This window comes from Novosphingobium sp. B1 (genome assembly GCF_900176395.1).
Taxonomy (GTDB): domain Bacteria; phylum Pseudomonadota; class Alphaproteobacteria; order Sphingomonadales; family Sphingomonadaceae; genus Novosphingobium.
The window spans coordinates 345509-403179 of record NZ_FWXL01000002.1; the positions used below are offsets into that span (position 1 = coordinate 345509).

At 65.3% G+C, this 57671-nt stretch carries 42 protein-coding genes (2 of these 42 running past the window's edge); 20 read left to right on the forward strand and 22 right to left on the reverse strand.

Annotated features, from left to right (window positions below):
* The 6 genes in view from B9A23_RS05040 to B9A23_RS05065 are tightly spaced (at most 47 nt apart) and all read right to left on the reverse strand, a layout consistent with a single transcriptional unit that may run on beyond the window.
* On the reverse strand, positions 1-2051 hold the 5' portion of the coding sequence (locus B9A23_RS05040; RefSeq protein ID WP_084277746.1) for a TonB-dependent receptor. It extends 163 nt beyond the left edge of the window; only the first 2051 of its 2214 coding nucleotides appear in the window; it begins with the start codon at positions 2049-2051; its stop codon lies off the left edge, out of view.
* A 47-nt stretch (positions 2052-2098) separates the two neighbouring features.
* Positions 2099-3034: a kinase gene (locus B9A23_RS05045; RefSeq protein ID WP_139797328.1), complete on the reverse strand. Its 936-nt coding sequence runs from the start codon at positions 3032-3034 to the stop codon at positions 2099-2101.
* A complete protein-coding gene (locus tag B9A23_RS05050) occupies positions 3031-4011 on the reverse strand; it encodes a 2-hydroxyacid dehydrogenase (protein ID WP_084277747.1) in 981 nt (326 codons plus the stop codon). Before B9A23_RS05050 ends, B9A23_RS05045 begins: the two co-directional genes overlap by 4 nt.
* A gap of 3 nt (positions 4012-4014) precedes the next feature.
* Positions 4015-4929: a TauD/TfdA dioxygenase family protein gene (locus tag B9A23_RS05055; protein ID WP_254894996.1), complete on the reverse strand. Its 915-nt coding sequence runs from the start codon at positions 4927-4929 to the stop codon at positions 4015-4017.
* A 15-nt stretch (positions 4930-4944) separates the two neighbouring features.
* Positions 4945-6360, reverse strand: coding sequence for an MFS transporter (locus tag B9A23_RS05060; RefSeq protein WP_084277749.1), 1416 nt, complete (start codon positions 6358-6360; stop codon positions 4945-4947).
* A gap of 21 nt (positions 6361-6381) precedes the next feature.
* Entirely contained in the window at positions 6382-9330 is a 2949-nt protein-coding gene (locus tag B9A23_RS05065; RefSeq protein ID WP_084277750.1) for a TonB-dependent receptor domain-containing protein, read from the reverse strand.
* 181 nt (positions 9331-9511) lie between these two features.
* Here B9A23_RS05065 and B9A23_RS05070 point away from each other — a divergent pair, with 181 nt between their 5' ends.
* On the forward strand, positions 9512-10051 hold the full coding sequence (locus B9A23_RS05070; protein WP_254894997.1) for a MarR family winged helix-turn-helix transcriptional regulator: 540 nt from the start codon (positions 9512-9514) through the stop codon (positions 10049-10051).
* Positions 10052-10158: 107 nt separating this feature from the next.
* A complete protein-coding gene (locus tag B9A23_RS05075) occupies positions 10159-11115 on the forward strand; it encodes a hypothetical protein (RefSeq protein WP_139797329.1) in 957 nt (318 codons plus the stop codon).
* Positions 11116-11614: 499 nt separating this feature from the next.
* Here the strand turns inward: B9A23_RS05075 and B9A23_RS05080 are convergent, their stop codons facing one another.
* From B9A23_RS05080 to B9A23_RS05095, 4 genes are all read right to left on the reverse strand, one after another.
* Positions 11615-12817 (reverse strand): replication initiator protein A, encoded by a 1203-nt coding sequence (locus tag B9A23_RS05080; RefSeq protein ID WP_254895015.1) that lies wholly within the window; start codon positions 12815-12817, stop codon positions 11615-11617.
* A gap of 481 nt (positions 12818-13298) precedes the next feature.
* The gene (locus B9A23_RS05085; protein WP_084277751.1) at positions 13299-14396 is read right to left on the reverse strand and encodes a ParB/RepB/Spo0J family partition protein; all 1098 of its coding nucleotides are present in this window, start codon (positions 14394-14396) and stop codon (positions 13299-13301) included.
* An 83-nt stretch (positions 14397-14479) separates the two neighbouring features.
* Positions 14480-15682, reverse strand: a complete 1203-nt coding sequence (locus B9A23_RS05090) for an AAA family ATPase (RefSeq protein ID WP_084277752.1) — start codon at positions 15680-15682, stop codon at positions 14480-14482.
* A gap of 101 nt (positions 15683-15783) precedes the next feature.
* Positions 15784-17604, reverse strand: coding sequence for a putative bifunctional diguanylate cyclase/phosphodiesterase (locus tag B9A23_RS05095; protein WP_084277753.1), 1821 nt, complete (start codon positions 17602-17604; stop codon positions 15784-15786).
* Positions 17605-17900: 296 nt separating this feature from the next.
* On the opposite strand from B9A23_RS05095, the gene B9A23_RS05100 reads away from it, so the two are divergent.
* From B9A23_RS05100 to B9A23_RS05115, 4 genes are read left to right on the forward strand one after another with little or no spacing between them, the layout of a single operon-like run.
* The gene (locus B9A23_RS05100; RefSeq protein ID WP_176217885.1) at positions 17901-19619 is read left to right on the forward strand and encodes an MFS transporter; all 1719 of its coding nucleotides are present in this window, start codon (positions 17901-17903) and stop codon (positions 19617-19619) included.
* Complete coding sequence (locus B9A23_RS05105) at positions 19616-20689, forward strand: HlyD family secretion protein (RefSeq protein ID WP_084277755.1); 1074 nt, start codon at positions 19616-19618, stop codon at positions 20687-20689. Before B9A23_RS05100 ends, B9A23_RS05105 begins: the two co-directional genes overlap by 4 nt.
* Positions 20686-22071, forward strand: a complete 1386-nt coding sequence (locus B9A23_RS05110) for an efflux transporter outer membrane subunit (RefSeq protein ID WP_084277756.1) — start codon at positions 20686-20688, stop codon at positions 22069-22071. The genes B9A23_RS05105 and B9A23_RS05110 overlap by 4 nt, the downstream gene beginning before the upstream one ends.
* Before the next feature lie 5 nt (positions 22072-22076).
* On the forward strand, positions 22077-23231 hold the full coding sequence (locus B9A23_RS05115) for an alpha/beta hydrolase family protein (RefSeq protein ID WP_254895016.1): 1155 nt from the start codon (positions 22077-22079) through the stop codon (positions 23229-23231).
* Here B9A23_RS05115 and B9A23_RS05120 read toward each other — a convergent pair.
* Together B9A23_RS05120 and B9A23_RS05125 are read right to left on the reverse strand one after the other, a co-directional pair.
* Positions 23216-23983 carry a DUF3142 domain-containing protein gene (locus tag B9A23_RS05120; RefSeq protein WP_254894998.1) on the reverse strand — a complete coding sequence of 256 codons (768 nt, stop codon included), beginning with the start codon at positions 23981-23983 and terminating at the stop codon, positions 23216-23218. The two genes, B9A23_RS05115 and B9A23_RS05120, sit on opposite strands and share 16 nt — an antisense overlap.
* On the reverse strand, positions 23953-26100 hold the full coding sequence (locus tag B9A23_RS05125) for a PA5441 family protein (protein ID WP_084277758.1): 2148 nt from the start codon (positions 26098-26100) through the stop codon (positions 23953-23955). The genes B9A23_RS05120 and B9A23_RS05125 overlap by 31 nt, the downstream gene beginning before the upstream one ends.
* A 156-nt stretch (positions 26101-26256) precedes the next feature.
* Between B9A23_RS05125 and B9A23_RS05130 the strand changes: the two genes are divergently transcribed.
* The 7 genes from B9A23_RS05130 (at position 26257) to B9A23_RS05160 (ending at position 34917) form a co-directional block, all read left to right on the forward strand.
* A complete protein-coding gene (locus tag B9A23_RS05130; protein ID WP_139797330.1) occupies positions 26257-26799 on the forward strand; it encodes a biliverdin-producing heme oxygenase in 543 nt (180 codons plus the stop codon).
* A complete protein-coding gene (locus B9A23_RS05135; protein WP_084277760.1) occupies positions 26796-29384 on the forward strand; it encodes an HWE histidine kinase domain-containing protein in 2589 nt (862 codons plus the stop codon). Before B9A23_RS05130 ends, B9A23_RS05135 begins: the two co-directional genes overlap by 4 nt.
* A gap of 14 nt (positions 29385-29398) precedes the next feature.
* On the forward strand, positions 29399-29971 hold the full coding sequence (locus B9A23_RS05140) for a hypothetical protein (protein ID WP_084277761.1): 573 nt from the start codon (positions 29399-29401) through the stop codon (positions 29969-29971).
* Between the two features lie 183 nt (positions 29972-30154).
* Positions 30155-31279 carry a fumarylacetoacetate hydrolase family protein gene (locus B9A23_RS05145; RefSeq protein WP_084277762.1) on the forward strand — a complete coding sequence of 375 codons (1125 nt, stop codon included), beginning with the start codon at positions 30155-30157 and terminating at the stop codon, positions 31277-31279.
* 55 nt (positions 31280-31334) lie between these two features.
* Positions 31335-32093: an SDR family NAD(P)-dependent oxidoreductase gene (locus tag B9A23_RS05150; protein ID WP_139797349.1), complete on the forward strand. Its 759-nt coding sequence runs from the start codon at positions 31335-31337 to the stop codon at positions 32091-32093.
* Positions 32090-33001, forward strand: coding sequence for an SMP-30/gluconolactonase/LRE family protein (locus B9A23_RS05155; protein ID WP_254894999.1), 912 nt, complete (start codon positions 32090-32092; stop codon positions 32999-33001). The genes B9A23_RS05150 and B9A23_RS05155 overlap by 4 nt, the downstream gene beginning before the upstream one ends.
* Complete coding sequence (locus B9A23_RS05160; protein ID WP_254895000.1) at positions 32998-34917, forward strand: sialate O-acetylesterase; 1920 nt, start codon at positions 32998-33000, stop codon at positions 34915-34917. Before B9A23_RS05155 ends, B9A23_RS05160 begins: the two co-directional genes overlap by 4 nt.
* Here B9A23_RS05160 and B9A23_RS05165 read toward each other — a convergent pair whose 3' ends face one another.
* Complete coding sequence (locus tag B9A23_RS05165; RefSeq protein ID WP_084277763.1) at positions 34918-35970, reverse strand: LacI family DNA-binding transcriptional regulator; 1053 nt, start codon at positions 35968-35970, stop codon at positions 34918-34920.
* A 269-nt stretch (positions 35971-36239) separates the two neighbouring features.
* On the opposite strand from B9A23_RS05165, the gene B9A23_RS05170 reads away from it, so the two are divergent.
* From B9A23_RS05170 to B9A23_RS05185, 4 genes are all read left to right on the forward strand, one after another.
* Complete coding sequence (locus tag B9A23_RS05170) at positions 36240-37655, forward strand: sugar porter family MFS transporter (RefSeq protein WP_084277764.1); 1416 nt, start codon at positions 36240-36242, stop codon at positions 37653-37655.
* Positions 37656-37722: 67 nt separating this feature from the next.
* Complete coding sequence (locus tag B9A23_RS05175; protein WP_084277765.1) at positions 37723-39303, forward strand: alpha-N-arabinofuranosidase; 1581 nt, start codon at positions 37723-37725, stop codon at positions 39301-39303.
* Positions 39304-39542: 239 nt separating this feature from the next.
* Positions 39543-39917, forward strand: coding sequence for a hypothetical protein (locus B9A23_RS05180; protein ID WP_084277766.1), 375 nt, complete (start codon positions 39543-39545; stop codon positions 39915-39917).
* A 168-nt stretch (positions 39918-40085) separates the two neighbouring features.
* Positions 40086-40388 (forward strand): hypothetical protein, encoded by a 303-nt coding sequence (locus tag B9A23_RS05185; protein WP_084277767.1) that lies wholly within the window; start codon positions 40086-40088, stop codon positions 40386-40388.
* Here B9A23_RS05185 and B9A23_RS05190 read toward each other — a convergent pair whose 3' ends face one another.
* The 4 genes from B9A23_RS05190 to B9A23_RS05205 form a co-directional block, all read right to left on the reverse strand.
* Entirely contained in the window at positions 40389-42284 is a 1896-nt protein-coding gene (locus B9A23_RS05190) for an NPCBM/NEW2 domain-containing protein (protein ID WP_084277768.1), read from the reverse strand.
* Entirely contained in the window at positions 42284-43366 is a 1083-nt protein-coding gene (locus B9A23_RS05195) for an alpha/beta hydrolase (RefSeq protein ID WP_084277769.1), read from the reverse strand. The genes B9A23_RS05190 and B9A23_RS05195 overlap by 1 nt, the downstream gene beginning before the upstream one ends.
* 172 nt (positions 43367-43538) lie before the next feature.
* Positions 43539-44561 carry a cupin-like domain-containing protein gene (locus B9A23_RS05200; protein WP_139797331.1) on the reverse strand — a complete coding sequence of 341 codons (1023 nt, stop codon included), beginning with the start codon at positions 44559-44561 and terminating at the stop codon, positions 43539-43541.
* Between the two features lies 1 nt (position 44562).
* Positions 44563-45246: a SapC family protein gene (locus B9A23_RS05205; RefSeq protein WP_084277771.1), complete on the reverse strand. Its 684-nt coding sequence runs from the start codon at positions 45244-45246 to the stop codon at positions 44563-44565.
* A 364-nt stretch (positions 45247-45610) separates the two neighbouring features.
* Here B9A23_RS05205 and B9A23_RS05210 point away from each other — a divergent pair, with 364 nt between their 5' ends.
* The 3 genes from B9A23_RS05210 (at position 45611) to B9A23_RS05220 (ending at position 52867) form a co-directional block, all read left to right on the forward strand.
* Positions 45611-48511 (forward strand): TonB-dependent receptor, encoded by a 2901-nt coding sequence (locus B9A23_RS05210; RefSeq protein WP_084277772.1) that lies wholly within the window; start codon positions 45611-45613, stop codon positions 48509-48511.
* A gap of 74 nt (positions 48512-48585) precedes the next feature.
* Positions 48586-50148: a tryptophan halogenase family protein gene (locus tag B9A23_RS05215; RefSeq protein WP_084277773.1), complete on the forward strand. Its 1563-nt coding sequence runs from the start codon at positions 48586-48588 to the stop codon at positions 50146-50148.
* Between the two features lie 130 nt (positions 50149-50278).
* Entirely contained in the window at positions 50279-52867 is a 2589-nt protein-coding gene (locus B9A23_RS05220) for a glycoside hydrolase family 3 C-terminal domain-containing protein (protein ID WP_084277774.1), read from the forward strand.
* Between the two features lie 3 nt (positions 52868-52870).
* Here B9A23_RS05220 and B9A23_RS05225 read toward each other — a convergent pair whose 3' ends face one another.
* The 5 genes from B9A23_RS05225 to B9A23_RS05240 all read right to left on the reverse strand — a co-directional run.
* Positions 52871-53971, reverse strand: a complete 1101-nt coding sequence (locus B9A23_RS05225; protein ID WP_084277775.1) for an AI-2E family transporter — start codon at positions 53969-53971, stop codon at positions 52871-52873.
* 71 nt (positions 53972-54042) lie between these two features.
* Positions 54043-55011, reverse strand: coding sequence for a glycosyl hydrolase family 95 catalytic domain-containing protein (locus B9A23_RS23265; RefSeq protein ID WP_254895001.1), 969 nt, complete (start codon positions 55009-55011; stop codon positions 54043-54045).
* A 16-nt stretch (positions 55012-55027) separates the two neighbouring features.
* On the reverse strand, positions 55028-56350 hold the full coding sequence (locus tag B9A23_RS23270; protein ID WP_254895002.1) for a glycoside hydrolase family 95 protein: 1323 nt from the start codon (positions 56348-56350) through the stop codon (positions 55028-55030).
* A gap of 150 nt (positions 56351-56500) precedes the next feature.
* Positions 56501-57241: a FadR/GntR family transcriptional regulator gene (locus tag B9A23_RS05235; RefSeq protein WP_254895003.1), complete on the reverse strand. Its 741-nt coding sequence runs from the start codon at positions 57239-57241 to the stop codon at positions 56501-56503.
* A 156-nt stretch (positions 57242-57397) separates the two neighbouring features.
* Positions 57398-57671 carry the 3' portion of a MarR family winged helix-turn-helix transcriptional regulator gene (locus B9A23_RS05240; protein ID WP_176217886.1) on the reverse strand. The gene runs 182 nt beyond the window's last position, so the window shows 274 of its 456 coding nt (coding positions 183-456); the start codon falls outside the window, past its right edge — the gene reads right to left on this strand; the stop codon is at positions 57398-57400.

Sequence of the window (57671 nt, forward strand, 5' to 3'; positions counted from 1 at the left end):
CTGAGCGAAGCGTTGACCTTGGCATTGGCCCCTTGCTGCAGTTCGCGGTTCAGTTGCGGCGTGCCCGGCGCATTCTCCTCGTTGAAGGGCGAGAAGAACTGGCGACTTGCGTAGGCCATGTTCGGCGCGAAGGTCAGCGTGCCGCCGCCCACTTGCAGCATGTCCCATTCGAAGCCCATTTGCGCGGTCACGCTTGGCGCAAAGGGCAGGCGATTGCCCGAAAGGTCTGCGCCCTGCAGCGTCAGCCGCTTGTACTGCGAATGGAGCAGCCCCAGCGAGGCATCGATACGCAGGCCATCGACCGGGCGCAGCGTTGTTTCGGCCTCCAGCCCATAGACTTCAGACTTGGGCGCGTTGACCAGGAACGATACCGGCCCGGCGCGCGTGTCCTGCAACTGCTGGTTGGTGTAGTCGTAGTAGAACGCCGAAACGGCATAAGTCAGCAAGCGCCCGCCGGCACGCCCCTTGAAGCCCACTTCATAGGCGTTCACCCGCTCGGGCTTGATGTAACCGATGCCCGAAGACGAGGTGTAGCCACCGCCATTGACCGCGCCGGCACGATAGCCGCGGTTGTAGCTCGCATAGACCAGCGTGCCGCTGTCGAACGTGTAGCTCAGTGCCACCCTCCCGGTCAGCGCATCGTTCCTGTCGGAAAGGGCAAAGCGGGCAGCAGGGTTGTAGGCGCAGGTTCCGGCAACGCCCGGGCACGGTACGGTCGTGGCGATGGGGATCTGCGGCGCGCCGATCTCGCCCACGAACAGGTAGGCATAGGCATCGTCATAGCGCGAGGTATCGTGGGTGAAGCGCGCGCCCAGCGTCAGCACCAGCTTTTCGGCAAGGTCGATATCGGCCTGCCCGAACACGGCATAGCTGTTTCGCACCTGCCGGTAGTGCTGGAAGAAGCCCCCCGCCGGCGGCAGCGGCAGGTTGAAGGTGTTGTCGGTAATGTTGCGGTCCCAGCCATAGAACAGCCCGCCGACGAAGTTCACCCCGTTGCCGTCATAGTTGGCGCGCAGTTCCTCGCTGAACTGGCGATAGTCCGAACGCCAGTTGATATCGAGGATGTCCAGCGGCGAGCCATCAGCCGCCTGCTGCAGGTTCTGGCTGCCGCCGTCATAGCTGGTGATCGAGGTCAGGCTCAAATTGTCGCCCAGTTCCAGCGAGACGTTGGCCGAAAAGCCCCAGGCATCGGTGCGGTTGGTGCCGACGCGGTTCTCGTTGATCTCGAAGAAGCCCAGCCCGGTGCGGAACGGTGCCAGCCCATGCACTGCCGCCTGCGTGCCGCGGTCCCGCCCGCCATAGGCGCGCAGCGTGATGTCGAGCGCTTCTGACGGCATCGCGCGCAAGGAAACGCGGCCCTGCAGCGTATCGGTCGACATGGCATCGCGCCCGCCGGGAAAGACGTTGCGGATCTGGCCATCGCCCTTGGCATAGTTGCCCGCCACGCGCAGGCCGACCTTGTCCTGCGAAAGCGTCGCCTCGGCAGCGCCTTGTGCGGTGAAGGTATCGAAGTTGGCATAGCCTGCCTGGAGGTAGCCTTCAGCCCCCGACAGATCGGGCTTCTTCGTGATGAAGTTGATCGCGCCGCCGGTCGTGTTGCGGCCGAACAGCGTGCCCTGCGGCCCGCGCAGCACCTCGATCCGATCAAGGTCGAACAGGCCCATGCCGTGGCTGGTGCGCGGCGCCAGATACACGTCATCGAGATAGACGCCGACCGGCGACGCCTGATTGGAATTGTACTCGTTCGCCACGCCGATGCCGCGCAGCGAGAAGTTGGGCTGGGTGCTGCCATAAGGGCTGTTGATCTGCAGGTTCGGCACGGCATCGCCAAGCTGCGCCGAATTGGTGATGCCCCGCTGCGCCAGGTTGTCACCGCCAAGCGCTGTCACTGCCAGCGGCACGTCGAGCAGCGACTGTTCCCGGCGCTGCGCGGTCACCACGATGTCGCCATCGACCGCTGCTTCCGGCGTAGCGTCCTGCGCCAGCGCCATGGGTGAAACCGTGCACGAAAGTGCCAGCACGAACGCCGCGGCAAACGGCTTTGCAGCCATAGTCATCTCTCCCTCGTCTGCGGCTTCTGCGAGCCTCGGGAGGAAGATTAGCGCGCGGGGGTGCCTGCGGCTTTAGACGCAGATGATGCAGGATTTGACATTTCTTGCGCGCCGCCGCGATGCGTGATCCCGGCTATGGCCTGGCCTTGCCCCAGCGCATAGATCACCTCGGGGTCGAGTGCCGTCAGCGCCATCATCGCGCGGGTGATCCGCTCATAGGTACTGATGAAGGCCCGCAGCTTGTCCTCGTCGACCTGACCGGTTCCGCCACTTTCCACCGCGCGCAGCTTGCGCTCCTGCAGCAGCCGGTTGTCGAAGACGCTTTCGAACGATGCCGGCCGCAGCATCACCAGACGGTCGATCTGCGCGAACAGCGCGGCATAATCGCTCGCCAGGCGTTCGTTGACAAAGCGCCGCCACGCGCCGTCGCGGTCCTGCTCTGCCTCAAGGTCGTTGACGGGTACGGCAAGCTCCCCCGGCTCCTGCGGCTTGGCACCCACGCACCAGCCTTCGAACAGGATCACGTCGACCGGTCCTGCCACGGCGTGCGCCTGCTCCAAAGGCAACCGGTCGTCGATCGCCTTGCTGAACCTCGGGATGCGGGTGGGGCGGCCGGCGGCCAGGTCCTGCAGGATCGCGCTGCCAAGCTGCGTGTCGTGCGTGCCCGGAACCCCGCGCGTGGCCAGCAGCGGATGGACCGTGCGGCCAAGCTCTTCCCGCTCGGCCAGCGTCAGATAGAGGTCGTCCAGCGCCAGCGTCACTGCCTTCAGGCCCAATTCGGGCAGCAGCGCCTGTTCGAGGAACGCGCATAGCGTGGACTTGCCGCTGCCTTGCGCGCCGTTGATGCCCACGACAATCGTCCGGCCCGCCGCCCCATGCCACTGCGCGATCTGCCGGGCGAGCGGCCGCCACCAGCGCTCGACCGTTTCGGCATAGTCCGCCGGCAGCCGCTCGCGCGCGATGATCGTGGCAATGTCGGTCACGCCAGGGCGTTACGCGGTAAGCGCCCCTCGCGCCAGTCGTCGAGATTGGCCAGCGCGCAAAAGCCCATGGCCTCGCGCGTCTCGATCGTCGCGCTGCCCAGGTGCGGCAGCAGCACCGTGTTCGGCGCATCGCGCAGGTCCTGCGACACCGCCGGCTCGCCTACGAACACGTCCAGCCCTGCCCCGGCGATCATGCCCTCGCGCAGTGCCTGCACCAGCGCCGGCTCGTCCACCACGTCACCGCGCGCAGTATTGATCAGCACGGCGTGTGGCCGCATCGCCGCAAACACCTCGGCGCCGATGATCCCGCGCGTCGCCGCGCCGCCCGGCACGTGCAGCGACAGCACATCGCAACTCCCGGCCAGCTCGATCAGCGAAGCGCAATAGCGCGCGCCAAGGTGCTCTTCGTCCTGCGCATCCCCCCGCCGGCGCGAATGATAGGCGATGTCCATGCCGAAGCCGAAACGCGCGCGTTCGGCGGTCGCCTTGGCGATGCGCCCGAACCCGAACAGCCCCAGCGTCTTGCCGCGCAGGCTCGTGCCCAGGAGGTGCGTCGGTCGCCAGCCGGTCCAGCCGCCGCTGCGCAATTCGCGCTCGCCCTCGCCTGCCCGCCGGGTGGTCATCAGCATCAGCGTCAGCGCGATGTCCGCCGTGGCGTCGGTCAGCACGCCGGGCGTGTTGGTCACCGCCACTCCCGCCTCCCGCGCAGCTTCCAGGTCGATGTGATCGACCCCGGCGCCGAAGTTGACGATGATCTGCGCGCGCCGCTCCGGCGCCTGCAGCACGGCACGGTCGATGCGGTCGGTGATCGTCGCACAGATCGCATCGTACTGCCCCATCGCGGCAACCAGTTCGGCAGTGGTGAGCGGCCGATCCTCGGCATTGAACGTCGCGTCATATCGCGCCGCGATTTCCGCCTCGACCCGTTCGGGCCATCTGCGCGTGACCAGCACCCGGGCGCGCGGCACATCATTCATCTATCAGGTCTCCGGTACAGATGCCGCGAAGTATGCAGTGAACGGATCGTCGGCTTCAAGCGGCGCATCGCCTTCGCGCACCGTGGTCCGGCGCATGTCGCGTCGCTCGTTGAAGATATCGAAGTCGCCGCCGCGGTGCATGGTCGTCAGGTTGTCCCACATCACCATGTCGCCCGGTTCATAACGCACGCCGAAGGTGTATTGCGGCTGCGTCGCGAATTCGATCAGTTCCCTGATCAGCGCCTGCCCCTCTTCCCGCGGCATGCCGACCACGTCGAGCGCGTGGCTGCCGATATAGATCGCGGTCCGGCCAGTCGCCTCCTGCCGCAGCGACAGCGGCTGCAACGCCTTGGGACGGCTGTCGATTTCCTCGATGGAGATGGGGAAGCCGGCAAGGAGCCGCGAATACCACAGCGAATGCTCGGCCTGGCCGCTGTCGACCAGCGTCTTCAGCCGCTCGGGCAAGTCCTCATAGGCGCTGCGCATGTCGGCAAAGTAGGTCAGCCCGCCCTCGCCCGGCACTTCATAGGCCAGCAGCAGCGAATAGGCAGAACGCATCGTCATGAACGAGGAATCGGTGTGCCACAGGCGGTCGCCCTTCTTGTGCAGCACCATGCCCTCGTCGACGAGGATTTCACCCGCAGGCGTCAGGTTGCTGGCATCGAAGATCTCGGCATGATCGGGATGGCGGCGCGGCCGGTTCTTCACGGCAGGGGCCTTTTCCAGATGCCCGAAGTTGCGGCTGAATTCGATGTGCGAGGCATTGTCTAGCCCCGTCCCGCGAAACACGCAGACGCCCCACTGGTTCATCGCATCGACAATGCCCTGCCGGTCCTCCGCGCTGATCGGCCCTGAAAAATCCACGCCGGAAACTTCCGCGCCAAAGCGCGGCGTGATGGGAACAACCGTCAGGGTCATGGGCAATACCTTCTTTCAGATCTTGGCTTGCGCAGGTTCGGCCGCAGGTGCGGCACTGCCGTGCAATGGAGTTTGGCGGGCGCGCGCCATGTGGTTGCGGCCCAGGACATAAAGCGAGATCGCCGAAAGCAGCGGCGTCACCGCCAGCGCCGCAAAAAGCTGCTGCGGCGGCAGGTTGGTGGCAAGCAGGTATCCGCCCAGCAGCGGCGCGAATACCGATCCGATCTTGGCCACCGATGTCGCCCAGCCCGCGCCGTTGGCCCTGATCGCGCTGGGGTAGAACAACCCGGCCAGGCTGTGCATGCCAAAGTGCGTCCCGCCGATCATCGCCATGGTCGAAAGCGACAGCAGCGCAAGGCTCGGCAGCGAAAGGTCGGCCAGCCCCATCACCAGCAGCAGCGGACCTGCCAGCGCCGGGTAGAACATGATGGCGATCGGCCCGAAGCGATCGGTAAACCGCATGACAGCAAGGCCCGCCAGCGATCCCGCCACCGAACTTGCCGACATGATCCACGCCGCCTGCGTGCGCGTGAAGCCAACATCCTCGAAGATGATCGGCCCCCAGTTCGACTTGAAATAGACCGCCATCGAACTGCCGATATAGGCCAGCCACAGGAAGGTGGTGACCACGCCCAGATCGCCCTCGAACAGCGCGCCCAGCCGGAACCGCTTCTCCTGCTGCGGTGCGCTTTCGTCAGTCACGACGAAGCGGCTGTCGCGGCTTGCGCCAAGCCCGGGCGAAATGGCGTTGAGGCTGCGCGCGATGCGTTCGGGCGAACGCTGCTTCACGGCCAGGTAACGTGCGGATTCGGGCAGCATTGCCAGCAGCACCGGCACCAGCGCCAGCGTCGCCACGCCCGATGCCACGAACACCGATTGCCAGCCGAAGTGCGGTGCCAGCCACACCGTGATCGGCCCGGCCACCACGCCGCCCAGTGTGTAGCCCAGCATGATGATCGTCACCACCGAGGCGCGATAGCGCGATGGCACGAACTCGATGTTCAGCGCCCACGCCAGCGGCATCAGCCCGCCCAGTGCCACCCCGTTCAGGAGGCGCAGCACCAGCAACTGCTGCATGTCGGCCGCAGCCGCCAGCGCCAATCCGGTCAGCCCGAAGGCGGCAACCGAGGCAATGATCACCGGCCTGCGCCCGAAGCGGTCGCCCAGCCAGCCAAAGGCAATGCCGCCCACCATCGCCCCGAACACGCCTACCGAGAACAGCTCGCCCAGCGAAATCGCATCGGCGCCAAAACCGTCGCGCAGGTATGGCGCCACGAACGAGATGACCAGCATGTCGAAGCCATCAAGGAACGTCACCGCCCACGACAGCAGCACCAGCCGGATCACGAAGGCATTGATCTTCTGTCGTTCGATGACCTCGGTCACGATAATCGTGGCAGGCGGCTCGGCGGATTGCGTTGCAGTGGTCATGGGCTTTGATCCTGATCGGGCTCAGCCACCGAAGTGGAAGCGCGCCCCCACCTTGAACGCACGGCCGACCGGATCGAACAGGATCTGGTTGGTACCGCCCGACGGCCCCGGAATGGCCGGCGGATCGCGATCGAGCAGGTTGTTGACCGTGGCGAACAACTGGAAGGTGCGCCCATTGCCGGGATCGATGTTCACCCGCGCCGTGAGGTCGAGGTAGAAGCGGCTCGGCACGCGGTTGTTGTCGACGCTGTTGGGCAGCGTCACTGCATAACCATCCTGGTCCGGCCCGACGAAGTTGGTCCAGTACAGGCCCGAAGGGATGTAGCGGCCATGCCCGGTCAACTGGAAATCGTCCTTGGTCCAGGTCAGCACGCCGTCGATCACGTAATCGGGCACGCCCGCGATCGTCCCGGTGCGCTGGCCAGTCTGCCCGGCGCGATCCACTTCGCCCAGCGCGTCGGTCGTGGTCAGCTTGTCGGTGATGTTGGCGATGACTTGCGCGTTCAGGTTGCCGAGGCTGCCCAGCGGTTGCTGGTACTGGAACTCGATGTCGAAACCGCTGGTCTTGAGCGCGTTGGAATTGAGGATCACGTCGCGCACTTCAAGGATCTGGTTCGAAGCATCGCGGGTGATCTGGCTGCAGAACGCCGTCGCGCCCTGTGCACAGCGGTTGACCAGCGTCTGCGCACCCAGCGCACCGATCGCATCGCGCACCTTGATGTCGTAATAGTCCACCGAAAGCCGCATACGGCGGAAAAACCCATCGCTCGGCGCCACCACCACGCCCAGCGTCAGGCTGTCAGCCTTCTCCACGCGCAAGTCGGCATTCGATCCGGTGATGACGTTGGGATTGGTCTGAAGTCCGCCGTTGAGCGGGTCCGACAACCCGATCGAGCGGCGCGTCAACGGCCCGAACAGTTCGAAGATGTTGGGCGCGCGGATATCGCGCGAACGCGTGCCACGCAGGCGGATGCCCGCCACCGGTTCATAGACTGCGCCAGCCTTCCACGTCGTCACTGCGCCCGATGTGCTGTAGTCGGTGCGGCGGATCGCCCCGTTGAGGTCCAGCGCATAGCCCAGCGGTGAATCGCGCAACACCGGCACCGCGATTTCGGCAAAGGCCTCCTTCACGGTCACCCCGCCCGAAAGCGCCGAACCGTTAAGCGAATAGAACCCGTTGGCCGCTGATATCGCATCGGTCGTGCCGTTCACCGTGTCGCGGCGATACTCAGCGCCAATGGCCAGTGCCACCGCGCCGGCCGGAAGCTGGAACAGGTCACCGCGCAGATCGACGCCAGCCACATGCTGCTCGTTCACCGTGCGCTGCAGCCCGTCGCCGGTGATATAGGCCAGTGCCTCTGCGCTGTAGTTGCCTTCGCCGAAGGGGTTGTAGGGCCGGCACGCCGCATCGTCGTTGGCCGTGCTGGCATCGGCGTTGACCCGGCACACGATCTGCCCGTTCGCTCGCACCGCATCGGTCGCCTTCAGCAGATTGGCCTGATTGATCAGGTTGGTGGCGGTCTGCGTGAAGTTGGTCCTGCCATACTGGTACGATGCCTCGACCGTCCACGAACTGCCAAGGTCCGCCTTGATGCCCAGCACGCCGCGATAGGTTTCGGTCGTCGATGTCGCCCGGCCGGGGCCGATATCGAACGCCGCCTTGCCAAGGATGAACGATGAAACGCCATTGGCGTCCATCGCTGCGGCAACCGATGCCGGAATGAACGGATTGTTCCGCTTGATGCGGCCCAGCAGCGTCCCGTTGAAATCGCGGAACAGCGCGCCGTCGACCGATCCCGTCACCTTGCCATAGGACAGGTCGGCACTGAGCGTCACGGCATCGGTCAGGTCGGCAGTCAGTGCGGTATAGGCCGAAACGCGCTCCAGCGGCACCTTCAGCTTGAGGCCAGAGATGAAGCCGTTGCGCCCCTGCCCTTCTCCGCCCAGCATGAACAGCGGGCCTACCAGTGTGCCGTACTGGAACGGGGCAGGCGTGCCATCGGCCAGGAACTTGGTGCCGCGCAAGGGGTCGGTGGCGGTCGTCCCGATCACCTGCCCTGCGGCGTTGTACGACCGGTTGATCAGCCCTCCGGGAGCCATCGTCGAGGTATTGACCCCGGCAATGATCAGGTTGGCCGGCAATCCGCCCGCTCCCGGCGCGGTATTGCCCAAAATCAGGGTCTGGCTGTTGCAGAAGGCCCGCGTCGTGCAATTGCCCAGGCCCTCGAGCTTCTCGTACTCGATCGCGCCGATCACGTGGATGCGGTCGCCAATTCGCGTGCCGCCGGCAAGGCTTGCAAAGATGTTGCCGTCATCGCCGCGCTGCGAAACGCCCCCGGCAATCTGCCCGTCGAGCCCCTCCTTCTTGCGGTCGAGCACGAAGTTGACCACGCCGGCCACTGCGTCAGAGCCGTAGGCCGCCGAAGCGCCGCCCGTCACCACGTCGATCGTGCGGACCAGCGATGATGGAATGAGGTTGGTGTCGACCGAACCCTGCACCGTGCTCGGCACGAAGCGGCGTCCGTCGACGAGCACCAGCGTGCGCTGCGGATCAAGAGCGCGCAGGTCGAGCAGGCGGGCACCGATATTGCCGCCGAGGTTGGCCTGCGCGGCAGGGCCCGACGAAGGCCGGAAGCTCGGCAACTGGTTCAGCGCCTCACCCACGTTGTTGATGCTCAGCGCGTTCAGCCGCTCCGATCCGATCGAGGTGACCGGCGTCGGTGCCTTGAAGCTGGAACCCAGCCGCGTTCCGGTAACGACGATACCGGCTTCGGGCACTGCGTTGCCGTCTGCCTCAGCCGCGTCTGCCGAGGCAGCCTCAGTCCCGCGCGAACCTTGCGCTGTCTGGAGCGGGTCCTGCTCCTGCTGCTGATCCTGGGCCATCGCAACGCCCGGCGTCATCGCCAGAATTGCAAAGATCAGGGCGGTCCTGCTGGCGGCGTTGCGCGCCGCATGCGTGCTCGTTTGCATCCTTGATACTCCCACTCGCGGCACGTCTAAAGCGAACCTCGGTACATATTTTTATGTACCTTGATACGCATATCGTCAACAGCCAAATGGTAACGCGCGTCAAATGGCGTTTGGCGGCGACTGGAAACGGTCGCTAGAAGCAGCCATGCGGCCCGCAAGATGGGCAGGAAGGGGACTTGGGGTGAAAAGCGAACAGGATCAGGCGTTTGACGCCTTGGGCGTGTTTGACAGAGATACGCCGCAATACCGCGCCTACTTTCCCGAAGATTCGCGCGATGAGGCCGAATTTCAGCTCACCCGCATCCTCGCCATCTCGGCGCGGCGCTGGGGCACGCATGTCGAAAGCCGGATGCTCGCGCGGACCGGGCAGTCGCGGTCGCGCTGGCAGACGCTGTTCGTGCTCAGCGTCGCGCAGCCGCCGGTAACCACCTCGCTTCTTTCCGAACGCCTGGCCATCCAGTGGCCGCCACTGGTCCGCACGCTCCATTCGCTCGAAGCCGATGGCCTGATCCGACGCTACGCCAACCCCCATGACAAGCGATCGCGCTACATCGAGATCACCGATGCGGGCCGCGCCGTGGTCGACCGGGTGCAGCCGGTGCTGTCCGAGATCCGCACCGAAGTCTTCGCCAACCTCACCGAGGAGGAAGTGCGGATTGCCACCCGAATCCTCGAGAAGATCGCCACCGGGGTGGCCTCGGCAAAGCCGGACACTGACTGAGGCTTTCGGCACGCACATCGTTCATCATGATAGGATACCAAAGCGTCAGTTTGGTATTCTCTTCGATTGACGCGAGCGTTCCCGGCGGGTAACCATCCGTCCCACGAATGGCTCTCGATCCTGGCGCCTTGACCCTCGCTTTCCGGCGCGGCCAGCTTGATGCCCTGGCCGCCACGCACCTTGCCAAGGGCGGGCTTTATACCCCGGAAATGCAGAAAACGCTGGCTTTGCGCCTGCTCGGCCGCGCCTGGCAACAATACCGCGAAGACCGCGCGATAACGCTCGGCAGCAGGCTCGTCGGCGCGGAATGCGCAGCAGAGCGCGACGCGTTCCTTGCCCTTCTGGCGCGCGCCCTCCCCTCGCCCTCCGTGCCGCTCATGGAGGCGATCCGCACCGTCCGCCGTATCGCCGTGGCTCCCCTTGCCGCAGAGGCCCGTCAGGCGGCTGAAATCGAGGCGCAGAGCACGGCACAGCTCGATGCCATCATCGCCACGCTCGAAGGCGGACGCCTGCCGGACGAACCGCTCGAGCGCCTTCTCGCGATCGTCAACCAGCACCGCTATTCGCTCGGCCCGGCGGGCGAAGCGCTGGCCGCCACGGCGCACAGCCCGTGTTGGGCGGTCAACCTTCTCGGAATAGCCCGCCCAGAGGCGTTCGCGCTTTGCGCAGTCCCCCTCCCTTGCCCTGCGCTCGTGCAACGCCGCCTGTGGCGTGCCGACCTTTCCAACGAATCTCAACGCAGCCGCGCCCGCGATGGCCTGCTCGACGCCCTGCAGGACCTAGCCTGCGATATCGATCGTGTCTGGCGCGCCTCTCGCCGCTTCGAGGCCGAATTCCCGCATCTGCGCTCTCACGCCCGCCTTGGGCACGCCTGGCATCTGATGGTCGGGCTTGGCGAACTCACTCCCGCGCAGTTGGCCCGTGCCCTTCCCGCTACGAAGGCGGGCGCAGGCAAGTTGCTCAGGCAGTTGGCCGATGCACGCTTCGTCAGGGCCGGCGGATCGTTCGAACCCTTCGCTTGCAGCCCTTTGCCTTCGGCCGCGTTCGGGGCCGTTACCCCGTAAGCCAGGACCGCTGCCCTTCTCTCCTTTTTCCAAACCAGGAGCGAAACTTCTTGGGAGTTAGAAGGTCTTTAGAGTGAGTTAGACAGGTTAAGCGCCGCGGCACGGGGTGCGAATCGCGATATCCGCGCGAGTCGGGAGCTTCAGCCTGTTCCCGGAGTGTCGGCGAACTGTTCCCGAAAGGTCGGTGACGCGTTCCTGATAGATCGTTGCATCGTTCCTGAAAGGTCGATGGCGGCGCAAATCGTGTTCCTGATGTATCGATGGACCGGAGTGAGAGCTGCACCGACCCGGGTTATTGAATCAGTTTCCAACACATCGGGCGCGGAGACGTTCAAATTCGGTGGACAACCTGAAGCCCCTGTTAACACGATCGCTGCGGCTTCGGGGCAGCCGACACTTCGGGAACGCGCGATGGCGCTACTGACCGAAGGACACGACATTTTGAGAACGCGAAGACGGCGCAATGGCCCGCAGTTATCCGGCAGATGCCAATCATTCGTCAGCCGCGAAGGGTGTGGCCGTGCTTCTCGTGATGGCGCTTCACGAAGCCGATGAACGCCTTCTGCCAATTCGCAGGCAATCGTGCCGCATCGGCGTTGACCCACTTTTCAAATTCGGCATGGAGCGCATGAAGGTCCCAGCCGGGGCAGGTTTCGCGCAAGTGCGCAATCGTCTCATCAGCCATGAAGCCACGCGTAGCATTGTCGCTAAGGCCCTTCACCGTCTTGCGGATCAGCGAAGTCACGTCGACAGTCGCCGTCTTGGCGGCAGGTTTCATCTGGTGTTTCCCCGGGGAAACACGCTTTGCACCGCTGCTTCCCGGTGTCGCCGAAGCAGCGACCGGGACGCTTTGCTGGGCAGTCGTAGCCCCCCTGCCCTGCACAGGCAACGCTGGTTCGGCTCCGTCCTTGCCGTCTATGCGTCGCATCCGCAGCATCGGCTCGCCGCCCTTGGCCGTCTCGACGCTGAGGCCATATCCCGGCAGCGCATCCTTTTCGGCGAGCTTCAGGATCTCGAACTTGAAGCGACGATATTCGCCTTCCGCGCCCGATTTCTCGAACAGCGTCGGCATGGAGATGGCAAAGCCCTCTTCGCCTGCTCCGCCCGCATGCTTGCGCGCCACCTTGTAAAGCCACCGTTCGCGGCCACCGGTGATGTCGAAATAGGCGCGGTCGATGGAGAGCACGCCGCCCTTCATCATCACGCCTTCCCAGAACCAGTTCGAAAGCTCGATCGTCATCCCGCGCGAACGCTCAGTCTTCTCATCGACGAGCTGTGTCCAGCCATCGAGCCATGAGAAAGTGGCCTCGCGCCGGTTCTCCGCACGGATATTGGTCTTGATCGTGGTCGCCACCAGACGGTCGAGCGCTTGCCCGAGCAATTCGTAGGCGCGGCCCGTGGTAGGTCTCCCGATGGCCCGGAGCAGGTCGTAGGGCATCAGGTTCAATTTGCGCGGAACGTCGTTCACGCCGCGCCGCGCCATGTCGGCGAGGACGCTGGCGCAGTAGATCAGGATATCGGCGTCCCAGATCGTTGCCATGCCGTATTCGGGGCTGGCCGATACGTGGACCCACAGCTTGCCGTCGGGCGAGGTGTAATCGATCGGCTTGATCCGCTTGGACTTGGCGAGGCTGAAGAAGGGGCGCTCCATCATCTCGCGTTGATCGCGCATCGGCATGTCCGCCACGTAGGGCAGGAACAGGTCGAACTGGTCGCCGCCCTGACCCTTACGGGTTGGCGTTTGCGGCTGGGGCGGGGCAGGGCGGGCGCGCGTCAAGGAACGGGTGCTTTCGTAGATGTTTCCCCGGGGAAACACCGTTGCAGGGGATGTCTGTCAGAGATGGGTTGGCAATGTTTCCCCGGGGAAACACGGCGTTCCACGCGAAATCTTATGTACCGCGCGCCTACAAACGTCGGGGAGGCGGTAAGAGGGCCGGATTGGATAGCAGCGCATGCGGAATCCCTTGCCCGGCGGGGAAGGGGGGCGGAAATCCGTTTGCAGCTGTCAAATGGTTCGATGCCCTGGAGCCGATGTTTCCCCGGGGAAACATCCGTGACTGGTGACCGGGCGGCGCGCCGGGGCGGGGAAGGGGACAAGCATGTTTCCCCGGGGAAACATCCGGAAAGGGAGGCTGGCAGGCCCTGATATCTATGCCGCTTGATGTTCCTCCCCCCGCCTCGCATCAGAGCAGGACGCTCCGCCCCTGCTGCTCGAGATCGTACATCGCCTCGCGAACGAGATCGAGCAGGGCATCGAGATGCAGGCCGGACCCTGCGTGGAAGCGGACCGTCACGCCTTGGCGATTGATCGAACGCAGCGTCGCTGCCGGACGGCCGCCCCGACCGGTGATGACGATCTCGCGCGGCTGCGCTTCATCGGCCTGCGATGGCTGGCGCGCTGACAGCAGCCGCGAGATGACCTCGTTGGCGGCAATCGCCGGATCACCAGCCTTGCGCCGCTCGTCCTGCAGCCGGGCCAGAGCCTTGGCCTCGCGCAGGATTGCCGGGGCGAGTTCGCGATTGTCGAGCATCTGGGCGAGGGGATAGGCAGGCTTGAGCTGGACATCGGCCGGACTGGCGAAGGCCGAAACCACCGCATCGGGAAGGCTCGCAACCTTGAGCATCTTCGAGAGCCAGCCCTTTGACAGGTTGAGGCGCTCGGCCATGCGGGTCATGTAGTTGCCGTAGTGATCGTGGAGCGCCTGGGCATAGTTTCGCGCGCGTTCCAGGTCCGACACGTCCTTGCGGGCGCGGTTTTCGAGGTCAGCCAGCCGGAAGGCGGCTTCATCATCCAGTTGGGCAACTTGCGCCACGAACTGCATGTCGGGATAGGAATGCTTGCGCAGCCACGAGATGGACCAGTGGCGGCGGGTGCCGGCGATGACCTCGAAATCGTGGTTCGGGTCACCATCGATACGGCGGACCACTGCCGGCACCTTCTGGCCGCCTTCGGCAATGATCGAATCGATCAGTTCGCGGCACGAATCGACAGTAAGGTGTTCGTAAGAGCGGGCATTGCCCGTCCACACGCGCACCCGCGCCGGGTCGAGCAGAAGCTGCGTGACCTGGCGCACCTCGCCGCTGGCGACGCGGGCCAGCGCACTTTCGCGGCCGAGAAGGGTCGTGCCGCGAAGGCGTTCGTTGCGTGCCGGGGCAGGGGGCGGAGCAGGCGCTTCGCTCTCCGCTTCAATTGCTGCGGAAGGGGTAACTTCCGCCTTTGTTTCAAGCGCTTCCTCATCTGCCAGCAGGCTTGCGAGATAATCGGATTGCTTACGCGCCATAAGTCACCTCGTTCGAAAAGGCGCGGAACATAAAGTGAACGATTGCCTGTAGGAAAGATGTTTCCAATGCGCCGGCCATAAGGTCAGGCATGGATCACGTCCTCTTCCCTCGCCGGAGCGACGCGGCCCCAGCCGGCGCGGACGAGCTGTTCGATTTGTCCCATCGCCTCGTCAAGGTTGGCGCGGCAGCGTTTGTGCGTGCGCGGGGTGCCGATCGGCTTTTCCAGTTCGTAGACCGTCATCATGCGAAGGGCCGCATGGCTGATCTCGGCGCTTTCGAGGATGGGGACGGGTAGCAGCGCAGGGCCGAATGTCTGCTCCATGATGGTGCGGACCATTTCGTGCGAAGGATCGCCGCCATCGAATTTCGAGCAGATCAGCCGGACGAAGCTGTAGTCAACCGCGATGCCAGCTTCGATGAGCTGGGCGATAACCTGGTCCATCATCGAGAGGAACTGCACGGTAGAGCAGAAATCGGGCGTGGTGGCGGCCAGCGGGACGAGTAGCGCGTTGGCTGCCTGCATCACCGCCAGCGAGATCGTGCCGAGCGCGGGTGGTGGATCGAGGATCACCACGTCGTAATCGCGGGCCATGTCGAGCAGCCCGGCCTTCAATTTGCGAAAGCGCGCGGCGAGCACCGATTGCCCGTCAGAGCCAGCAGCGGCCAGTTCGTATTCGACATCGAACAGTTCGAGGTTCGACGGGATCAGGTCGACATTGGGCCACGGCGTGCGCTTGACCGCGTAGAGCAGGTCGGTCTGGGTCGGGTCGATCGAAAGATAGGGATAAAGCGTTTCGTCGCGGGTGATGTTGAAATGCGGATTGAAGCCGAACAGTGTCGTCGTCGTCGCCTGGCTGTCGCAATCCACGACCAGCACGCGATAGCCCTGGACCGCGAAGTAATGGGCAAGGTGAGTGGTCACGGTGGACTTGCCGACGCCGCCCTTGAAGTTCTGCACGGCGATGATCGCCGGAACGTCGAGCGGGGCGCGGGCAGGGGAGGCGCCGAGCACTTCGCGCATGTGCATCAGCTCTTCCATCGAATAGCCCAGCCGCCGCCCGTTTTCACCCGAAGGGGGCGGGGGCAGGCGGCCATCGTCTTCGGCCATGCGGATGCGATTCGTCGAGCAGCCGAGCAACTGTGCGGCCTCGGCGATTCCGACACGGACGTTGAGTCCCTTGCGACTGTCTGGCAGGAAAGCCTTGCGGCGCAGGCGCTCGATCATCTTCTCGCCAGCTGAGGCAAGATCGCCGATCTGGCTGACTATTGAATTCTGATCCGACATCGCCCGCCTGTTTGAAGGTGTTTGGCGGCGTGGCTAACAGAATTCCTTCATTTGCGCAATCGCATGACGGTGATGTTTCAATCTTTGCGACGGGTTGCGTTTCAGGCGCGCCGGCGCTCGTCCGTCATCATGCCGCCGGTGTCGAGCCACCTTGCGGCAAGATCGCTGGCAACCATGGCCCGGCCATAGCGGAAGCCCTGCGCCTCGTTGCAGCCGAGTTTGCGCAGGACCTGCTCCTGGGCCTGGGTTTCCACGCCTTCGGCGATCACTTCGAGGCCCAGTTCCCTTGCCATGACGGCGACGGCGCGGACAATCGCGGCATCGGCTTCGACCCGATCGATCTGCGCCACGAAGCTGCGGTCGATCTTGAGGCGATCGAGAGGGAAGCGGCGCAGCAGGCTGAGCGAGGCGAAGCCCGTGCCGAAATCGTCGAAGGCGATGTGCACGCCCATCGCCCTGATCCGCTCCAGCACGCGCGAGGCGTGATCGTTCTGGCGCAGCACGGTGTTTTCAGTGACTTCGATCTCGAGCATTTCGGGGGCGATGTCGTGGGACGCAAGGGCTGCGGTGATCACGCCGGGCAGGCGATCGCTGCGCAGTTGCGCGGCGAAGAGATTGACGCCCATGCGCACGTGACCCAGCCCCATCTCGCGCCAATGCGCGGCTGTGCGGCAGGCCTGGGCGATGATCCAGTCCCCGGCCTCCTCGGCCAGGGTGCTGTCCTCGAGCACCGAGATGAAGGCATCGGGATGGAGCAGGCCCAACTCTGGATGGTTCCAGCGCAACAGGGCCTCGACGCCGCGCAACTCGCCGGTCGCCAGCGAAACCTGGGGCTGGAACCACATTTCGAGTTCGCCCTCGGGAAGGGCGCGGCGCAGTTCGAGGCCGAGGCGGTGGCGCTGTTCGGAGCGGTTCTGCATGGCGGGGACGAAAAAACGCCGCATGCTGCCACCCGCCGCCTTGGCGCTGTAAAGCGCCAGATCGGCGTGGGCGAGCAATTGCTCCACGGTCAGCGCACGGTCGGCAGGTCCCGGCACATCGGTCGGCGGCGTCTCCAACCGTCGCTCGGACAGCGAGACAAGGCTGGATGGCACGCCTTCGCCACCCGGAGCTTCGCCCGTACCGGCAAAAAGGGCGATGCCAAGGCTGGTCTCGACGAAAAGATGCTGGCCGGCCACGTCGAAAGGAGCCTTGAGGCAATCGAACAGCGCCGTGGCTGACCGGTCTGCCGCGAGCGGATCGGCGCAGTTGGGCAGGATGACCGCGAATTCATCGCCGCCAAGACGCGCCACCATGTTGTCGCCACCGACTGCGCCGCTCAGCCGCCGGCCCACCATGGCCAGAAGGCTATCGCCGACGCTGTGGCCGAGCGTATCGTTGATGTGCTTGAACCCGTCGAGATCGAGCAGCAGGAGCGCGCACGGGGTGCCGGCGCCGTCGTTGCTGCCGATGAGTTCGGCAAGGCGCGCCTGCAGCGCATGGCGGTTGGGCAGCGACGTTAGCGTATCGCAATGTGCAAGGTGTTCAAGCCGGCGGGTGGCTTCCTGGCGATCGGTGATGTCGCGGATCAGCGCGCCGAACATGCGCTGCCCGTCCTCGTTCCACGTCGATAGCGAGAGGTCGACGGGGATTTCGTGGCCCTCGGCATGAAGCGCAAGGATCTCGACCGCGTTGCCGGCAAGGCGCGAGCGGCCGCTGCGCACCACGCGCGACAGGCCTGCGTGATGGGCGTCGCGATGGCGTTCGGGAATGATAAGCGAAAGCGGCTGGCCGATGGCCTGTTCGGCGCTGTAGCCGAAGAGCGCCTCGGCTGCAGAGTTCCAGGAGACGATCAGGTTGTCTGGCCCGGCGCAGATCGCCGCGGTGGACGAGCCAGCAAGCATCTGCGCGAAACGTCCCTTGCGCTGCCCTGCCGTTTCCAAAGCGGTACTCCTCGACGCGGACCGGACGTGACAAACGCGCTCGGCTGGATGCAGATCACTAAGCCTCAGCGGTTAACATGTTGCGCGATAAGCGATTATCGGTGCTAGCCACCGGATAACTACTTAGACGGCACACCGTAAAACCCGAGCAATCGCCCGCAAGGCCGCACAAGCCGGGGAACCGGCAGTCCGGCATGACGTTTGGCGCGAGGGGCGCCTTCATCCGTTTCGGTTCTTCCTGTGCCGCCGGGAAGTTTCGACGGACCGGCATTTGCCCCGGATTCAAGGGGACATGCATGCCACAGGCCGCGGCCTATGAATTCAAGCCGCACGAGAGGCCGACTTTGCCGGGCTCGCCGGCGAACCCGGATCATCCGGCACGCCGCCGCGTGGCCTATGGCGCGATCGGCGTGCTGATCGGGCTGGCAGGCGGGCTGGGCAATGCGCTGATTGCAGTGAACCTGCCCTTTGCGCAAGGCACGCTGGGGCTGGGACCAGACGAGGCGGCCTGGCTGACCGCAGCCTATCTGATGACCAATACCGTCGCCAATCTGGTTCTGGTGAAATACCGCCAGCAGTTCGGGCTGCAGCCGTTCATTCGCTGGATGCTGGGCATCTATGTGGTGGCCACGGTGTTGCACCTGTTCGTCCACGGCTTCTGGTCGGCCATTGCGGTGCGCGCCGCGGGGGGCCTTGCCGGCAGCGCGCTTTCTACACTGACGATCCTGTACCTGATGCAGGCGATGCCCGCGGCAAAGCGGCTGGCCGGACTGATGATCGGCATTTCCGTGCCGCAGATCGCCACGCCGCTGGCGCGGGTGGTCTCGCCATCGCTGCTGGTCTCGGGCGACTGGCACATGCTCTACTGGTTCGAACTGGGGCTGGGGCTGGCGAGCCTTGCCGCAATCCTTGCGCTGCCGCTGCCGCCGAGCGAGCGGACGAAAGCGTTCGAAAAGGGCGATGCCCTGAGCATCCTCCTGCTGGTCCCGGGCATGTCGCTGCTGATCGCAGTGCTGACGCAGGGGAGGATCGAGTGGTGGACGAGCCGGCCATGGATGGGCTGGGCGCTGATCGGCGGGCTGGTGCTGGTCGTCACTGCCTTCGTGCTGGAGCACTTTCGCCGCAATCCGCTGATCAACACGCGCTGGCTGGGCACGCGCGAGATGGTGCGGCTGATCGGCATAGCCGCCGCTGTGCGCATCCTGCTTTCGGAACAGGCTTTCGGCTCGGTCGGGCTGCTGACCGTGGTGGGCCTGAACAACGAGCAGATGGTCGGCCTCAACCTGGTGATCATTGCCGCCTCGCTGGCGGGGCTGGTGGTCGGCCTGCTTACGATCAATCCGGCAAAGCCCGCGCGGCCATTCTCGATCGCGCTGGTGCTGATCGCGATCGGCGCTTTCATGGACATGGGGTCGACCAATCTGACGCGGCCGGAAAACTTCTATTTCAGCCAGGCGCTCATCGGCTTTGCCTCGATCCTGTTCCTGGCGCAGGCGATGATCGTGGGGCTGGCGCGCACGCTGCTGGCAGGGCCGCGCAACTTCGTGAGCTTTACCGTGCTGTTCACGATGAGCCAGTCGCTGGGCGGGTTGCTGGGCGCGGCGCTGCTCGGCACGTTCCAGGTGGTACGCGAGAAGATGCATTCGGCCGAGCTGGTGCAGCACATTGTGCTGACCGACCCGCAAGTGGCTGCGCGGATCGCGTCGGGCGGGCGGCTGGTCGCACGCACCATCGGCGATCCGGTGCTGCGCAATGCCCAGGGCGCCGGCATCCTTTCGCAGCAGGTCACGCGCGAGGCCAATATCCTGGCGTTCAACGATCTGTTCCTGCTTGTCGGTGTGCTGGCCGTGCTGGCGGCGATCTGGACCTATTTCGAACGCTGGCGGATGCAGCGCCGGGGCGAGGAATCGCCGCTGGTGACTCTGCAGAAGCTGCAGATGCAGGCCGCTGCGGCGGCTGCGCAACCTTCCACCCCCGACCCGGCCACCCCCAACACGCCAAGGACACCCGAATGAGCGAGACCGATGCAGCCCCTGCCGATGGCTGGAAGCCGCCGCGCCCCAATCGTGGCCGGCTGGCGCTGATTGCACTGGCCGTGCTCGGCGCGGTGGTGGCGGTGCTCTATGCCTGGCACCTGCCGCCGTTTGCGGGCCTCTCGCAATCGACCGACAACGCCTATGTCCGAGGCAAGACGACGGTGATTTCCCCGCAGGTCAGCGGCTATGTCACGCAAGTCTTCGTCAAGGACTTTGCGCGGGTGAAGAAGGGGCAGGCGATCGCGGTGATCGACCAGCGCCAGTACAAGGCCAAGGTCGAACAGGCCCGCGCCAACCTTGCCGCTCAGGAAGCCTCGCTCGCCAATTCGCAGCAGAGCGAGCGATCGCGCAAGGCGGCGCTGGGCGGGCAGGATGCAGCAATTGCCAGTGCGCAGGCCAACCTTGCCAAGGCCCGGGCAGACATGGCGCGCGCATCGGCGCTGGTCGGCGATGGCTCCATCTCCGAACGCGAGCGCGACCAGACCCGCGCCGCGCTGCTGGCGGCAGAGGCGAGCGTGCGGCAGGCACAGGCCGCGCGCGGGGTGGGCGAGCAGGACGTCAAGAGCGTGATCGTCGGGCGCGGCGGACTTGCCGCCTCGGTCGAGGCAGCGCGGGCGCAGTTGCACGCGGCGGAAGTCGATCTCGAAAATACCGTGATCCGCGCGCCCGAGGACGGGCAGCTTTCCGAAGTGGGCGTGAGACTGGGCGCGTTCGTCACGGCGGGCACGCAGCTGCTGTTCCTGGTGCCCGACGAGATCTGGGTGATCGCCAATTTCAAGGAAGCGCAGACTGCGCGCATGGCGGTGGGCCAGCCGGCGAAGTTCAGCGTGGATGCGCTGGCGGGTGAGGAACTGACCGGGCGGGTGGAGAACATTGCGCCGGCAGCAGGTTCGGAATTCGCGGTGCTCAAGGCGGACAATGCCACCGGCAACTTCGTCAAGGTGGCGCAGCGGATCGCGGTGCGGATCAGGGTCGATCCGGGGCAGCCGCTGGCGAAGCGCTTGCGGCCCGGGATGTCGGTCGAAGCGCGCGTGGATACGGGTCAATGAGGCGGCTTGGTCTTGTCGGGCTGGTGCTGCTGGCAGGCTGTGCCGGGCCGCAGGTGAAAACCGCGCAAGTGCCGCCGGTCGAGGCGCCGGATGCGTTCCGCGTCGATCTGGGACCGGGCGTGCCGGTGACGGCAGACTGGTGGCGCAGCTTTGGCGATCCGCAACTGGCGGCGCTGGTAAAGGAAGCACTGGCGCGCAATGCCGACATCAATATCGCTGCAGCCCGCGTGCGCGAGGCGCGGGCCCAGCAGGATCTGGCACGCTCGGCCATGCTGCCTTCGCTCGACGCGGCGCTGGGGGCGACGGATTCGCGCACGATCAGCCCGTTCGGCACGCCCGTGGTGCAGCGCGCGGCGCAGCCACAGTTGCAGGCAGCGTGGGAAGTGGACCTGTTCGGGCGGCTTTCGGACCAGGTCAGCGCGGCGCGATCCGGATGGCTGGCGAGCCAGGCGGCGCGTGATGCAGCGCGGCTGTCGGTCACTTCGGCCACGGCCAATGCCTATGTCACGCTGCTGGCGCTGGATGACCGGCTGGCGCTGGCGCAGCGCACGGCGCAAATCCGCAAGGGATCGCGCGATCTGATCAAGCGCCGTGTGGACGTTGGCTATTCCCCCAAGCTGGAATTGCAGCAGGCCGAGGTCGATTATCAGGCGGCGCTGGCGCTGGTGCCTGCGCTGGAGCAGGCGCGGGCCAAGGCGGAGAACGCCCTCAGCGTGCTGGCAGGGCGCGTGCCGGGGCCGGTCGAGCGGGCCGAGGGACTGGCCGCGCTGACCAAGCCGCCAGTGCCTGAGGCTCTGCCGTCCGAACTGCTGCGCAGGCGGCCCGATGTGGCGCAGGCGGAATATCAGCTGGCAGCGACCGACAGCAATCTGGCGGCGGCGCGCAAGCGCTTCCTCCCATCGCTCAGGCTTTCGGCGTCGGCGGGCGTCGCGTTCTCGAACCTGCTCGCCAACCCCGTGGGACTGTGGTCGATCGGCGGGAGCATTCTGGCGCCGCTGTTCGAAGGCGGGCGCCTGCGCGCCGGGGCGGAAGTGGCAGGCGCGCAGCGCGATGCGGCGGCCTTTGCCTATCGCAAGGCGGCGCTGACGGCGTTTCGCGAGGTCAACGATGCGCTGGCTTCGGTCGATGGACTGGACCGGCAGGTCCTGATCCAGACCGCGCAGCGCGATGCCTTGGCCGAGGCCTATCGGCTTTCGAGCAACCGCTATCGCGAGGGCTATTCGCCGCTGCTCGAACAACTCGATACGCAGCGCGGGCTGCTGAGCGCGGAACTGGCGTTGATCCAGACGCGCAGCGACGCGCTGGCCGCGCGGGTCAGCCTTTATCAGGCGCTGGGCGGTGGCTGGAATGCCGAGGCGCTGGCAACGGCGAACGACAGGTGAGCGCGATGTTGACCACGATCATGCGCCTGGCAATGGCATTGGCGTTGCTGACGACGGGAGCCGCGGGCGCATTCGCGCAGGAGGCGGGCAAGCTGATCGAGGCCGCGCCGCTGGCCGAGACGCCGGGCGGGATGCAGGCTTGGATGATCCGCTATGTCACGCAGGACGAAGCGGGCCGGGCGGTGACAGCGAGCGGCGTGGTGGTTGCCCCGCGCGAGGCGCTGCCGACGCAGCCGCGCCGCGTGATTGCCTGGGCGCATGGCACCTGGGGCGTGGCGGCCAAGTGCGGGCCATCGCTTTCACCGCGCTTCTTCGAGGCGACGCCGGCGCTTTCGCAGATGGTGGCCAAGGGCTATGTCGTGGTGGCACCGGATTATCCGGGGCTGGGCAGCGATGCCGAGATGGTGCACCCCTATCTGGCAGGGGTCGACACGGCGCGATCGGTGATCGATGCGGTTCGGGCAGCGCGCGGGATTGCCGGGGCGGGCGCAGGACCGCGCTATGCCGTGTGGGGAGAATCGCAAGGCGGGCACGCCGCGCTGTGGACCGCCGCGCAGGCGAAGGGTTACGCGCCCGATCTCATGCTGGTCGGCACCGCCGCTGCTGCGCCGCCGACCGCGCTTGCCGCCAATCTGGCGCAGGCCTCCGACGCAAATGCGCGGGCGATGCTGACGGCGTTCCTCGCCTATAGCTGGAACGCGCATTATGGCGCGCCGCTGGCCTCGCTGTTCAACCGCACCAACCAGGGCGTGGCGACACGGCTGGCGCGCAACAATTGCATCGCGCTGGACGCTTCGCCCAAGCTGGGCACGGTGCTGGGGGTTCTCTCGGTGAAGGCGGCGCTGAAGAGCAAGGACATCGGCAGGATCAGCCCGTGGTCGGCGCTGGCACGTCGCAACAGCATCGCCGCCGCGGCCGTTCCCGGCCCCTTGCTGCTGGCGCAGAGCGTGGCAGACCCGATCGTGGCGCCCGCCGTGACGCGGGCCTTTGCGCAGGCCTATTGCCGCAGCGGTCGGCCCTTGCGCTGGCTGAGCCTGCCCGGCGGCGACCATGGCCACAGCGCGCGTGACAGCGTGGATGCGACGCTGGCGTGGATCGACGCCCGCTTTGCCGGGGCGCCCCTGCCGAACGATTGCGCGGCGGTTCAGGCGGGCGGCTGAGCGCCGTTCAGCAGAAACACCACGTAGCCCCTGAACTGCGGGTGCGCTTCGAGGCCGGCGGGGGCCTGCCATTCGCCCCCTTCGACCAGCGCGACGCGGAAGGGAATGGGAAACCGGGCCATCCTGGCGAAATAGGCTTCGTAGCCGGGGATGGTGGTGCGGTTCTGGTAGGTCTGGACGACGACTTCATCGACCGTGCCGGCAAGTTGTGCGAGCGCCTGCGGATCGCCGTGCGCGCTCCAGTCCATCAGGCCGGTGATCGAGAGCTGCCACTGGCGGGGCAGGGCGGCGCGCAAGGCCTTGAGAAAAGCGGCGTAGTTGCCGATGCCGCGCGTGGCCGCGTCAAAATCGATCTGCAGCCCGGCGACGGTGTTGCCGGCGGCTTGCCATTTCTCCAGATCGGCCAGGATGCTGGCCATTACCTGTGGGCGCGTCGCCGGTGTCCAGTCGAGGCGGTTGGCGCGGACGACGAGCCAGAGCGTCCGGCCGGGCAGGAGGGGGGTGCCCATGCGCAGGCGGTGAAGAGCGGCAGGCGCGGGGCCGGATCGGACTTCGCCATCGAGCAGATAGACCGTCTTTGCCGTGGTGCCGGGGGCAGGGGTAACGCCGGGCCAGACGTAGATCGCATCGTGCGCGGCGGCCATGACGCGCGGTGCTTCGGGCGCGCGTTCGCACGCGCCGAGCATCGCGCAGGCCAGCAGGGCGAGGATTGCGCGGCGGATCACCAGTAGAATTTCAGGCTCTTTGCCCACTGGCTGTTCGGGTACTTCTGCTTGAGTTCGGTAAACCAGGCCTTGCGCGTGGCCTGCGGCGCCTGTTGCGCCTCATAGTCCTGATAGGTGCGGGCAGGGCCGGCGCAGCCGTTGTTGCCGGACGGGGCATAGCAGCGGATCGCGCGGTAGAGGGCATAGGCGCGCAAGTCAGGCGCGGCGGCCTTGTCGGCAATTATCGCGGCGTAGATCATGTCGCGCGACAGGGCGCGGCCGGGGAATTGGCTGGTGCCCTTGCCCAGCACCATGGCGCCATCGCCAGGTGCATAGAGCGCGAAATCGTCAAAGCCGTTGAGCCGCCAGAAATCGCCGAGGCACAGCCGCGCGCGGGCGTCGGCCGGCGTGCGGGCGAGCGTGGCGGCGGTTTGCGCCAGGGCAGGGCAGGCAAAGCCATCGGACCAGCGGCCCCGGGCAAAGATGCCTGCGGGAATGCTGTCCTGCCGCGCGAAATCCCACATCCCGCCATCGACGTTCGCCGTGGCGGGGACCAGCGCGAGATCGCGGGTGAAATCGGCATAGGCGCCGGTGGTCAGGTCCTTGTGCAGCAGAGTGAAGCGGGCAACGTCGCGTTCGTGGCCGGGACGCGCTGCGTCTGCCGCACTGGCGCGCAGCGTGGCGGGGCTGGCCAGCGTCTGCAGCAGGATCTCGCGGATCGACTGGTCGGTGACCGGCGATCCGGGGGCGAAGACCTGTTCGACGCGCCCATCGCGCTGCCAGCGCAGGGCAAGGCCCAGTTCGGCCAGCGGGCGCTGGTACTGTGGCGCGGCACCGCCAAGCAGTTCGCGCCAGAAGCCAGCCTCGTTGGGATCGCGCAAGGTGGCAAGCGCCTGCCCGCGCACCATCTGGCGGCTGAAGGCCAGCGGGGTGAAGCTGCCCTGCCGCGCCGCATCGGGCAGGAGGGCAAGCACCGGACGGGCATTCTCACCGGCGGCGAGGACCCGGCTGGCCTGCAGCAGGCTGTAGATTTCAGGCTGGCCGGCGAAGGCCTGCTTCTGCGCGGCGAGATCGGCGGCGGTGAGGCCGATGGCACTTTCGCCCGTCGGGCGCATGCGCTTGATGTCGGCCACGGCAAGGAGCAGCGGCGTGCCCGCTTGCGGGGTGAGCACGGTGCCGAGGTCTTCGCGTTCGAACAGCTTGCGGTCAATTTCCTCGACAAGATCGGCGGCGGAGGGGCTGGTCGCCGGGGTGGCGGCAAGCATTGCCTCGTAGGTGCGGGCAAGGCCGGTGATGTCACCGCCGAGCCAGGCGACGCGGCGCTTCAGTCCCTGCGCCGAGGCAGCGTAGCGGCCCTTAGGGTAGGCCTTGAGATAGGCGTCGATCGCCGTGCGGGCTTGGGTTACCGCCGGCTTGTCGACCTTTTCGGCACCGGCAAAATCGCCCCATTCGTTCACCGCGTTCGCCACGGCGGCGCGCAGGCCGATGCGGATCGGCATGTAGGCAGCGGTTTCGGCAATCCATGGTGACGAGGCGCGGGTGAGGGCGGCAAAGCCTTGCTTGGCGGCCGTGTAATCGCCCTTGTGGAAGGCATCGGCGGCCTTGAGGTAGCTAACGAAATCGCGCGCGTCCTCGCCGGTGACTTGCGCATCGGGCCAGGCGCCATCGTGGCAGCCAGCGGTCTCGCGCAAGGTGGTGAGCGTGGCGCGTTCAGCGGCGGAGATGCCCCTGGCCGAGGCGAGCGCGGCAAGGAAATCATCGGTGCCGGGGACGGCAGCCTCGCACGCGGGGGCGGGGGCATCGTAGTTGGGTGCCGGCGGCACGGATTCGGGCCAGAGCGCGGCGCGCAGGCCGGGCCATGTCATGTAGGTCTTGCCGAACTGAGGATCTTCGGGATCGACACGCGGGGCAATCGCCGGGGCCTTGGCCGTCCCAAGGCTTTGCATCAGCATCAGCAGATTGATCCGGGTATCGTTGCCGGGGCTGATCATCGCGCGGCCTGCGCAATCGTAATCCGAAGCGCCAAGCTGCCACCCGGGATAGCAGGAACTGTCGGCGCAGGCCCACAGGGCCGTGGCCGTGGCCAGCCCAGCCACGCTCAATCCAATGGCGGCGCGGCGGATCGTGCGGATGCGGGGGCGATTCGGCGGCAGGTGTGTTGTCATGCTTGAGGGGATGATCAATCGATGGCAGCTAGGCAATGCCCCTCGTCACATCGCAGTCGTCACGCTGGTCGGCGGAAACCAATTGTCGGGTGAGGCATTGAAAGCGCTGCGGGGAAAGGTACGGGGGCGATTTTGGAAGTCGAAGACTGCAATATCATGGCACGGTGGGAATTACGGACCTCGACGCGCGAGGATCACGACCGTGTCGATGCGGTTTTCGACCGCTTCGATCTGGCCGACAAGGCGGACTACGCTGCTTTCCTGCGCGCACATGCCGCCGCGTTGCTGCCGGTGGAACGCGCGCTTGACGCAGCGGATGCCGAAGCGGTGCTCGCCGACTGGCCAGAGCGCCGCCGCGCCTATCGGCTGGTGCAGGATCTGGCCGATCTGGGTGAGCGTGTGGCACCGGCTGGCACTGCGCCGATCGAACTTGATTCACCCGAGGCCGTACTGGGCGCGCTCTATGTTGTCGAAGGTTCGCGCCTGGGCGGAGCCATGCTGGCCAAACGCGTGCCCGCCGATCTGCCGCGCCGTTATCTTGCCGCATCCGACCCGGCACGTTGGCGCGCGCTGGTTGCGCTGATCGACGAAACGCTGGTCACCACCACGCAGCGCGACGAAGCGTTGCGCGCAGCGCGGGCGGTGTTCAGCCTGTTCGAGCATGGAGCGGCGGCCCAGGCGAAGGCACCGGTCCTTTGAGCACGGATTTTGCGGTCGACCTGACCAACTGCGATCGCGAGCCGATCCACATTCTCGGTGCGATCCAGCCCAGCGGCTTTCTGCTGGCGCTGACGGCCGACTGGATGGTGGCGCGCGCCTCCGTCAATCTCGTCCAGTTCATAGGACGCGAAGTGGCAGACGTTCTGGGCCTGCCTCTGGGCGAAGTATTCACGCCCCAGGCCGTGCACGACTTGCGCAACCGTTCGGCCATGCTGCGCGGCAACGATGCGGTTGAGCGCATGTTCGGCATCGAGCTGGTGCAGGGCTGTGTACCGTTCGATGTGGCGGTGCATTTTTCCGGTTCGAGCGTGGTGATCGAGGCCGAGCCTTCACGCGGCAGCATGGGCGACGTTACCGGCATCGTGCGGTCGATGTTCTCGCGGCTGGATCAATGTGCCGACATGGCCTCGTTCTATCGCATGGGCGCGCGGCAGATCCGTTCGCTGGTGCAGTTCGACCGGGTCATGGTCTACAAGTTCGCCGAGGACGGATCGGGCGAAGTGGTGGCCGAGGCGGTGCGGCCGGGCATCGGCCAGTTCATGGGGCTGCGCTATCCCGCCAGCGATATTCCGGCGCAGGCGCGCCAGCTTTACATGCGCAACCTGCTGCGCGTGATCGGCGACGTCCGTGCCGAACCGGTGCCGATCGTGCCCGGGCGCGACGAGACCGGGGCACCGCTTGACCTTTCGCTGTCGTTGTTGCGATCGGTTTCGCCGATCCATATCGAGTACCTCAAGAACATGGGGGTCGAAGCTTCGCTTTCGATCTCGATCATTGTCGAGGGCAAGCTGTGGGGCCTTTTCGCGTGCCATCACTATGGCCCGAACAACCCGAACTTCGAACGCCGCGCGATTGCCGAGCTGTTCTCGCAGATGTTCTGCATGCGGCTGGAAAGCCGCGAGCGGCAGGAGACCATGGATTTCGAGCGCCGTGCGCGCGACATATCCGACCAGCTTCTGGGCGCTGTGGCATCGGATGATTCCCTGCTGCGCGATCCCGACTGGCTGGCCGACATCCTGACCCACGCGATCAGCGCCGACGGGGTGGGCGTGTGGCTTTCAGGCAGTTACGCCTTTTCCGGCCAGTGCCCGCCGACCGATGATTTCCGCCGCATCATCCGCGCCTTGAACACCACGGCGGCTGGCAAGGTCTATGCAACCGACCGCATCGGTGCGCTGATCCCCAATGCCGAGGCGTTTTCGGACAAGGCAGCGGGGATGCTGGCGATTCCGATCTCGCGATCCCCGCGCGATTATGTGGTGCTGTTCCGGCAGGAAATGGTGCATTCGGTGCGCTGGGCTGGCGATCCGCACAAGCCGGTCGACTATGGCCCCAACGGTCCGCGCCTGACGCCGCGGCAGAGCTTTGCCGAATGGAAGGAACTGGTGCGGGGGCGGTCCAAGCCGTTCACGCAATCGGAATTGCGCGTGGCAGAGACGCTGCGCGCCACCTTGATCGAAGTGGTGCTGCGACTGGCCGACGAGGCATCGAGCGAGCGCCAGCAGGCGAGCGACCGGCAGGAACTGCTGATCGCCGAACTGAACCACCGCGTGCGCAACATCCTTGGCCTGATCCGCGGGCTGATCCGGCAATCGCAGCCGAGCGACCCGGCGCTTGCCGGCTTCGTGAAGATGATCGACGGGCGCATCCATGCCCTTGCGCGGGCGCACAACCAGATCACCGAGGACCACTGGGGCCCGGCACCGCTGCAGTCGCTGATCGATGCCGAAGCTGCAGCCTTCATGGTCGAGGAGGACCGCATCCGCAGCAATGGTGCTTCGGTCATGCTCAATCCGCTGGCCTATTCAACGATGGCGCTGGTGCTGCACGAACTGGTCACCAATTCCACCAAGTACGGCAGCTTGTCGGTCAAGGAAGGCCATGTGGCGATCGATTGGGATTTTGGTCCCAAGGGCGACCTGCGACTGCGCTGGCGCGACGTTGGTGGGCCACCTGTGACCCAGCCCGAACGGCAGGGCTTCGGCACGACGATCATCCAGCGCTCGGTGCCTTATGATCTGGGCGGCGAGGCTGCGGTGCGCTTTCTTGAAAGCGGATTCGAGGCCGATTTCTGCATCCCCAAGCGCCATGTCGCCGAGGCGCTGACCGGCATGCGCGCGATCAAGTTCGCCAAGAGCGGACCGGGGCATCAGGAAGAGCCGCCGCAGGACCTGCTGGCCGGGCAGCGCGTGCTGCTGGTCGAGGACAGCCTGATCATCGCGCTCGACGCCGAGGACATCGTTGCCCGTCTTGGCGCGCAGGATGTATTGACGGCCTCGTCGGTGGATTCTGCACTCGACCTGATCGCAGCGGCTCCACCCTCCGTAGCCATTCTCGACATCAATCTTGGCAGCACGACCAGCTTTGCCATCGCCGATGCCCTGCTGGAACGAGACGTGCCGTTCATGTTCGCCACCGGCTATGGCGAGCAGGCCAAGTTCCCGGACGTGCACCGTGGCCGGCCGGTGGTGCAAAAGCCTTACACCATCGGCAACATTGCCCGCGCATTGGTGGATGTGCTTCGCGCGCCGGATGAAACGGCGAGGGAACCCGACGGGAACTGAGCCTTTGCCTTGGCATGGCCAAGGGCAAGACAGGGCGCGCGCTGAAGCTTTTCCGGACGACCGCCGGGTTCGAGGACGCTTATGTCGCCGTGCCGAGCCGCAAGGCGGCGCTGGCGGCGTGGGGGACCGACAAGGACCTGTTCGCCCGTGGCATGGCCGAACAGGTTGGCGATCCGCAGGTTTGCCAAGCCGCGCTCGACCGCCCGGGCGAGGTCATTCGCGTGCCACGCGGGACGCTGGAGCAGCACTTGGTGGCGGCGGCGGCACAGGCGCCGCCCGAGGCGCGGCGCAAAACCCCACGCGCCGATCGTGACGATGAGAAGCCGTCGACCCCGCCCCCGCCTGCCCCACGCAAGCGCCAGCCCCCGCCCAGCCGTGCAAAGCTGGAAGCAGCGCGCAAGGCGCTGGAGGACGAGGAGCGCGATGCCGCACGTGCCATTGCCGAGCTTTCGGGAAGGATCGAGCGGTTGCGAGAGGAGCGCGACGCGCTGCGCCGCGAGTTCGACGCGGCCATCGGCAGGCTGAAGGAGCGGTTGGAACGCGAGGGCGAAAGCTATCGCGCCGCGCTCGATGCATGGGATGGCTGATGGGCGGTTGACGCAATTAACGATCGCAAGTGCCGCTTGTCCGGGCATTTGTGCTGCCGGATGGCACGGCTTGCGCGCAACGATTTAGCATTGTTGCATACTTGCCAAGGCGGTTGGTGCGCTTTAAGGTAGCGCTATCAATTCTAGAAATCTTGGACAACGAGAAAGCCGGGGGATGTACTGATGGGTTTGGGCCTTACGGCTTGCCTGCCGCGTGACTATGCAGATGGCGTGTTTCTGGGCCGCGCGCAGGGTCCGGATGGTCCACACGTGATCGTTCTGCAAGGCGGGCGAATCCACGACATTACTGGCGAGGCGAGCACGGTTTCGGGTGCAGTGGCGCGGCGGATCTTTGGCGGTGGTAGCGATATCGGCGCGATCGAGGATGGCCTGCCCGATGGCTGGGACCTGCTTTCGCCAATCGACATCCAGTGCGTGAAGGCCTGCGGCGTGACCTTTGCGGTCAGCGCCATCGAACGCGTGATCGAGGAACGCGCGCGTGGCGATGCGGCGGCAGCGGTCGAGATCCGCAAGGGGCTGGAAGCCACCATCGGTGCAGGCATCCGCGCGGTTGTGCCCGGCAGCGATGAGGCGATGGCGCTGAAGCAGGCGCTGATCACACAGGGCATGTGGTCGCAATATCTCGAAGTGGCGATCGGGCCCGACGCCGAGGTGTTCTCGAAATCGCCGGTGCTTTCCACGGTCGGACATGGTGCGCCGATCGGGGTGCGTTCGGATTCGAGCTGGAACAACCCCGAACCCGAAGTGGTGCTGGTGGTCGATCCGGCAGGCGAGGTCGTTGGCGCGACGCTTGGCAACGATGTCAACCTGCGCGACTTCGAGGGGCGTTCGGCGCTGCTGCTGTCAAAGGCCAAGGACAACACGGCGTCCTGCGCGATCGGGCCATTCATCCGACTGTTCGGCAATGGCTTCGGGATCGACGACGTGCGCCAGGCCGAAGTTGAACTGGTGGTCGAGGGCCAGGACAACTTCCGCATGGAAGGCACCAACCGCATGACCGAAATCAGCCGCGATCCGCTGGACCTTGTGGACCAGACAATGAGCGAGCACAGCTATCCCGATGGCTTCGTGCTGTTTTGCGGCACGCTGTTTGCGCCGGTGCAGGACCGCGACGAGCCCGGTGGCGGCTTTACCCACAAGGTGGGCGATGTGGTGACGATCCGGTCGGAGCGGCTGGGCACCCTGACCAACACGGTGATGACCTCGCGCGATGCGCCCAAGTGGCAGGTCGGCATCGGCGCGTTCATGCGCAATCTGGCCCAACGCGGCCTGGTGGAGAAGGCCTGACATGCCACATCACACGCTTGCCGATCCGGCTGCAGGGCAGGCCGCGCAGACCCGGCTGATGGCCGCACGGTATCCCAGCCTGCGCGACAAGCGGGTGATCGTGACCGGCGGCGCCAGCGGCATCGGCGAAGGGCTGGTCGAGGCCTTTGCATCGCAGGGCGCGCAGGTGGGCTTTGTCGATATCCAGGCCGAGGCGGCGGCTGGGCTGGTGCTCCGGCTGGGCGAGGCGCATCATTTGCCGGTGTTCCGCCTGCAGGATGTTTCCGATGTGGAAGGCCTTGGCGTTGCCATGCAGGGGCTGGTCGACGAGCTTGGCGGGTGCGACGTGCTGGTCAACAATGCGGCCAGTGATGACCGCCACGTGCTGGAAGACGTGACGCCGGCCTATTGGGATGAGCGGATTTCGGTCAACCTCAAGCACAAGTTCTTTGCATCGCAAGCCGTCTGGCCGGACATGAAGGCCAATGGCGGCGGAGTGATCCTCAACCTCGGGTCGATCTCGTGGCACCTCGGGCTGGACGAGTTGGCGTTGTACCAGATATCCAAGGCTGGTGTGGAAGGGCTGACGCGCAGTCTTGCCCGCGAGCTTGGACCCTATAACATCCGCGTCAACACGATCATTCCGGGCAATGTCCAGACCGAGCGCCAGATGCGCTGGTACACGCCCGAAGGAGAGGCGGAAATCGTTGCGGCACAATGCCTCAAGGGCCGACTGCAGCCGGTGGATATCGCCGCGATGGCGCTGTTCCTGGCATCGGACGATGCCCGCTTCTGCACGGGGCACGAATACTGGGTCGACGGAGGATGGCGATGAGCGATGCAGGAGCCGATAGCATGACGACTGGCGCCGTGGCCCGCGTTTTGCAGGCTGGCTGCACGCTGGGCGAAGGCCCGGTGTGGGACGCGGCGCGCGAATGCCTGTGGTTCACCGACATCAAGAGCCACCGCATCCACAGCTTCGACCCGGTGACGGGCCGGCACGAGAGCTTTCCCGTGCACGATCAGGTGGGCTGGGTGCTGCCGGCCAAGGGCGGGCAGCTTCTGGCGGGCATGCGCGACGGGCTCTATCTGTTCGATCCCGCTACCGGGCGCAGCGTGAAAGTGGCGCAAGTGCCGGGCGAGCCTGCGGGCAACCGCCTCAATGATGCCTGCGTCGATGGCAAGGGCCGTGTCTTCTTCGGTTCGATGGACGATGGCGAGACGGCTCCTGTCGGACGGTTCTATCGCGCGCATCGCCGCGAAGTCGTCGCGCAGGGGCCGGATGCGGTGTGCATCACCAACGGGCCGGCGGTCGCCCCTGACGGCAGCCGCATCTACTTTACCGACACCCTGGCGAAGATGATCATGGTGGCCGAGCTTTCACCCGAGGGCGAGGTTGGCGAGGCGCGGGTCTTTGCCGATACCGCTTCCGATTTTCCCGACGCCTATCCCGATGGGCCGGTGTGCGATGCGCAAGGCTGCGTCTGGACCGGGCTGTGGAACGGCTGGGGCGTGGCGCGCTATTCGGCGGACGGAAAGTTGCTGAGCAAGGTGCACCTGCCAGTGGGCAACGTCACCAAGCTGGCGTTCGGCGGACCCGATCTCAAGCGCGCTTTCGTGACCACTGCGCGCAAGGGGCTGGACGAGGCGGCGCTCGCGGCACAGCCGATGGCGGGCGACCTGTTTGCGTTCGATGTCGAGGTTCCGGGCGTGGCCTCGGCGCTGGCAGAGTTCTGGGCGTGAGGCGCGCCGTTCTGGCGGTGCTGGCAGCAGGGGTGGCAACGCCGGCCCTTTCCGCACCCGTTTCTACCGCACCGTCGCTGGAACTGGGCGCGGTGTGGAGCGATCATGCCGTGATCCAGCGCGACCGGCCTGTCGTGGTGGAGGGCCGGGCAGAACCGGGCGCCGTCGTATCCGGCACGCTTGGTACGGAACGGGCCGAGGGCAAGGCCGGGGCGGACGGGGCGTTTGCGCTGACGTTCCGACCGCGCGGAGCTTCGGCGCAGGCCGTGGACCTGACGGTCAGCGCGGGCGCACAGACGCTGCGCGTGGCGGACCTGCTGGTGGGCGACGTGTGGCTCTGTTCGGGCCAATCGAACATGGAATTCCAGCTTTCGCGCGCGCTGAACGGCGGCGTGGAAGTGGCGATGTCGGCCGATCCGGCGCTGCGCCTGCTGCAGGTACCGAAGACGACATCGTACCTGCCCGAGCTTGAATTCGGCAGGCCGACGCGCTGGGCAGTTTCGGGCCCCGAGACCAGCGGCGATTTTTCTGCGGTGTGCTGGTTCATGGCCCGCGAACTGCGGCGGGCGCGGGGCGTGCCGATCGGCGCGGTTCACGCCAGCTGGGGCGGATCGAAGGTCACGCCGTGGCTCGATCCCGAAGCCGGCGCCGAGATTGGCGGGGCGAAAGACATGGCGCTGCTGGCGCTGTTCGCGCGCGACAAGCTGGCGGCTGTCACGCAGTTCACGCCGCGCTGGACGACCTGGTATTCAGGCGAGACCGGTGGCAGCACGCCGTGGACCAAGCCTGACGCCCTGCAATGGCAGCCGGTTCCATCGATCCGGGGCTGGCAGGCGTGGGACACGACGGCGCTTGCGGCCAAGCCGACCGGCACCGTGTGGATGCGCCGGCAGGTGACGCTGACGCCGGCACAGGCCAAGGCCGGGGTGACATTGGCGCTGGGCGTGCTTGACGACATGGACATGACATTCGTCAACGGTCAGGCTGTGGGCAATACCTTCGGCTGGGACGAGGAGCGGTCCTATCCGGTGCCGCCGAAGTTGCTGAAGCCTGGCACCAACGAAATCATGGTCGCCGTGACCAACACTTACGGCAACGGCGGCTTTGCCAGCGCGCCCGATCGCCTGTTCCTGACGCAGGCAAGCGGCGAGACCGTGCCGCTGGGCGAGGGCTGGCGCTTTGCCATCGCGCAGACAAAGACCTATCCGCCGCGCGCGCCGTGGGACGCCAATGCCGGCATCGGCCTGATGCACAATCGCATGATCGCGCCGCTCGGCCATTTCGCGATGGATGGGGCGGTCTGGTATCAGGGCGAAAGCGATGTCGACACGGCGGACTATGCTCGCCGGATGAAGGCGCTGATCGCGGGCTGGCGCGCGCGGTTCGGACAGGACCTGAAGGTCGGCATCGTGCAACTGGCCAACTATGGCCCGGCGACGGACAGGCCGGTGGAATCGGGCTGGGCACGCACGCGCGACGTGCAGCGCCGGATCGTGGCCGAAGATCCCAAGGCGTTCCTCGCCACGGCGATCGACCTGGGCGAGCGGACCGACATTCACCCCGCCAACAAGCTGCTGGTGGCGCAGCGGCTGGCAATGGGCGCGCAGGGCAAGGCTTTGCCGATGCCGGTTGCGGCAAGGGCACAAGGCAATGCGGTGCGCGTCAGCTTCAGCGGGGTCGAAGGCGAACTGCATGCGTGGAGTTCCGACACGGCAAACGGGTTCGAGCTGTGCGATGCCGGCGGGGCATGCCGCTTTGCTCCGGCACGGGTCGATGGTGATGCGGTAGTCATCGCCAGCGACGGCAAGCCTGCAACCCGCGTCCGCTACGGCTGGGCGGACAGTCCGGTAGTCAACCTGTTCGACGGGCGCGCACAGGCCGTTCCCGGTTTCGAACTGGCGATTACGCCGAACTGATCAGCCCTTGGGCGGAGCTGCATCGGAATCGCGCCGCACCAGCTCGTAATCGAGCGTGGCGAGACGGGGCTTGGCCTTGTCCGACGCCCGGTCGGCACGGATTTCCTGCGCCAGGAGATCGAGCGCGGTCTCGGCCATCTGGCGAATGGGCTGGCGGATCGTGGTGAGTTCGGGCCAGATGTTCGAGGCAAAGGCGGTATCGTCAAAGCCGCAGACCGTGAGATCGTGGGGGACATCGAGGCCGTTGCGATGCGCAGCCGCAACGCAGCCCGCAGCCATGTCGTCGTTCGAAGCAAAGATGGCAGTTGGCCGATCTGATGTACCGAGCATCTCCATCGCCGCATCGAGACCGGAGCGATAGGTGAACAGGCCCTGGCGGACGAGGGCCTCATCAACGCTGGCGCCGCTTTCCGACATGGCATCGCGGAAGCCGGCAAGGCGCAGGGCGCTGGCCGATTGCTGCGGGTTGCCGATGATGAACCCGATGCGTTCGTGGCCCAGGCCAAGGATGTGCCGGGTCATGTCGTAGGCGGCCTGGTAGTCGTCGATCATGACAACGCCGTGGTGCGCCTCGGCCTGTCCCGGCCCGATCAGCACGGCGCGGGTACCGGCGCGGCGCAGGCGGGCGAGCAGGGCGGTATCGTCGCACAAGGGGGGTGGCAGCAGGAAGCCGTCGACCGCGCTTTCGACGAGGCGGGCGATCATCTTCGACTGGTCGCGGTCTGGCTCGCACCGTTCGACCATGAGGTGAGCGTCAAGCCGGGTTGCGGCGTCCATGCACCCGATCAGCAATTCGCTGAGATATGAGGCCGAAGGGTTGGCATAGAGCAGCGCGATGCGCAGTTGCGAGGCCCCTGCAAGACTGCGCGCGGCACGGTTGGGAGCATAGCCCAGTTGCTTGATCGCCGCCTCTACCGCGATCCGGGTTTCCTCGCGGACGCCTGTTCCACCATTGACGACGCGGCTGACCGTCATCGGCGAACATTGCGCGAGGCGAGCGACATCGTTGACGGTGGGGCGGCCGGCGCTGCGGCGCGATCGGGTATCGTTCATGGGTTCAGGTTGCTCCCGTTCGCCGATTTCTTGACCGTGCCACGCGCACTTGGCAAGGCGGATTTGGAATAAAGCAGACTTAAACGCAATTCTCGCTTGCATGGGCAGGTGCTTGCGGTAGATAGGTAGCGCTATCAATGAATGAGAGCGGGCCTGTCCAGTGTCGGACAAGCCGGCCGGGATAACTGGTGAGAACGTAAACAGGCCCGTCGACGCTATGCCGCGCGCATGGCAGTGTTCGCGCCAGTTCAACGAGTTGGGAGAGGGAAATGGCTGCAGTGCAGCAAGACCGGGTCAACATGGCGCTTGTCGGCGCGATCGTCTCGGTGGCGACAATCGGCGGTTTGCTGTTCGGATACGACAGTGGCGCGGTGAACGGGACGCAGGCGGGCCTCAAGGCGGCCTTTGCGCTCGATGACAATGGGCTTGGTTTCACCGTCGGCTCGCTGCTCGTCGGCTGTGCCGCGGGCGCCTTCACGGCAGGGCGCATGGCCGACCGTTTCGGCCGCAAGCGCATCATGGTGCTGGCCGCGATCCTGTTCCTTGTCGGCGCGCTGGTACAGGGGACGACCGACAACCACACGCTGTTCGTGGTGTTCCGCTTCCTCGGCGGCATGGCCGTGGGCGCGGCGAGCGTGCTTTCGCCGGCCTATATTTCCGAAGTGGCGCCGGCGGCGATCCGTGGGCGGCTGACCAGCGTTCAGCAGGTGATGATCATCACCGGGCTGACCGCGGCTTTCGTCGTCAACTATGTGCTGGCGCAGCAGGCCGGGGATTCGCTGGGCGAACTGGCAGGCGTTCCGGCGTGGCGCTGGATGTATCTGGCGCAGGCCGTGCCTGCAGTGGTGTTCCTCGTGGCGCTGCAGTTCATCCCGGAAAGCCCGCGCTACCTGGTGAGCAGCGGCCGCCCCGATGAAGCCAAGGCCGTGCTGACGCGCATCTTCGGCGAGACCGAGGCTGCCCGCAAGGTCGAGGAAATCCGCGCCTCGTTCGCGACCGATCACCGTCCGCGCCTCGCCGACGTGCTGGCACCGGGCACGGTGCTGCGGCCGATCGTATGGGCAGGCCTGATCATTGCCGTGTTCCAGCAGTTCGTCGGCATCAACGTGATCTTCTACTACGGCGAGACGCTGTGGAAGCTGGCCGGCGTTTCGGAGAAGGCGGCGCTCGAGCGCAACATCATCTCGGGCGTGGTCTCGATCGCGGCGTGCTTCATCACGATGGCGCTGGTCGACAAGGTGGGGCGCAAGCCGCTGCTGCTGGTCGGCTCGGCCGGCATGACGCTGGCACTGGGCGCAATGAGCTGGGCATTCTCGCAAGGCACACTCGACGCTGCCGGCGCGCTGCAGATGGATCCTTCGCTGGGCATGATCGCGGTGATCGCGGCCAATATCTACGTGATCTTCTTCAACGTCAGCTGGGGCCCGGTGATGTGGGTCATGCTGGGCGAGATGTTCCCCAACCAGTTGCGCGGATCGGCGCTGGCCGTCTGTGGCCTGGCGCAGTGGGGCGCGAACTATGCGGTGGTCCAGAGCTTCCCGGCGATGGCCAGCGGCCTCGGCCTTGCCGAAACCTACGTGCTCTACACCGTGAGCGCGGCGGTGAGCTTCTGGCTGGTCAAGGCCTTCCTGCCCGAAACCAAGGGCAAGGAGCTGGAGCAGATGGAGGGCTGGGGCGGGCACTGATCCGCTGACGCCGAAGAATACGACCGGGGGCGCAAACGGCCCCCGGCGATACAGGAGAGCGAACTCGATGACGTCCGTTGCCAAGAGATTCCGTAACGCGCTGCTGGTGGCGACGTTTGCTGCCGGGTTGGGTACTTCCGCCCTGGCAAAGGACGCTTCGGTCGAAGTTTCGGTCGATACGACGGCCGCCGGACCGGTCATCGACAAGCACATCTTCGGGCAGTTCGCCGAGCATCTTGGCACCGGAATCTATGGCGGCGTGTGGGTCGGCAAGGATTCGCCCATCCCCAACGTGCGCGGCATCCGTACCGACGTGGTCACCGCATTGAAGGCGCTGAAGGTGCCCAACGTGCGCTGGCCGGGCGGCTGCTTTGCCGATGAATACCACTGGCGCGATGGCATCGGCCCTGCCGACAAGCGCCGCGTGCAGATCAACACCAACTGGGGCGGCGTGCCGGAATCCAACGCCTTCGGTACGCACGAGTTCATGGACTTTGCCGAGCAGATCGGATCGGAGCCCTATATCTCGGTGAACATCGGTTCGGGCACGGCGGCAGAAGCTTCGGCGTGGATCGAATACATGACTGCCGAGAAGGACACCACGCTGGCAAGGGAGCGTGCCGCCAACGGGCATCCGGCGCCGTGGAAGGTGCCGATCTTGGGTCTTGGCAACGAGAACTGGGGCTGCGGCGGCGCGATGTCGGCCGAGCACTATGTCGAGGAGATGAAGCGCTTCTCCAACTTCGTGCGCAATTTCAATCCGGCGCAGCGAGAAAAGGACAAGATGAAGCGCATTGCCGTCGGCTGGGACGGCAACAAGCTCGACTATACCGAGGAAGTGATGAAGGCGTGGAAGGACCACGTCTATTCCTGGGATATCGAAGGCGTCTCGCTGCACAATTACACCACCGGAGGCTGGCCGCCGCACCTGCCTGCCACCGGCTTCGGCAATGACGAATATGCGATCGTGATCAACGAGACGCTGAAGATGGACAGCCTGATCGCCAAGCAGAGCGCGATCATGGACAAGTACGATCCCGAGAAGAAGCTGCTGATCGCGGTGGACGAATGGGGCGCGTGGCTTTCGCCCACGCCGGGCAGCAATCCGGGCTTCCTGCAGCAGCAGAACAGCTTGCGCGACGGTATCCTGGCCGCGCTCAACCTCAACATCTTCGCGCGCCATGCAGACCGCGTGAAGATCGCCAATATCGCGCAGATGATCAACGTGCTGCAGGCCATGATCCTGACCGACGGCAGCAAGATGGTGCTGACGCCGACCTACCACGTGTTCAAGATGTACGTGCCCTTCCAGGATGCGCAGTTCGCTCCGGTGAAGTTCGCCGCAGGCGAGCTTGCCTTGGGTGACCGCAAGCTGCCGCGCGTGGATGCGATGGCGGCCAAGGACAAGAGCGGGCAGGTGTGGGTCTCGCTCGTCAATGTCGATCCCGATGCGGGCACGAGCGTGACGATCCCCGGCTTCCGCACTGCCAGCGGCGAAGTGCTGACCGCGCCCAAGGTGGACAGCATCAACACCTTTGCCGCGCCGTCCGTCGTCGCCCCCAGGGCGATCAGCGGCAAGGCTGGTGGTGGCGGCGTGACGATTGCCCTGCCGCCGCGCTCGGTAACGGTGGTGAAGGTTGCGAAGTGATTTGAAGAGGTGCCCTGCGGCGGTCTCGAACCTCCCTCCTGAGGCTGCTGCAATACTTGAACGGCCCGGAAAGCGCAGTGCTTTCCGGGCCAATTTTTGTCTGGGCGCGATGGGTCGGGATCGCGCCTGGAGCCGCGGGTAACGGCAAGTTTTGGGTTGAAGTTTGGGCTGCTTGGATGGCCGCTTTGGGGTGTTAGAAGACCTTGCTCCCGTATTGCCTTTGGCTCACACACCGAAATATGGAAGCACCCATCTCTCTAGCTGACATCCGCCAAAAGGTCCTGATGGAGATCGAAACCTTCGTGGTGCCTGATCCGAGCCCTGATCAGTTAGGCGAGGCACTCCCCACCGAATGGTTTTTGCAGCAACTAGACGAAATGAGGGCGGCATTGATCGAGCCTTACCTCACTGAAATTGATGGCGACGGACGCTTTCCTAGAAGCCTGCCCAAGCCAGTGCCAAGACGGGTTGTTATCGTCGCTGAGGACGAGAATATCCTCCTTGCTTATGATCCCGACTGTGACGGTGATTTCGCTCTCATATTCAAATCCGCTTCCGGTTGTGGGGTATCGCCCATTCGGGGTGACGCCGTTGATTGCTTCATGTCACGTTAGACAGGGTGGGTGCCAAGTCAGTCACGCTAATGTCCGCAATGGCGGCGTGTCCTGTAAGTCCGCTTTAAGCGAGGATCACCCAATGGCGGACATCCGGCTCCGCAGCCAGTAGGAACGTTGAGGAGCGTGAAACTGGGCACCTTGGTGCGGTTTCAGCGTTCAAGGCCAATGATCAAGGCGATCCTGGTGGCCGCGGTTGCCCTGTTCCTGACGTGCGCGAGCGCGGTGGTTCGTCCCGCCACCGACGAGCGGACGATGTATGGGTTCGAGGGGCCGTTGGAGCAGAACTGGCTGCCGCGCGTGGTTGCTGGATGGCCGGCGTCGTTTCTGGTGGATAGTCCCGACACTTCCGTGCCGCACCAGATCGGGCCGCAGGATCATTTCCGGCCCGGCCCGTTCCTGGCGGACCTCGGCTTCTGGGCCGTGGTCACATTGGGTGCGTTGAAGATCTGGCGCTGGCTTCGGCGCTGATCAGCGGTCGAGGGCGGCCTCGGCCCAGTTGACGGCAACGTTCTGCATTTCCGGGCGATTGCCTTCGGCGACCAGTTCCACGATCATTGCGCCCTTGACCGGCACCGAAATCGCGGCGGGCGCGTCGCCTGGTTTGAGCCATCCGGTCTGCTTCAGCAGCTTGCCATCGGCGTGGACCGAGAAGCGGACGCGGGCGGTGGGATCGGCGGTGGAATCGTCGATGCCCGCGAGGGTGGTGAATGTTGCAAAGCCTGCGTTGCGGACTTCGAGGCGCGAATTGGCCAGGGTGCCGATGGCGCTGTGATAGGTCTTTCCGGCGATCTTCGGGGTCTGGGCGAAGGGGGTGGCGTCGGCTCTTGCCCCGCCCCAGCCACCGTAGACGGGATGTTCGCCATCGGCCTTGGTCGAGCGCCACGGCAGGAGGCCGCGGTAGACCATCGGATCTGCCATGGGATGGACGACACCGTCGACCGCCGGGTTCACGTTGCCAGGCTGTTCGGACAAGTAGAGCCCATGTGCATGCTCGCGGGTGCCCGTGGCCTTGAACAGCAGGGTCTGGTGGCGTTCGAGATGAACCGGCAGTTCACTGGTGAAGGACATCGTGCCGCCGTCCCACAAGTCGGTCAGGGTGATCGGCGCATCGGCGCGATACTTGAGGTGCGATGCAATCAGCTTCATATCGATCGGGCTGCCGGTGCGGTTGAACAGGGCAACCGCCTTGGTGCCATCGGCCAGCGTCTTGACGAAGATCTGCACGCTGTCGCCATCGTAGGCCAGCACCGCCTGATTGGCAGCGGCATCCTGGTTGAGCGCGACGACTTGCGCGTTGCCGAGCACGCCCATGATCGCAGGCGAGGCCTTGCGCAGATCGAAGCCGATGACCAGCGGTGCGTTGAGCATGGCCCAAAGCGCCATGTGCGAGCGCGCTTCGGTCAGGTGCGCGTCGTCAAATTCGCCGCTGCCGATGAACAGCATGTCTGGGTCGTTCCAGCTATTGGGCTTGGCATAGAGTTCGCGACGCGAGGCTGAATCGAGATTGTGGAGCATGCGCTCCCAGTTGGGCGAGATGTCCTCGCTGGTGCGCGAGAGGTTGCCCAGGGTGCGCGCCCACGAGCGGACGTCGGCCGAGCCCCACAGGCAGATCGACAGGACGAAATCGTTGCCCGGCTTGTTGCGCGACAAGGCCTGGCCGACCTGGGCGAACAGGTCCTTCACTGCCGGAATGTCGGTGCGGGGGATGGTATCGTAGTCGATCAGCGGAGCGAGCGCACGCAGGCGGCCGGATTTGACCTGCGGGCTGTCGGCGGCGAGCGCGCGGATGCCGCAGCCATCGACCTTGATATAGTCGAAATTCCATTCACCGAAGTAGAGCGCGATGTCCTGATCGATGTGGCCGTAGAGGCCGATCTCGCGCTCGGCCATGGTGCCGGCGGGTTGGCCGGGGCCGGTGGGATCGCCGTAGATCTGGCCGCAACTGTTGCGGCCGATCTCGCTGTAGATGCCCGCTTTCAGGCCCATGGCGTGGAGGCGGTCGGTGAAGGGGCGGAAGGTGGTGTCGCCATCAGCTGTTCGGGCGGAGGGGAAGTTGTCGGTGCGGATAAGCACGCGGCCATCGCCTTGCCGGCGCTTGGCCCACCAGCCATCGTCGATGTTGACGTAGCGGTAGCCCTTGGCGGCGAGGCCGGAGTCGACCATCAGTTGCGCCGAGGCGATGACCTTTTCCTCGTCGATATCGGTGCCGAAGGCATTCCAACTGTTCCAGCCCATCGGCGGCAGCGGGGCCGAACCGCGCGCGGTGACGCTCCACGTGCTCTGGGCTGCCAGTGGCTTGTCAGCCGCATTTGCGGCGCCGGCGAGGGCGGTGGCTGCAAGCAGCGCGGTGGGGGCCAGGCGCATCACTTGGCGCTTCCGAACAGGAGATGCTGGCTGAAGAAGGGCAGGACCTGCTCCTGGAAGCGGAAAGCGACGCGGTTGGTGTGGTCGCCTTCGTACAGAGTGAAGTTGTTGGCCACGCCGTAGGTCTCGAGCACCTTGTGCAGGGTTTCGGTGTCGGTCTTGAGGCCGTCCTTGTCGCCCACGTCCATCGCGATGGCGGCATAGCGGCGCATGTTGGGGATGTACTGGTCGACGAAGGAAAGCGGGGCGTTGGCCGCCCACTTGGCCATGACATCGTCGCGCGTCTTGCCATCGGGGTTGAGCGGCAGGTCAAGATAGAGCGGCGGGCTCTTCGGGTTGGGCGACCAAGCTGCGGCAGCGGCGAGCGTGCCGCGTTGCGCCCATTGCAGGTTGACCGAGTCCGCCGGGCTTTTCATCGCGGCATAGGCCTTCATCGCTTCGGGCGTGACGCCGAACAGGCCGCGCGCCGAAAGGCAGCACGGGCTCATCAGGTAAAGCGCGCCGAACACATCGGCATGCTTCAGGCCGATGCGCGTGGCGCCGTAGCCGCCCATCGAATGGCCGACGAGGCCGCGGCTTTCGCGCGTGGGCAGGGTGCGATAATTGCTGTCGATGTAGCTTACGAGATCGCGGGCGATGAAGGTCTCGAAATCGCCGGTCGTGGCCGAGGAGGAATACATCGAGCCGTTGTGCGCAGTCTTGCTGTCGGGAAAGACGAAGATCATCTCGCGCGCGCCTTGAGCCATGCCGCCCTCGATCACCTGCGGCACGTGGATTTCGCCCATCCACTGTTGCGCGCCGATGGAATAGCCGTGCAGGGCATAGACGACCGGGTAGCGGCGCTTCGGGTTCTTGGCATAGCTTGGCGGCAGGACGACGAAGACATCGCGATCGGCGCTGTCGCCCTCAAGCGCCCCCTCGAGCGCCTTGCCGTGGACGGAGATCTTCTGAACGCTGGCCCTAGGCGCATTGGCAATCGCAGCGGGGGCGGCAGTGGTGACCTGGGCCTGGGCAGGCGCAAATGCGAAAACGCCAATTGCGAGTGGGGCAAGCGAACAGAGCAGGGCGCGGGACAGGCGCATGGGCATGACTCTCCGGTTCTATCTGGTACGGGCAGGAAGCGCCCAGGCCGAACGGCCAAGACTTTGACCCTAATAGGGTTTTCATGGGATGTGGCGCTGCGATCCTGTGCCCCGGTGCAGCAGCTCTGTTTAAATCAGACTAGTTTGCGCACGGGCGCAAAGTCAAGCCGTCTCACCCGCCGCGCAGCGCGCGCATGATCATGGCGCGGATCTGGCCGTAGCCTGCGCCCTTGATATCACGCAGCACGCCGCGCTGTTCCTCTGGCAGGTGGGCAAGGGGGTGGCCTTGCGTGCGGAACACGTAGTGATCGAAGAAGGCGCGGAAGGCCTGCCGCTCGGCTTCGGGCCTCTCGGCAATGGCGATCATGGCGTGGAGCATCGACAGGATCGGAGCGTCGGGACCGATGGCGGTCGCGTCCCACCAGTAGTTGAGCATGACGTTGACGGGCGCCGTGGCCTCTACCTGATGCCACCACAGTTTGGGCAGGAACAGGGCATCTCCGGGTTCAAGTTCGACGGTGATGGCGCGGGCCTGAGCGGCAGCAAAGCGCGGGTAGCGCGCGGGATCGCCGCTTGCCGCCGCGAGGCTGGCAGGCTGGCCGGCCATGGTCATGTCGATCGGGCCGACATAGAGATCGCCGATGGCATCGGGGGGATAGAGGGTGAAGCGCCGCGCGCCGTGGATAACGCAGGCAAGGTTTTCATAGGCATCGTAATGCGCAGCGGCAGTCGATGGATTGCCGATCCACAGCCGGGGTTCGACTTGCGGCGGGACGATGGCGAGGCGGTTGGCTTCGGCAAAGCCAGGCAGGTAGGCCGGCGCGACAAGCGATCCGATATAGGCTGTCGGCCGCGCAGGATCTTCCGCGCAGGTGAGCATGCGGGCGAAGGCTTGCGCCAGCGGGACTTCGCTGCGGGTAAAGTTGAAGCCGGACAGATCGTCGCTGTAGAAATAGCGGCCACGATTATCCGCGTGACCTTCGAAGACCTGCGGGCGACGGCCGCTGTCATAGGCGAGCAGGTGATCGAGCGCAGCCTTGTCCGAGGTGGCGGCGCGCACGGCGGGCAGATCGGCGCAGAAGTCGCGGATCACCGCAGGACTGCCCTGCGCGATGACCGCCGCGTGGAATTGCTCCGCAGTGCCGAGCGCCGGGTCACCGGCGGCGAGCTCGAGCAGACCCAGACGCGCGGACATGTCAGGCATGGATGCGTTCGTTGCGGCGGCGGGCAAGCTGGCCGATCTGGCGCAGCGAGCCACGGATGGCATATGCGGCCTGCAACGCGCCACTGCGGAATAGTCTGACGATTCCAGTGTCGTCGAGGTCGTTTAGCGCGTCGTTGCTGATCGTATAGAGCCCGTCGAGCGATACGCTTTGCCCATCGTCGAAGCGCAGGGAAATGTCGACGGGTTCGACCAGTCGGGCCGCGACCAGATCGGCGATGACCTGTTCGGTGCGCGCGGCGTTGCCCATTAGCGTGCCGATGGCCTGCTGCACGAGGCGCATCTCGTCGCTGGGGCCGCCCATGGCATCGAACAGCGGGATCGAGCCGCCGGGGGCAAAGCGTGGATGCGCAAGATCGATGGCGATGTTGTCATCCGAGGCGAAGAATCCCTGGCGTCGGACCTCGAGCGGAAGAAAGGCAGCGTTTCCAGTGCCCGCGCCCTCGATCAGTACTTCACCCGGCGCGAAACCAAACAGTGCGACGATGGCGAATCGGCCCGTCTCAGGAGACTTGGCAAGCAGCACGGGGCAGCATGTGGCGGCCGCTTCGACCTCGGGCAGGGAGATCTGCACGAGGTGGGGATGCGGGCCGGCAAGAGGGTGCATGGCGAGCGACCGATGCGCTTCGCTGTTCAGGATCTCGAGCTGTTCCGCCATATTTCCTCTCCCGTCTTTTCCAAGCTTTGGCGCGGTTTACCGTGCTTTGCCAGCCCATGCTTTGTGCGCGCTACCAAGCCTGGTCTACTGCGATCCGCGGCCTTCTTGCAACACTGCGCAGCATTCCGTTTATTCCGCAGACAATTTGTTATTGATAGCGCTACCTAGTTAAGTTACACCGGTCTCGCAAGGTGACGCTGACAGAGCGCCTGCGTGGTGAGAGGTATCAGGGAAGCACGGGACAGCCGTGTGCACCCCTTTCTGCGCAAGCTCTGGTTTCCGGCTGCTGGTCCTGTGGTGGGGCGGCCGGATTGCAATCATCTTCCCGGGCGGGGGGGCCGTCAGAGAAAGCAGTGGAGAGGGTATGAGGACATCCATCAATTCGCGGCTCCTGATCGGAAGCGCGGCGAGCGCGCTTGCGCTTGCAGCAGCCATGCCGGCAGCCGCGCAGGAAGCGCCGCAGGCCATGGGCGATGAGCCCAGCAATGCCGAGATCATCGTGACCGGCATCCGTGGTTCGCTTCAGCGCAACATGGAAATCAAGCGCACCGCATCGGGCGTGGTCGATGCGATCTCGGCGGAAGACATCGGCAAGTTCCCCGATGCCAACGTCGCTGACGCGCTGCAGCGTCTGCCGGGCATCTCGATCCAGCGGTCGGGCGCTCGCGGTGAAGCCAACGGCGTGACCGTGCGCGGCTTTGGTGGCGACTTCAACGACACCCAGTTCGACGGACGCCATCTTTCGACCGCATCTGGCGGCCGCGCGGTGGACTTCACCACGATTGGTTCCGACTTCGTCTCGAACATCTCTGTCTACAAGACGCCTGACGTCGAGCTCGGCGCCAGCGCCATCGGTGCGACGATTAATGTGGCCCTGCCCAAGCCGTTCGACAGCGCCGACAGCAAGTTCGCGGTCAAGGCATCGGGCGCGGTGCAGGATCGCAGCGGCAAGGTCACGCCTTCGGGCGCGGCGCTGGCCAGCACGCGCTTTGCCGACGACACCATGGGCATCCTTGCCTATGCCGCCTATCGCCGTGTCGACACCGAAACCAACCAGGTGTTCATCCCGGGCTGGATCGGCAACTACTTCTACCAGTGCCAGGCAAACCCGGCCTGCCAGACCAGCGACTTCACGCCGGCGAAGAAGAACGTGCTCGGCTGGTTCCCGCAGCAGGTGGGCGCCAACCAGATCACCACCAAGGACGAGCGCATCGACGGTCGTCTGGCCTACCAGTGGCAGGCAGGCGACGACGTGCTGCTGACGCTGGACGGCAACTTCACCCGCCAGACGCTGAACACTGCGACCTATGGCTATGGTGCATGGTTCAACGGCGATGACCTGCGCAACGTCAAGCAGGACAGCAACGGCACGGTCATCGACTTCAACCAGTTCGGCACGCCGATGGATTTCAACGCCAGCCTGGCCCGAACCATCAACCAGACCTACATGTTCGGCGGCAACCTGAAGTGGGATGCGTCCGACCAGTTGAGCTTCGACTTCGACGCATCGCTGTCGCGCTCGGTCCTCAACCCCGGCCGCAATGGCTTCCAGAACGCGATGGACATCGGTTACGGCGGCACCAATGCCGATCCGAACGGACCGTTCCTGTCGACCGGTTGCACCTATCCCGCCGGTGCCGGCCCGACGACCGCGCCGACTTCTTGCAGCCGTTATTCGACGATCCTTGGCGCCAACACCGGCGTGAAGATCGGCGGGCCTAGCAGCGACTTCCTGCCGAGCATCCACGATGTCGGCCCCGGCGGAAACGTTAGCCGCTTCACCGACAAATCGCTGATCGGTAGCCACGTGATTGCCGGCTTCCCCAACTACTTCACCAACCTGGTCAAGCAGATCAAGATTGGCGGCAAGTGGGATGGCGACAACCTGAAGGTGCACTTCGGCGGCAGCTTCCAGGAGAACAAGTACCACCAGGAAGGCGAAAGCCCGTTCGTGAACGGCACGTTCTTCCGCTATGGCGGTTACGGCGCGCCTTCGGGCCGCACCGGCGCCGTCGCGCCGCTGCCCGACAGTGTCTATCAGGGCCTGATCAGCACCAACAACTTCATCCCCGGCTATCAGGGCAACCTCGCTCCGGCGATCATCAAGTACGATCCGGTTGCCGTGTACAAGGTGCTGGAAGCAACCGGCGGCGGGACCACCGCGCCGGCGTTCAATCCGGACAGCGTGCTGAACGTGAAGGAGCAGACCTTCGCCGGATACCTGCGCATCAACTTCGAGAGCGAGATCGGCGACATGCCGTTCAAGGTCAGCGCCGGCGTACGTGACGAGTACACCAAGCTGACTTCGGGCGCGCTTGGCCGCAATCCGGTGAAGCTGATCACGGTGCCGACCGACCCGACGCTGATCCAGGTCGATACCTTCACGGCGCAGCAGCTCATCGAGCGCAGCATTTCCTACAACTACGTCCTGCCGAGCCTTGACGTGAAGCTGGAGGTGAAGCCCAACCTGATCCTGCGCTTCGATGCATCGCGCACGCTGACCCGCCCGGCACTGGGCGATCTGCGTCCGACGATCAACCTCGGCACGCTGCGCAGGGGCAGCCTTGCGGCATCGGGCGGCAACGCCGGCCTCAAGCCTTACCTTGCCGACAACCTCGACCTAGGTGTGGAGTGGTACTACGGTTCCAACTCGTACTTCGCGGTCAACGGTTTCATGAAGTTCATCTCGAACTTCATCGTCGGCGGCGTCAGCACCCAGACGATCAACGGCGTGATCGATCCGTTTACCAACCAGCCTGCGCAGTTCCAGGTGAACAGCAAGGTCAACGGTCCGGACGGCGTTGTGCGCGGTGTGGAAATCGCCTGGCAGCAGGTGTTCGGCGACACCGGCTTCGGCTTCAACGCCAACGCCACGCTGGTCAATACCAACCGCAACTTCGACACCTCGGACATCTCGGGTTCGGCCTTCGCCATCACCGGCCTTGCCAACTCGGCAAACCTGGTGGCGTTCTATGACAAGAACGGCCTGGAAGTGCGCGTTGCGGGCAACTGGCGCGACAAGTACCTGCTTGGTCTTGGCCAGGGGCAGGGCGGCACGTTCGGTGCGGAACCGGTCAACGTGAACCGCCAGTTCCAGATCGATGCCAGCGCAAGCTACCAGGTGACCAAGCAGCTGTCGGTCTTTGTCGAGGGTACCAACCTCAACAATTCGAACTACAGCACTTATGGTCGCTTCTCGAACATGTCGCTCGACACGTTCAACTACGGCCGCCGCTTTGTCTTCGGCGCCCGTTTCAACTACTGATGTGACGTAAACTGGTGGTGCCGGGGTGTGATGCCCCGGCACTGCTGCCAATACGCAGGCGGAGAGTGGCGCGGATGGTTCGTGCAGTGCGCGATGTCGTGATTGTCGGTGGCGGAACGGCTGGATGGCTGACCGCTGCGATCATTGCCGCAAAGCACAAGGCCCGGATCGGGCACGACTTTTCCGTCACCCTGGTCGAAAGCCCCAACGTGCCGATCATCGGCGTGGGTGAGGGGACCTGGCCGACGCTGCGTTCGACGCTGAAGAACGTGGGCATTTCCGAAACCGATTTCTTCCGCGAATGTGATGCCGCCTTCAAGCAGGGCGCGCTGTTCGCAAAGTGGACCACGGGCGCCGAGGACGACGCCTATTACCACCCCCTGGTCCTGCCGCAGCGCTTCGGGCAACTGAACCTTGCGCCACACTGGCTGGCGGGCACGCTGAACGAGGGCGGCGACAACGGCGAGACGTTCTGCGACGCGGTCTGTCCGCAAGGGCGGCTGTGCGACGAGAACCTTGCGCCCAAGTCCATGGTCAATGCCGAGTACGAGGGGCAGGCGAACTATGCCTACCACCTCGATGCCGGAAAGTTCGCGCCGTTCATGCAGCGCCACTGCACCGAGAAGCTGGGCGTGCGCCACGTGCTGGCCGACATGCGGCAAGTGCTGCCGGACGACAGCGGCGACATTCGCGCGATCGAAACCGAACAGGCAGGCGAGATCAGCGGCGACCTGTTCATTGATTGCACCGGGATGCGCAGCCTGCTGCTGGGCCAGACGCTGGGCGTGGGCTTCAAGGACTGCAACGATGTGCTGTTCTGCGACACCGCGCTTGCCATGCAGGTGCCCTATCCCGACCCGCAAGCGCCGGTCGCGACGCACACGATCTCTACCGCGCAATCAGCGGGCTGGATCTGGGACATCGGGCTGCCGACGCGCAGGGGCGTCGGGCATGTCTATTCGAGCCGCCATATCTCTCGGGAAGATGCCGAGGCGGAACTGCGCGCCTATGTCGGCCCTGCCGCCGAAGGCCTTTCCGTGCGCAAGATCGATATCCGCTCGGGCCACCGCGAGATCTTCTGGAAGAACAATTGCGTGGCCGTCGGGCTGGCGGCGGGCTTCCTCGAGCCGCTTGAAGCCTCGGCGATCGTGCTGATCGAGCTTTCGGCCAAGATGATCGCCGACCAGATGCCGCCCGTGCGCGAGGTGATGGACGTGGTGGCGCGGCGCTACAACGAGAAGACGCTGTACCGCTGGGGCCGCATCATCGACTTCCTCAAGCTGCATTACGTGCTGAGCAAGCGGCGCGATACCGCGTTCTGGCGCGACAACATGGACCCGGCCTCGATCCCCGAACGGCTGCAGGAGCTGATGGCGCTGTGGCAGTATCAGGGTCCCTACATGCACGAGGAGTTCGACCGGGTGGATGAGGTGTTCCCTTCGGCATCCTACCAGTACGTGCTCTATGGCATGGGCTTCCGCACCGAGGTTTCCGCGCGCACGCTTGAGCCGGAAGTGCGCGAGGCGCGGCGGGCGCGGGCCGATAACGCCGACATCACCGCGCGGATGCTGAGCGGACTGCCCAAGCATCGCGACCTGATCGACCGCATCGTCAAGTACGGTCTGCAGCCCGTCTGATCCACAAACGAGCCATGCCGCATCGCACCGGCATGGGATACCTGAGAGGAAAATCGTGACCGCCAGTTCTTTGCCAACGCGCGTAATCGCGCGACTGCTGCTCGGCTCTGTAAGTGTGGTAACGCTAACTATGGCCAGTGCCCACGCGCAGGCGGCCGACCCGCGGGCCGAAGCAGACAATCTGGCATCATCGCTGGTGGCCAAGATGACCACCGACGAGAAGGTGGAGCAACTGCTCAACGTCGCGCCCGCGATCCCGCGCCTTGGCGTGCCTGCCTACAACTGGTGGACCGAGAGCCTGCATGGGGCAGGCGGGGCGGTGCCGACCACGAACTTCCCGCAATCGATCGGTCTTGCCGCCACTTTCGATCCGCCGCTGATCCATGACGTGGCGCGGGTGATCAGCACCGAACTGCAGGGCCTGCACACGCTGGCGCGGCAGACCGGGCATCTCGGCAAGATCGGCACCGGGCTCGACACCTGGGCGCCCAACATCAACATCTTCCGCGATCCACGCTGGGGCCGTGGTCAGGAGACCTATGGCGAGGACCCGTACCTGACGGCGCAACTGGGCGTGGCCTACGTGAAGGGCATTCAGGGTCCGAACCCGGATCTGCCCGACGTGATCGCCAGCCCGAAGCATTTTGCCGTGCATTCCGGACCGGAGCCGACACGGCACACCGACAACATCATGGTTTCGCGCCATGACCTGGAAGACACCTACCTTCCGGCGTTCCGCGCGGCGATCGTCGAAGGCAAGGCCGGGTCGATCATGTGCGCCTACAATCGCGTCGATGGTCAGCCGGCCTGTGCCAGCGACCTGCTGCTCAAGGACCGGCTGCGCGGAGCCTGGGGCTTCAAGGGCTATGTCGTTTCCGACTGCGATGCCGTGGTTGATATCTATGACCGCCACAAGTACGCGCCAGATGCTGCCTCGGGCGTGGCGGTGGGCCTGCTGGCGGGCGTCGACAACGAATGCCACACCGGCACGATCGGTGAGGCGAAAGGGCTGGCGGACCGCTACAAGGCGGCCTTGAAGGCGGGCTACCTGACCGAGGGCGACCTTGATCGCGTGCTGGTGCGGCTGTTCTCGGCACGTTTTCGCAATGGCGACCTTGGCGGGATGAGCGCGCGCAAGCCCAATGCCACGCCGGTCAGCGCGGTGGGCACGCGGGAAGGCTGGGACCTTTCTCTGAATTCTGCCGAAAAGAGTCTGGTCCTGCTGAAGAACACCGGCGTGCTGCCGCTCAAGCCCGGCGCGCGGGTGGCGGTGATCGGGCCGCTGGGCGATGCGACGCGCGTGCTGCGCGGCAATTACTCCTCGGCCAACTCAGCGCCGCCGATCTCGGTGGTGGACGGCCTGCGCCGCGCCATGCCGGGAGCGCAGGTGAATTACGTGCCGTTCTCGCCCTCGATCACCGATGGCGATCTGGTGACGGACGGCAATTTCCTGACGCCCGATGGCAAGCCGGGGCTGAGGGCGGTATATTACAACGCGGTGGATCCCGACAAGCCGCGCGGGGAACGCACATTCGGCACAAAACCCGTTGCCACCCGGATCGAGACGAACCTCAAAAGCAGCGCGATGCAGCTGAAAGAGGTGACCCCGGCGCACAAGGTGGTGTGGGACGGCTTCTTCGTGGCGCCGGAAAGCGGGCTCTACAAGATGGGCGTGACCGCGGTGAAAGGGGCGATCGAGATCGGCGGCAAGCCGGTGATCACGTCTGACCACTATTCGCTGTGGGGCGAGCCGCCCAAGTACGTCGAGGTCGAACTGAAGAAGGGCGAGCGCTATCCGCTGCACTTCGACATCGAAGGCGGCGGCGCGGCGGGGCCGGGCCTGTTCTGGAAACGCATCAGCCGCGATCCCTGGGGCGACCTCGCGCGCGGCGCCGCCGAGGCTGACGTGCTGGTGGCCGTGGTCGGCTTGACCGCGGACCTCGAAGGCGAGGAAATGCCGCTCAAGATCGAAGGCTTCGACGGTGGCGACAAGACCGGTCTCGAACTGCCGATGGACCAGCGCGAACTGCTGATCAGGGCGCGCACGTTGGGCAAGCCGCTGGTCGTGGTGACGATGAACGGCAGCCCGATCAACCTTTCATGGGCCAAGGACAATGCCGATGCGCTGGTCGAGGCGTGGTACCCGGGGCAGGCCGGCGGGCTTGCCGTGGCCAATGTGCTGACGGGCAAGACCAATCCATCGGGGCGCCTGCCGCTGACGTTCTACAAGGACACGGCGGACCTGCCCGCCTTTACCGATTATTCGATGAAGGGGCGGACCTATCGCTACTTCACCGGCAAGCCGGTCTACGGCTTTGGCTATGGCCTGAGCTACACGACCTTCGGTTATGGCCCGGCGAAGGTCGAGCCGGTTGGTGGCAATACGGCCAATGGCATTCGCGTGACGACGCAAGTGACCAACACCGGCGCGCGCGAAGGCGAGGAAGTGGTGCAGGCTTACCTGCGCTTCCCCGAGCAGCCGGGTGCCCCACGCGTCGCGCTGCGCGGGATGCAACGCGTGTCGTTGAAGCCGGGCGAGAGCAAGGCGTTGACGCTGGAGCTTTCGCCGCGCGATCTTTCGGCGGTGCGTCCCGACGGGGTGCGGCAGGTGTTTGCTGGCAGCTATCGCCTGAACCTGGGCGGCGGCCAGCCCGACAGCGGCCTGCCGGGGACCGAGACCACCTTCAGCGTTGATCGAGTGATCGACCTGCCAAAGTGAGGATCAGGGCGCTTCGCCTTGCCCCTCGGCAGGGCGGAGCGCCAATCCCTGATTACTGAGCCTCTGTTCGGTCAGGATTTGCCAGCCGGTGAGGAACAGTGCGCCGACGACCGGGCCGACGACAATGCCCGAAAGGCCGAGCAGTTCGATGCCGCCGAGCGTGGTGACCAGCACCAGCCAATCAGGAATGCCGGTATCGCGGCCGACGAGCATCGGGCGCAGCACGTTGTCGGCAAGGCCGATGACCATGACGCCCGATGCGATCACCACGGCACCCTGCCAGATCGCACCAGTGGCGAAGAGGTAGATCGCGACCGGACCCCAGACAATTGCCGGGCCGATCGCGGGCAGCAGCGCGGCGATGGCCATCAGCGCACCCCACAGCAACGAAGCGGGCAGGCCGACTATGGCGAAGGTGATGGCGCCCAGCGCACCTTGCGCGAGCGCCACGAGAACCGATCCCTTGATCGTGGCGCGCACCACCGCAACGAAGCGATCAACAAGGCGGCTGGCGACTGAAGGTTCCAGCGGAAGCGCGCGGACGATCTGCGGGCCAAGCGCATAGCCATCGCGCAGAAGGAAGAAGGTGACATAGAGACCCACGGCGAAGGCCAGCATGAACGCCGCCGCGTTCGCGCCAATGGCAAGCGCGCGCTGCGTGATCAGGCTGGCGCTGTTGCCCAGCGCTTCGGAAATCTTGCTTTGTGCCAGCTCGAAGGTGCCGAAGCCGGCGTTTTCGGCCATGGTCTGGATGCGCAGGGGCAGGGCATCGTGGACCTGCTTGAAGTAGGCGGCGAAATTGATCTGGCCGGTACGCATCTGTTCGAACACGCCGGATGCCTGGTCCACCACCATGGTACCGATCAGCATGGCCGGGATGATCACGGCAAAAGTGATGATCAGCAAGGTCATCGTCGCCGCGCGGGTGCGCTTTTCCGGCCAGCGTTCCAGCAGGCGTTCGTTCAGCGAATGGAACATAATCGCTGCCAGGCCAGCCCAGAGCATCGCGCCGATGAAGTGCGATACGACCAGCGTGAGCCCGATGGTGACGATCACCAGAAAGAGGACGAAGCCGCCCTTCTCGATCCTGTTGCGCTCCAGCATTGTTCCCCCGAGTTGCGGCCAAACCCGCAGATATCCAAGTGCCAGCGCAACGCCCGTGGCGGCAAGTGGTTTCAGCCTGTCGCCAGATCGGAGCCTTTGAGCGCAATCATCCGGCCCCGGGAAAGCTGCAGCGTCCGGCGCTGATCGCCCACGCGCACGGTAATTTGCCCGCTTTCCATGGGCTTGAGCAGCGCCTGGGTGAGGCGACCCTCAGCCCAGTCAAGATCCACCACCACGCCGCCGCGGGCCACCAGCCCGCGCGCCCAGCCGCTGGCCCAGGCCTTGGGCAGGGCGGGCAGCAGGTGGAGCGTGCCTTGGCGGCTCTGCATCAGCATCTCGACCATGGCCGTGCTGCCGCCGAAGTTGCCGTCGATCTGGAAGGGTGGGTGGGCATCGAACATGTTGGGATAAGTGCGGGCGGGCGAGAGCAGGCTGCGCAGGATCTTGTGAGCGCGCGCCCCATCGCGCAGCCGCGCCCAGAGCGCGATACGCCAGGCCGTGGCCCATCCGGTCGATTCATCGCCGCGGCGGTTGAGCGAGACTTGCGCCGCTCGCGCAAGATCGGGCGTCTTATCAGGGTCTATCTGCTGTCCCGGGTAAAGCGCGTAGAGGTGCGAGACGTGGCGGTGATCCTGTTCGGGCGCGGCTTCGTCCCAGTCCTCGAGCCATTCCTGCAATTGCCCGGCCCTGCCGATACGATCGGGTGCGAGCGCGGCGCGGGTCTGGCGAAGTGTCGCGGCGAAACAGGCATCCTTGCCGAGCACGGTGGCAGCATCGGCGGTGCGATCGAACAGATCGCGCAAGATCTGGCGGTCCATGGCAGGGCCGGCGCAGACTGAAGCGCCAAAGGGGTGGCGGTTTTCGGGCGAGATCGAGGGCGAGGTGACAAGACCCTGCGGCGAGGTTTGCAGGGTATCGAGAAAGAACTCTGCCGCGCCGCGCATGAGAGGGTAGATCGCGGCAAGCCATGCTTGGTCGCGGCCGTGGTCCCAGCGATCCCACAACGCATTGCACAGCCATGCGCCGCCCAGGGGCCACATGCCCCAGGCTGCACCGTCAATCGGACTGGAGGCGCGCCACAGATCGGTGTTGTGGTGGGCAACCCAACCCCTTGCCCCATAGATGGCGCGGGCGGTCTTCGCACCGCTGACCGCAAGTTCGCGCACGATGCGTAGCAACGGTTCGGTGCATTCGCCGAGATTGCCGGGATCGGCCAGCCAGTAGTTCATCTGGGTGTTGATGTTGATCGTACTTCGAGCCCCACGGCGGCTTGGTGCTCTCATTCCAGATGCCCTGCAGGTTTGCAGGCTGGGTGCCGGGGCGCGAGGAGCAGATCAGCAGGTAGCGGGCGTAGGCGAAATAGAGCGCGGCAAGGGCCGGCTCGTCGGTGGCGACATTGGCCTTGATGCGCTCATCGGTGGGGAGCGGACTGGCTGGGCCAAGGTGCAGCGAAGCGCGGCGGTAGAGACGGCGGTGCTCGGCGATGTGGGCGTTGCGCAAGGTGGACCATGGCTGGGCGCTGGCCGCGGCGATCTGGCGGGCGACGGTGGCGACAGGATCGCCTGCGTGACTTGTCGCGAGCGCGACGAGAATGGTCGCTTGCGCGGCACCGCTGATCGCTAACGTCGCGCCTTCCGTTCTGACGCTACCGCCCTCGATGCTCACGGTAATCTTGGCGGCAAGGCCCAAGCCGGCGGGAATACCCTGATCGGCCCGATTGCGGCCCTTTACATAGATGGCGTCGTCGGTAGCGCTGACTGTGGCGTCCTGCGGTGTCTCGAACCGGACAGCAAAGTCGAGCGCGGCACCCCGGCTGGCCGCAAGACGGATCGCGATGACCTGATCCACGGGGCTCGCTAGCACTTGGCGAGTAATAGTGCCGGTGGGAATGTCAAATCGTGTCGTGGCGATGGCCGTATCGAGGTCGAGCTCGCGACGATAGGATGTTGTCGCGTCGGCCTGCACCATGTCGAGGAAGAGGTCGCCGAACGTCTGGTAGGACATCTGCGAGGCGGGCCTTGCGATGAGACAGTCGTTGGCCATGGCCTCGGCCTCGGCAAACCGCCTTTGCGCGATCAAGTCGCGAATTGTCTCGACGGCGTTCGGGTTCGCCTTGGGATTGAGCGGATCATAGTGGCCGCCGCTCCACAGCGTGTCCTCGTTCAGTTGTATACGTTCCGACGCTGTGCCGCCGAAGACCATGGCGCCGAGCCGGCCATTGCCGACCGGAAGGGCTTCGGTCCAGGTCGAGGCAGGCTGGCGATACCACAGCATGTCCTGAGCGGGCGCGAGTGGCGCGGCATTGGCAGGAAGTCTGACAAGTCCGTGTCCGGCAGCAGCAGCCCCTGCCGCGATTGCCTGCCTGCGTGTAAGTGGCATCCTGCTTCCCGTAGTCCGATCGCCATCGTCGGATGGCGTTTTTCTGGATCGCGGATCGGCGTGCGAGTGGCAGATCCGGCAACGCCAAGTTGCCGGATAATAAGTATGATTAAATGCCGGACTGTCCAGCGAAAATCGGAAGTTCCTGCTTCAGGTGCGCGCGGGCGGATCGATATCGGCGAGCGCGAGTTCGATCAGGTTCTGCATCGCCGCGCGGGCGGCCGGGCCGTTGCCATCGGCGACGGCGTCGAACAGCACGCGGTGATCGGGCAGGGGATCGCGCGGCAGCTTGCGCTTGCGCTGCTTGTAGATCGTGGTCCAGCGCACCGCCGCCGAGATCGTGCTGGCAAGCGAGATCAGGGCCATGTTGCCGGTGGCCTTGAGCAGCGTGGTGTGGAACGACTGGTCGGCCGCCTGACCCAGCGGCGAGGCAAGTGTGTGGCGCGCCATCTCCTCGAGCGCGTGGCCCATTTGCGCCAGTTGCGCGCCGGTACGGCGGGTGGCGGCGATTTCCGCAGCGGCCGGTTCGATGATCAGGCGCAGTTCGAACAGGTCGTCAATCGCGGCCTGGCTGGGTTCACCCTCGAACGTCCAGGCGAGCACGTCGGGATCGAGAATGTGCCAGCGCGAAGGATCGGTGATCTTGGTGCCTGCCTTGGGGCGGCTTTCAACCAGACCCTTGGCGGCGAGGATACGGATGGCTTCGCGATAGGCAGTGCGCGAAATGTGGTTACGTTCGGCAAAATCGACCTCGCTCGTCAGCACGTGGCCGGGGGGATATTTGCCGGTGACGATCGCAATGCCGAGATCGCGCGCGATGCTGCCGTGCAGCCGCAACGATTTGTCAGACCTGTCGATCGCGTCCCCGCCCTGTTCCTTGCTTCGCGACACCATAAGATCCTTTCGCCCCTGCCACCCTATTTGGGCGCAAATTCGACAAAGTCCAGCGGTTCGATGGTCTGATGCCGCGCTTTGCACACGGGCTGCGGCAAGGGTCGGGCAGGCACAGAACACTGACTTTTGGCGGGGCCCGCCGCCAGTGACCTGTCAGGCCGTGCTTTTCACCCGTCGCGCGATGCGTTGTAGACCCTCATTCAGGGCGTGGACCTGATCGCCGTCGAGGTCCTGCAGGATCGTCCCGAAATACTGCTGGCGCGTCAGGCGCGCCTTCTCGAAAGTCTCGCGACCCGGGGGCGTTGGCTGGAGGATCATCTTCTTGCGGTTGTCGGGCGCGGTTTCGCGCAGGATGAGGCCGCGTGCCTCAAGCCGGGCCACGGCGCGGCTGACTTCTGCCCGGTCCACCTCAAACGCCGAGCCGATG

Excerpts from the sequence above, each read along its gene's own strand:
- B9A23_RS05060 (WP_084277749.1), bottom strand. The coding sequence starts at position 6,360 with ATGACCACTGCAACGCAATCCGCCGAGCCGCCTGCCACGATTATCGTG.
- B9A23_RS05210 (WP_084277772.1), top strand. The coding sequence starts at position 45,611 with ATGAGGACATCCATCAATTCGCGGCTCCTGATCGGAAGCGCGGCGAGC.
- B9A23_RS05200 (WP_139797331.1), bottom strand. The coding sequence starts at position 44,561 with ATGTCCGCGCGTCTGGGTCTGCTCGAGCTCGCCGCCGGTGACCCGGCG.
- B9A23_RS05075 (WP_139797329.1), top strand. The coding sequence starts at position 10,159 with ATGGCTCTCGATCCTGGCGCCTTGACCCTCGCTTTCCGGCGCGGCCAG.
- B9A23_RS05105 (WP_084277755.1), top strand. The coding sequence starts at position 19,616 with ATGAGCGAGACCGATGCAGCCCCTGCCGATGGCTGGAAGCCGCCGCGC.
- B9A23_RS05185 (WP_084277767.1), top strand. The coding sequence starts at position 40,086 with ATGATCAAGGCGATCCTGGTGGCCGCGGTTGCCCTGTTCCTGACGTGC.
- B9A23_RS05090 (WP_084277752.1), bottom strand. The coding sequence starts at position 15,682 with ATGTCGGATCAGAATTCAATAGTCAGCCAGATCGGCGATCTTGCCTCA.
- B9A23_RS05215 (WP_084277773.1), top strand. The coding sequence starts at position 48,586 with ATGGTTCGTGCAGTGCGCGATGTCGTGATTGTCGGTGGCGGAACGGCT.
- B9A23_RS05170 (WP_084277764.1), top strand. The coding sequence starts at position 36,240 with ATGGCTGCAGTGCAGCAAGACCGGGTCAACATGGCGCTTGTCGGCGCG.
- B9A23_RS05115 (WP_254895016.1), top strand. The coding sequence starts at position 22,077 with ATGTTGACCACGATCATGCGCCTGGCAATGGCATTGGCGTTGCTGACG.
- B9A23_RS05050 (WP_084277747.1), bottom strand. The coding sequence starts at position 4,011 with ATGAATGATGTGCCGCGCGCCCGGGTGCTGGTCACGCGCAGATGGCCC.
- B9A23_RS05125 (WP_084277758.1), bottom strand. The coding sequence starts at position 26,100 with ATGACAACACACCTGCCGCCGAATCGCCCCCGCATCCGCACGATCCGC.
- B9A23_RS05195 (WP_084277769.1), bottom strand. The coding sequence starts at position 43,366 with ATGCGCCTGTCCCGCGCCCTGCTCTGTTCGCTTGCCCCACTCGCAATT.
- B9A23_RS23265 (WP_254895001.1), bottom strand. The coding sequence starts at position 55,011 with ATGTGGCCCCTGGGCGGCGCATGGCTGTGCAATGCGTTGTGGGATCGC.
- B9A23_RS05175 (WP_084277765.1), top strand. The coding sequence starts at position 37,723 with ATGACGTCCGTTGCCAAGAGATTCCGTAACGCGCTGCTGGTGGCGACG.
- B9A23_RS05110 (WP_084277756.1), top strand. The coding sequence starts at position 20,686 with ATGAGGCGGCTTGGTCTTGTCGGGCTGGTGCTGCTGGCAGGCTGTGCC.
- B9A23_RS05140 (WP_084277761.1), top strand. The coding sequence starts at position 29,399 with ATGGCCAAGGGCAAGACAGGGCGCGCGCTGAAGCTTTTCCGGACGACC.
- B9A23_RS05155 (WP_254894999.1), top strand. The coding sequence starts at position 32,090 with ATGAGCGATGCAGGAGCCGATAGCATGACGACTGGCGCCGTGGCCCGC.
- B9A23_RS05225 (WP_084277775.1), bottom strand. The coding sequence starts at position 53,971 with ATGCTGGAGCGCAACAGGATCGAGAAGGGCGGCTTCGTCCTCTTTCTG.
- B9A23_RS05220 (WP_084277774.1), top strand. The coding sequence starts at position 50,279 with ATGGCCAGTGCCCACGCGCAGGCGGCCGACCCGCGGGCCGAAGCAGAC.
- B9A23_RS05065 (WP_084277750.1), bottom strand. The coding sequence starts at position 9,330 with ATGCAAACGAGCACGCATGCGGCGCGCAACGCCGCCAGCAGGACCGCC.
- B9A23_RS05190 (WP_084277768.1), bottom strand. The coding sequence starts at position 42,284 with ATGCGCCTGGCCCCCACCGCGCTGCTTGCAGCCACCGCCCTCGCCGGC.
- B9A23_RS05205 (WP_084277771.1), bottom strand. The coding sequence starts at position 45,246 with ATGGCGGAACAGCTCGAGATCCTGAACAGCGAAGCGCATCGGTCGCTC.
- B9A23_RS05085 (WP_084277751.1), bottom strand. The coding sequence starts at position 14,396 with ATGGCGCGTAAGCAATCCGATTATCTCGCAAGCCTGCTGGCAGATGAG.
- B9A23_RS05180 (WP_084277766.1), top strand. The coding sequence starts at position 39,543 with ATGGAAGCACCCATCTCTCTAGCTGACATCCGCCAAAAGGTCCTGATG.
- B9A23_RS05165 (WP_084277763.1), bottom strand. The coding sequence starts at position 35,970 with ATGAACGATACCCGATCGCGCCGCAGCGCCGGCCGCCCCACCGTCAAC.
- B9A23_RS05145 (WP_084277762.1), top strand. The coding sequence starts at position 30,155 with ATGGGTTTGGGCCTTACGGCTTGCCTGCCGCGTGACTATGCAGATGGC.
- B9A23_RS05130 (WP_139797330.1), top strand. The coding sequence starts at position 26,257 with ATGGCACGGTGGGAATTACGGACCTCGACGCGCGAGGATCACGACCGT.
- B9A23_RS05100 (WP_176217885.1), top strand. The coding sequence starts at position 17,901 with ATGCCACAGGCCGCGGCCTATGAATTCAAGCCGCACGAGAGGCCGACT.
- B9A23_RS05055 (WP_254894996.1), bottom strand. The coding sequence starts at position 4,929 with ATGACCCTGACGGTTGTTCCCATCACGCCGCGCTTTGGCGCGGAAGTT.
- B9A23_RS23270 (WP_254895002.1), bottom strand. The coding sequence starts at position 56,350 with ATGCCACTTACACGCAGGCAGGCAATCGCGGCAGGGGCTGCTGCTGCC.